This is a genomic window from Klebsiella sp. JN_Kp126, assembly GCF_033843325.1.
Taxonomy (GTDB): domain Bacteria; phylum Pseudomonadota; class Gammaproteobacteria; order Enterobacterales; family Enterobacteriaceae; genus Klebsiella; species Klebsiella michiganensis.
The window spans coordinates 54158-111414 of sequence record NZ_JAWXQV010000088.1; the positions used below are offsets into that span (position 1 = coordinate 54158).

Annotated in this window: 55 protein-coding genes and 2 pseudogenes (2 of these 57 running past the window's edge); 40 read left to right on the top strand and 17 right to left on the bottom strand. The window is 54.7% G+C overall.

Features of this window, described 5'->3' with window-relative positions; genetic code table 11:
- Positions 1-751, bottom strand: partial view of a serine hydrolase domain-containing protein gene (locus tag SIK97_RS23210; protein ID WP_057173820.1) — the 5' portion only. Its footprint begins 557 nt before the window's first position; only the first 751 of its 1308 coding nucleotides appear in the window; it begins with the start codon at positions 749-751; its stop codon lies beyond the left edge, outside the window.
- A 108-nt stretch (positions 752-859) separates the two neighbouring features.
- Between SIK97_RS23210 and SIK97_RS23215 the strand changes: the two genes are divergently transcribed.
- Positions 860-1738, top strand: coding sequence for a LysR family transcriptional regulator (locus tag SIK97_RS23215; protein ID WP_025106299.1), 879 nt, complete (start codon positions 860-862; stop codon positions 1736-1738).
- Between the two features lie 72 nt (positions 1739-1810).
- Here the strand turns inward: SIK97_RS23215 and SIK97_RS23220 are convergent, their stop codons facing one another.
- Entirely contained in the window at positions 1811-2041 is a 231-nt protein-coding gene (locus SIK97_RS23220; protein WP_057173821.1) for a tautomerase family protein, read from the bottom strand.
- Positions 2042-2102: 61 nt separating this feature from the next.
- Between SIK97_RS23220 and SIK97_RS23225 the strand changes: the two genes are divergently transcribed.
- The 3 genes from SIK97_RS23225 to map all read left to right on the top strand — a co-directional run bounded on the left by SIK97_RS23225 (position 2103) and on the right by map (position 3662).
- Positions 2103-2570: a winged helix-turn-helix transcriptional regulator gene (locus SIK97_RS23225; protein ID WP_004120213.1), complete on the top strand. Its 468-nt coding sequence runs from the start codon at positions 2103-2105 to the stop codon at positions 2568-2570.
- Between the two features lie 113 nt (positions 2571-2683).
- Positions 2684-2902: a ParD-like family protein gene (locus SIK97_RS23230; protein ID WP_004102160.1), complete on the top strand. Its 219-nt coding sequence runs from the start codon at positions 2684-2686 to the stop codon at positions 2900-2902.
- Complete coding sequence (gene map / locus SIK97_RS23235) at positions 2883-3662, top strand: type I methionyl aminopeptidase (protein WP_057173822.1); 780 nt, start codon at positions 2883-2885, stop codon at positions 3660-3662. The genes SIK97_RS23230 and map overlap by 20 nt, the downstream gene beginning before the upstream one ends.
- A 56-nt stretch (positions 3663-3718) precedes the next feature.
- Here the strand turns inward: map and SIK97_RS23240 are convergent, their stop codons facing one another.
- Positions 3719-5041, bottom strand: a complete 1323-nt coding sequence (locus SIK97_RS23240) for an NAD(P)/FAD-dependent oxidoreductase (RefSeq protein WP_057173823.1) — start codon at positions 5039-5041, stop codon at positions 3719-3721.
- 894 nt (positions 5042-5935) lie between these two features.
- On the opposite strand from SIK97_RS23240, the gene SIK97_RS23245 reads away from it, so the two are divergent.
- The 14 genes from SIK97_RS23245 to SIK97_RS23310 all read left to right on the top strand — a co-directional run bounded on the left by SIK97_RS23245 (position 5936) and on the right by SIK97_RS23310 (position 18036).
- Positions 5936-6481 carry a fimbrial protein gene (locus SIK97_RS23245; protein ID WP_057173824.1) on the top strand — a complete coding sequence of 182 codons (546 nt, stop codon included), beginning with the start codon at positions 5936-5938 and terminating at the stop codon, positions 6479-6481.
- Between the two features lie 67 nt (positions 6482-6548).
- Entirely contained in the window at positions 6549-7082 is a 534-nt protein-coding gene (locus SIK97_RS23250; RefSeq protein WP_057173825.1) for a fimbrial protein, read from the top strand.
- 104 nt (positions 7083-7186) lie between these two features.
- Complete coding sequence (locus SIK97_RS23255; protein WP_057173826.1) at positions 7187-9688, top strand: fimbria/pilus outer membrane usher protein; 2502 nt, start codon at positions 7187-7189, stop codon at positions 9686-9688.
- A 19-nt stretch (positions 9689-9707) separates the two neighbouring features.
- A complete protein-coding gene (locus SIK97_RS23260; RefSeq protein ID WP_057173827.1) occupies positions 9708-10442 on the top strand; it encodes a molecular chaperone in 735 nt (244 codons plus the stop codon).
- Between the two features lie 32 nt (positions 10443-10474).
- Positions 10475-11068, top strand: coding sequence for a fimbrial protein (locus SIK97_RS23265; protein ID WP_046877956.1), 594 nt, complete (start codon positions 10475-10477; stop codon positions 11066-11068).
- The gene (locus SIK97_RS23270; protein WP_048252253.1) at positions 11068-11595 is read left to right on the top strand and encodes a fimbrial protein; all 528 of its coding nucleotides are present in this window, start codon (positions 11068-11070) and stop codon (positions 11593-11595) included. Before SIK97_RS23265 ends, SIK97_RS23270 begins: the two co-directional genes overlap by 1 nt.
- Before the next feature lie 184 nt (positions 11596-11779).
- Entirely contained in the window at positions 11780-12169 is a 390-nt protein-coding gene (locus tag SIK97_RS23275; protein WP_048252252.1) for a hypothetical protein, read from the top strand.
- 32 nt (positions 12170-12201) lie between these two features.
- Positions 12202-13524 (top strand): FKBP-type peptidyl-prolyl cis-trans isomerase N-terminal domain-containing protein, encoded by a 1323-nt coding sequence (locus tag SIK97_RS23280; protein WP_228304625.1) that lies wholly within the window; start codon positions 12202-12204, stop codon positions 13522-13524.
- Positions 13525-13660: 136 nt separating this feature from the next.
- The gene (locus SIK97_RS23285; RefSeq protein WP_025106310.1) at positions 13661-14635 is read left to right on the top strand and encodes a LuxR C-terminal-related transcriptional regulator; all 975 of its coding nucleotides are present in this window, start codon (positions 13661-13663) and stop codon (positions 14633-14635) included.
- 209 nt (positions 14636-14844) lie between these two features.
- A complete protein-coding gene (locus tag SIK97_RS23290; RefSeq protein WP_046877952.1) occupies positions 14845-15600 on the top strand; it encodes a molecular chaperone in 756 nt (251 codons plus the stop codon).
- 1 nt (position 15601) lies between these two features.
- Positions 15602-16129: a fimbrial protein gene (locus SIK97_RS23295; RefSeq protein ID WP_047723934.1), complete on the top strand. Its 528-nt coding sequence runs from the start codon at positions 15602-15604 to the stop codon at positions 16127-16129.
- Positions 16130-16149: 20 nt separating this feature from the next.
- Positions 16150-16635 carry a fimbrial protein gene (locus SIK97_RS23300; protein ID WP_025106313.1) on the top strand — a complete coding sequence of 162 codons (486 nt, stop codon included), beginning with the start codon at positions 16150-16152 and terminating at the stop codon, positions 16633-16635.
- Between the two features lie 18 nt (positions 16636-16653).
- Entirely contained in the window at positions 16654-17154 is a 501-nt protein-coding gene (locus SIK97_RS23305; RefSeq protein ID WP_047725068.1) for a fimbrial protein, read from the top strand.
- Positions 17155-17181: 27 nt separating this feature from the next.
- Positions 17182-18036: a hypothetical protein gene (locus SIK97_RS23310; protein WP_047723933.1), complete on the top strand. Its 855-nt coding sequence runs from the start codon at positions 17182-17184 to the stop codon at positions 18034-18036.
- A gap of 59 nt (positions 18037-18095) precedes the next feature.
- On the opposite strand, the gene ttrA is transcribed toward SIK97_RS23310, so the two are convergent.
- From ttrA to ttrB, 3 genes are read right to left on the bottom strand one after another with little or no spacing between them, the layout of a single operon-like run.
- Positions 18096-21161, bottom strand: coding sequence for a tetrathionate reductase subunit TtrA (gene ttrA / locus SIK97_RS23315; protein WP_057173829.1), 3066 nt, complete (start codon positions 21159-21161; stop codon positions 18096-18098).
- Positions 21154-22176 (bottom strand): tetrathionate reductase subunit TtrC, encoded by a 1023-nt coding sequence (gene ttrC / locus SIK97_RS23320; protein ID WP_047723931.1) that lies wholly within the window; start codon positions 22174-22176, stop codon positions 21154-21156. Before ttrC ends, ttrA begins: the two co-directional genes overlap by 8 nt.
- Positions 22177-22905, bottom strand: coding sequence for a tetrathionate reductase subunit TtrB (gene ttrB, locus SIK97_RS23325; protein WP_032694970.1), 729 nt, complete (start codon positions 22903-22905; stop codon positions 22177-22179).
- A gap of 177 nt (positions 22906-23082) precedes the next feature.
- Here ttrB and ttrS point away from each other — a divergent pair, with 177 nt between their 5' ends.
- From ttrS to SIK97_RS23345, 4 genes are all read left to right on the top strand, one after another.
- A complete protein-coding gene (gene ttrS / locus SIK97_RS23330) occupies positions 23083-24855 on the top strand; it encodes a tetrathionate respiration histidine kinase TtrS (RefSeq protein WP_100248291.1) in 1773 nt (590 codons plus the stop codon).
- Positions 24830-25417: a tetrathionate respiration response regulator TtrR gene (gene ttrR / locus SIK97_RS23335; RefSeq protein WP_047723929.1), complete on the top strand. Its 588-nt coding sequence runs from the start codon at positions 24830-24832 to the stop codon at positions 25415-25417. The genes ttrS and ttrR overlap by 26 nt, the downstream gene beginning before the upstream one ends.
- Before the next feature lie 170 nt (positions 25418-25587).
- Positions 25588-26646 carry a YncE family protein gene (locus tag SIK97_RS23340; protein WP_046877946.1) on the top strand — a complete coding sequence of 353 codons (1059 nt, stop codon included), beginning with the start codon at positions 25588-25590 and terminating at the stop codon, positions 26644-26646.
- Between the two features lie 15 nt (positions 26647-26661).
- Positions 26662-28653, top strand: a complete 1992-nt coding sequence (locus SIK97_RS23345) for a TonB-dependent receptor domain-containing protein (RefSeq protein WP_047723927.1) — start codon at positions 26662-26664, stop codon at positions 28651-28653.
- Positions 28654-28703: 50 nt separating this feature from the next.
- Here the strand turns inward: SIK97_RS23345 and tolA are convergent, their stop codons facing one another.
- The 7 genes from tolA to SIK97_RS23380 form a co-directional block, all read right to left on the bottom strand.
- The gene (gene tolA / locus SIK97_RS23350; protein ID WP_014838514.1) at positions 28704-29132 is read right to left on the bottom strand and encodes a cell envelope integrity protein TolA; all 429 of its coding nucleotides are present in this window, start codon (positions 29130-29132) and stop codon (positions 28704-28706) included.
- 144 nt (positions 29133-29276) lie between these two features.
- Positions 29277-30389 carry a M20 family metallopeptidase gene (locus SIK97_RS23355; protein ID WP_057173831.1) on the bottom strand — a complete coding sequence of 371 codons (1113 nt, stop codon included), beginning with the start codon at positions 30387-30389 and terminating at the stop codon, positions 29277-29279.
- Positions 30389-31144, bottom strand: a complete 756-nt coding sequence (locus SIK97_RS23360) for a glutamine amidotransferase (RefSeq protein WP_014838512.1) — start codon at positions 31142-31144, stop codon at positions 30389-30391. The genes SIK97_RS23355 and SIK97_RS23360 overlap by 1 nt, the downstream gene beginning before the upstream one ends.
- A 13-nt stretch (positions 31145-31157) precedes the next feature.
- The gene (locus tag SIK97_RS23365) at positions 31158-32237 is read right to left on the bottom strand and encodes a phosphotriesterase (protein WP_049102919.1); all 1080 of its coding nucleotides are present in this window, start codon (positions 32235-32237) and stop codon (positions 31158-31160) included.
- Positions 32238-32240: 3 nt separating this feature from the next.
- Positions 32241-33242, bottom strand: a complete 1002-nt coding sequence (locus SIK97_RS23370; protein WP_181251735.1) for an ABC transporter permease — start codon at positions 33240-33242, stop codon at positions 32241-32243.
- A gap of 18 nt (positions 33243-33260) precedes the next feature.
- Positions 33261-34007 carry an ATP-binding cassette domain-containing protein gene (locus SIK97_RS23375; protein WP_162097199.1) on the bottom strand — a complete coding sequence of 249 codons (747 nt, stop codon included), beginning with the start codon at positions 34005-34007 and terminating at the stop codon, positions 33261-33263.
- Between the two features lie 380 nt (positions 34008-34387).
- Entirely contained in the window at positions 34388-35410 is a 1023-nt protein-coding gene (locus SIK97_RS23380) for a LacI family DNA-binding transcriptional regulator (RefSeq protein ID WP_038424520.1), read from the bottom strand.
- Between the two features lie 344 nt (positions 35411-35754).
- On the opposite strand from SIK97_RS23380, the gene SIK97_RS23385 reads away from it, so the two are divergent.
- Positions 35755-36708 carry a substrate-binding domain-containing protein gene (locus tag SIK97_RS23385; RefSeq protein WP_004850957.1) on the top strand — a complete coding sequence of 318 codons (954 nt, stop codon included), beginning with the start codon at positions 35755-35757 and terminating at the stop codon, positions 36706-36708.
- Between the two features lies 1 nt (position 36709).
- Here the strand turns inward: SIK97_RS23385 and SIK97_RS23390 are convergent, their stop codons facing one another.
- On the bottom strand, positions 36710-37582 hold the full coding sequence (locus tag SIK97_RS23390; protein ID WP_047723923.1) for a ribokinase: 873 nt from the start codon (positions 37580-37582) through the stop codon (positions 36710-36712).
- Positions 37583-37608: 26 nt separating this feature from the next.
- On the opposite strand from SIK97_RS23390, the gene SIK97_RS23395 reads away from it, so the two are divergent.
- Positions 37609-38454 carry a BtpA/SgcQ family protein gene (locus tag SIK97_RS23395; protein ID WP_047723922.1) on the top strand — a complete coding sequence of 282 codons (846 nt, stop codon included), beginning with the start codon at positions 37609-37611 and terminating at the stop codon, positions 38452-38454.
- The gene (locus tag SIK97_RS23400; protein WP_047723921.1) at positions 38454-39098 is read left to right on the top strand and encodes a TenA family protein; all 645 of its coding nucleotides are present in this window, start codon (positions 38454-38456) and stop codon (positions 39096-39098) included. Before SIK97_RS23395 ends, SIK97_RS23400 begins: the two co-directional genes overlap by 1 nt.
- A gap of 23 nt (positions 39099-39121) precedes the next feature.
- On the opposite strand, the pseudogene SIK97_RS23405 reads toward SIK97_RS23400, so the two are convergent.
- A pseudogene (locus SIK97_RS23405) lies at positions 39122-39795 on the bottom strand (Tn3 family transposase); the annotation flags it as partial.
- Here SIK97_RS23405 and SIK97_RS23410 point away from each other — a divergent pair.
- The 6 genes and pseudogenes from SIK97_RS23410 to lysM form a co-directional block, all read left to right on the top strand.
- Positions 39794-40203, top strand: a pseudogene (locus SIK97_RS23410) (resolvase); the annotation flags it as partial. The pseudogenes SIK97_RS23405 and SIK97_RS23410 overlap by 2 nt on opposite strands.
- A gap of 58 nt (positions 40204-40261) precedes the next feature.
- Entirely contained in the window at positions 40262-40783 is a 522-nt protein-coding gene (locus tag SIK97_RS23415) for a PAAR domain-containing protein (protein WP_071846111.1), read from the top strand.
- A 2-nt stretch (positions 40784-40785) separates the two neighbouring features.
- Positions 40786-41964 carry a hypothetical protein gene (locus SIK97_RS23420; protein ID WP_048252240.1) on the top strand — a complete coding sequence of 393 codons (1179 nt, stop codon included), beginning with the start codon at positions 40786-40788 and terminating at the stop codon, positions 41962-41964.
- A gap of 2 nt (positions 41965-41966) precedes the next feature.
- Positions 41967-42362: a hypothetical protein gene (locus SIK97_RS23425; protein ID WP_032694979.1), complete on the top strand. Its 396-nt coding sequence runs from the start codon at positions 41967-41969 to the stop codon at positions 42360-42362.
- Positions 42363-42560: 198 nt separating this feature from the next.
- A complete protein-coding gene (locus tag SIK97_RS23430) occupies positions 42561-43121 on the top strand; it encodes a nucleotidyltransferase family protein (RefSeq protein WP_048252239.1) in 561 nt (186 codons plus the stop codon).
- A gap of 245 nt (positions 43122-43366) precedes the next feature.
- Positions 43367-43816 (top strand): peptidoglycan-binding protein LysM, encoded by a 450-nt coding sequence (gene lysM / locus SIK97_RS23435; protein ID WP_025106332.1) that lies wholly within the window; start codon positions 43367-43369, stop codon positions 43814-43816.
- Positions 43817-43937: 121 nt separating this feature from the next.
- Here the strand turns inward: lysM and pgtP are convergent, their stop codons facing one another.
- Positions 43938-45329, bottom strand: coding sequence for a phosphoglycerate transporter PgtP (pgtP, locus tag SIK97_RS23440; RefSeq protein WP_057173992.1), 1392 nt, complete (start codon positions 45327-45329; stop codon positions 43938-43940).
- A gap of 373 nt (positions 45330-45702) precedes the next feature.
- Between pgtP and pgtC the strand changes: the two genes are divergently transcribed.
- The 5 genes from pgtC (at position 45703) to SIK97_RS23465 (ending at position 53267) form a co-directional block, all read left to right on the top strand.
- The gene (pgtC, locus tag SIK97_RS23445) at positions 45703-46956 is read left to right on the top strand and encodes a phosphoglycerate transport regulator PgtC (RefSeq protein WP_047723916.1); all 1254 of its coding nucleotides are present in this window, start codon (positions 45703-45705) and stop codon (positions 46954-46956) included.
- Complete coding sequence (gene pgtB, locus SIK97_RS23450) at positions 46956-48962, top strand: two-component system sensor histidine kinase PgtB (protein ID WP_100248292.1); 2007 nt, start codon at positions 46956-46958, stop codon at positions 48960-48962. The genes pgtC and pgtB overlap by 1 nt, the downstream gene beginning before the upstream one ends.
- Positions 48952-50202, top strand: a complete 1251-nt coding sequence (pgtA, locus tag SIK97_RS23455; protein ID WP_048252237.1) for a two-component system response regulator PgtA — start codon at positions 48952-48954, stop codon at positions 50200-50202. The genes pgtB and pgtA overlap by 11 nt, the downstream gene beginning before the upstream one ends.
- 350 nt (positions 50203-50552) lie before the next feature.
- Positions 50553-51836, top strand: coding sequence for an HAAAP family serine/threonine permease (locus SIK97_RS23460; RefSeq protein ID WP_014229376.1), 1284 nt, complete (start codon positions 50553-50555; stop codon positions 51834-51836).
- Between the two features lie 63 nt (positions 51837-51899).
- Complete coding sequence (locus SIK97_RS23465) at positions 51900-53267, top strand: L-serine ammonia-lyase (protein WP_057173991.1); 1368 nt, start codon at positions 51900-51902, stop codon at positions 53265-53267.
- A 73-nt stretch (positions 53268-53340) separates the two neighbouring features.
- Here the strand turns inward: SIK97_RS23465 and SIK97_RS23470 are convergent, their stop codons facing one another.
- The gene (locus tag SIK97_RS23470) at positions 53341-53781 is read right to left on the bottom strand and encodes a helix-turn-helix domain-containing protein (protein WP_014229374.1); all 441 of its coding nucleotides are present in this window, start codon (positions 53779-53781) and stop codon (positions 53341-53343) included.
- A 329-nt stretch (positions 53782-54110) separates the two neighbouring features.
- On the opposite strand from SIK97_RS23470, the gene SIK97_RS23475 reads away from it, so the two are divergent.
- The 4 genes from SIK97_RS23475 to glnH all read left to right on the top strand — a co-directional run.
- Positions 54111-54968: a MurR/RpiR family transcriptional regulator gene (locus SIK97_RS23475; protein ID WP_025106346.1), complete on the top strand. Its 858-nt coding sequence runs from the start codon at positions 54111-54113 to the stop codon at positions 54966-54968.
- A 132-nt stretch (positions 54969-55100) separates the two neighbouring features.
- Positions 55101-56444 carry an aspartate aminotransferase family protein gene (locus tag SIK97_RS23480; protein WP_014229371.1) on the top strand — a complete coding sequence of 448 codons (1344 nt, stop codon included), beginning with the start codon at positions 55101-55103 and terminating at the stop codon, positions 56442-56444.
- Complete coding sequence (locus SIK97_RS23485) at positions 56441-56992, top strand: carboxymuconolactone decarboxylase family protein (RefSeq protein ID WP_011152973.1); 552 nt, start codon at positions 56441-56443, stop codon at positions 56990-56992. The genes SIK97_RS23480 and SIK97_RS23485 overlap by 4 nt, the downstream gene beginning before the upstream one ends.
- A gap of 132 nt (positions 56993-57124) precedes the next feature.
- Positions 57125-57257 carry the beginning of a glutamine ABC transporter substrate-binding protein GlnH gene (glnH, locus tag SIK97_RS23490; RefSeq protein WP_001275039.1) on the top strand. It continues 620 nt past the right edge of the window, so the window shows 133 of its 753 coding nt (coding positions 1-133); it begins with the start codon at positions 57125-57127; the stop codon falls past the right edge of the window.

The window sequence follows — 57257 nt, forward strand, 5'->3', positions numbered from 1 at the left end:
CGCCGCCGGAGGAGTAAGACCAGTTCTCGCCGGCAGGATGCGCGCGGCGCAGGCCGGACACCAACTGACGTACGCAGTCATAGGCGCCGGGTCTGGCTTCACACTCGGTAAGCCGGGCGAAGTCCGATTGCGGATTAGTGTAGTCCTCATTCCACGCCACCCCGGAGGTGTGGCTAATCAGCTGCTTCAGGGTCACACCGTCCCAGGCGGTGCCTTTCAGGTCGGGTTCATACTGGGTGATGAGATCGTCGAGCGAGTGAATTTTGCCCTGTTTAATCGCCACGCCCACCAGGGTGGCAACCACGGATTTGCCCACCGAGCGCGATGTCCAGAGAGTGGTGTCGGTATTGCCTTCTGCCAGATATTTCCAGGCCACTTTGCCATTTTTCAGCACCAGCATGCCGCTGATGTTCTGGCGCCGCAGGTAATCCTGCAGATTCCAGGTTTGGCCGTTCACCCGATAGCTTGCGTCGGTTAAGCGTTTCGCCGCGGCCTGCAACGGCACGGCATTACCGTGATGAAACACATCGCCAGCGTAATTGCGGTAGTCGTTACGAAAGCCGATTACCCGGTCGGTCTGGCTCCAGGTGAGCATGTTGTGGGGATCCGGAAGCGGCGCATCAAAGGGGGCGGGACAGATGCTGAGTTCGGTGCCGGTACAGGCGGCCTGCGCGGCGGGCGCCAGCAGGACGCTGCAGAGACTGATAACAACGCCAGACAGCAGGCCAGGGTTAAACACTTTGCTTTTCATATTTTTACTCGTTCAGCTCAGGAAGGTGTTCAGCTTAAAAAAACGCGGCCTATAATAAAAAACGCATCATGGGGGAAAATCCCCCACAACAACTGAATGGAGGGCCGTATGCCGAGCCTGATATATTCTTTTGCCCAGCTGGAGGCCTTCACCGCCGTGGTTGAGTGCAAAAGCCTGGCGAAAGCGGCGCGCCAGCTGGGCAAGGACCGGACGACGCTGCGCGATTTAATTGAGTTCCTCGAAGATGGCCTGGGGTATGCGCTGTTCCTGCGCGAAGGGCGAAGCCTGCGCCTGACGCCGGAAGGTGAGCAGCTGCAGCGGCAGGCGCACCTGCTGATGCGCCAGGTGAAAGCGTTTGAAGCGTTTGCCAGGGCGGTGCCGAACAGCGCCACGCAGGACATGACCCTGGTCTACGATCCCTTTACCCCCAGAACGCTGCTGCAGGGGCTGATTAGCGCTATGGCCCAGCGCAACGTTCGTCTGAGTCTGATAAACGCGTCGCGCGACGAGGCGGAAAAGCTGCTGGCGAGCGGGCAGGCCGACCTGGGGATCTGCCAGGCGCGCCATCGTAGCGTGGGAGACGCTATGGAGTGGCGCGCCTTAGGGGCAATCGAGATGGATTTTTACGCCGCCGAAGCGCTTTTTCCCGGCGCTAAACAACCGCTATCCCTGCTGGAACTTTCGCTGGCGCCGCAGGTGATTATGCACCCGGATACTGACGAGCCCGTGGCCCGCCGTCTGCAAATTTCAGGACATACCATCTTCACCAACGACCTGGAGATGCTGCGCGGCCTGCTTGAACAGGGCTGCGGCTGGGGATTCTTGCCGACGCACATGAATGCGGCGCGCTGGAAAAACGTCACAACCTTGCGCACCGAAGTCGGCAATCAGGGGATCGGCCAAACGATGGTCACTATCTGGAAGCCAGGCAACGACAGGCGGGCGCTGGTAGCTGACACGCTGGACTTGTTGCCGGCATTGTGGTGAAAGCCGGGCCTCGCTGCTGGCATTTCGGCGACAGGGCGAGGCGTAAATCGATAAATACGCTACCTTGCAGAGCTATTGAGCAGACGAAAATTTTGCCGCGATCGCTTCAGCCGTGGGCTGTATGCCGCCCAGACTCCACTGTTCCGGCTCATGCTCATCAATGCGAACCCAGACTGAACGACGGAACTCGGGATCGCCTTTCCCTTCAATTTCGACAATCAGATCGGTCATGCGGCGTAAGAGCTCTTTTTTTTGCTCCGGATTCATCATTCCTTTAATGGTTTGTACATTGACGAAGGGCATTGTATTCTCCTTAGTAATCTAGGTCTAAAATTCATACTCAGATTAGGGGGCGAAAACGAACATGTCAAAAAATAATTCAGTTCCGTACCTGTTACCGGAGCTTTGCGGACTTTCTGCGGCAGCGGAAATCCTGGGAGATCAATGGGTTTTGTTGATTTTAAGAGAGGCTTTATACGGCGTGACCCGCTTTGAAACGATCCGCTCGCATACAAAAATGCCTAAACAGACGCTGGCAAACCGGTTAAAGAAAATGACGGAACTGGGTTTACTGAGCAAAACGCCCTATCAGGAAGAAGGGGCGCGCGAACGTTATGAGTACATCCTTACGCCAAAAAGCCGCAGCCTGGCGCCGATCCTGTTTTCCCTGATGGCGTGGGGGCATAAAAATATCCTGCATGATGAACCTCATATTGCGCTGATAGATAAAGAGAGCGGAGATTTCGTCCACAATGCATTTGTGACGACGAAGGGCACCGTTGTTGAACCTCGGAACATCCAGATAGTGGCTGTGAACGTTAACCAGCCTTAGCGCAGGTGATAAAAACCGCAACCCCGTTTTCTGCTTTCTGACGGCAAACGTTGTCAGCTTGATCGCGGTGGCGTAATATACGAAACATATATAAAACGTTACGGTACGTATAAATGGGCATTGTAAAAATTTCCGACCTGCTGCACGACGATATTCGTGACGCCAGTAAGGCGATGTCGCGTTCGGTCAACGCCCAGGCGGAGTACTGGATCCGTCTGGGTATGATGAGCGAACTCTATCCCGAACTTAACCATCAGCAAATCAAGCTGATGATGCTCAAGTCCGGCTCTGACCGGTTGCTGGAGGTGATCAATGCTATCAATTCCCATTAAGACCGCGGACGAACTGGCCAGACAGCGCCGCGCAGGTGAGCTGTTGGCTTCGGTTTTCGACATGCTGGATACCTTTATTCAGCCCGGGCTCTCCACCATGGCCATCAACAACCGGGTGGAGGATTTTATCGTCAACGATCTGCATTCCCGCCCCGCCAGCAAAGGGCAGTATGATTTCCCCTACGTGCTGAATACGTCGATTAATGAAGTGGTTTGTCACGGTATGCCAAAGGAGAGCGAACATCTGAAATCCGGCATGATTGTGAACGTGGATATTACGCTGGAAAAAGAGGGGCTGATTGCCGATTCCAGCAAAATGTACCTGATTGGCGACGTTTCGCCGCTGGCCCGTCGGCTGGTGCAGAAAACCTACGAAGCGATGTGGAAAGGGATCAAGGTTGTCAGGCCGGGCGCGACGCTGGGCGATATCGGCCATGCGATCCAGACTTATGTCGAAAGTAACGGTTATAGCGTGGTCAGAGAGTATTGCGGCCACGGCGTCGGGAGAGAGATGCATGAAGATCCCCAGGTTCTGCACTATGGCGCGCCGGGGACCGGGGCCGTGCTTAAAGAGGGGATGGTATTTACCATTGAACCGATGGTGAATCAGGGCGACAGCCGAATTAAAACCAAAAAAGATGGCTGGACGGTGGTCACCCGCGATAAAAAGCTGTCCGCGCAGTGGGAGCATACCGTTGCGGTTACAGCCGATGGATTTGAAGTCCTGACCCTGCGTAAAGGGGAAACCATCCCTGACTAACCGACCAACAGGTTTCAGCTATGCTGCTGAAACCTGTGTGTCCCCCTCCCGGGAGACTACATGGCCGTTTCTTTACGGCCCATATAGCGCTCTTTCAATAACGCCCCGGCTACGCCGACATCCAGGAATGGGGATGGCGGCATAAAGTTTGCCTGGCCGAGCGACTGCATGGCGGCGATCAGCGGGTTGTCTTGCCCCATCGCCAGATCGGCAAGAAGCGTCCCGGCGATGGTTTGTTTGGATACCCCGGCTCCGTTACAGCCTCCGGCTGTCCATACCTTCGGCGCAAGCTCTCCCCAGACCGGCGCGCCGTTGCGGGTCACGCTGATAGTCCCGGACCAGGTTCGCTCCAGCGGCACATCCTGCAGCTGCGGATAGGCCGTGTGGAACAGCGCCAGATGCTGGCGCGCGGCGCTGGCGGTCTGTCCGGCAGTAATTACTCCCCGCAATGCCGGATCGACATGCTGGCGGACCAGAAAACGATGATCGTGGGTATAGCGTAGCGTGGCGCCGGCGATCGCATTGACCGGCGTTAATCCCCAGCTTTCCATTGCCGGCAGACGCTGGCGCTGTTCAGGGGTGAGCGGGGCGGTAATGCTGGCGTAGGTCGCCATTGACGCCTGGCGGCTCACGGTGGGCGAGAGTTCGCGGGAGAGCGCGTTGGTCGCCAGCATCGCCTGGTCGGCGCGGATCGTGCCCTGCAGCGTCGTCACCCTGACGCCGCCGTTTTCCTGGCGCATAGCCAGCGCCGGGGTTTGATGGTAAACCGTGACGTTTTCCGGCAGATGACGCGCGAGGCCCGCAATCAGTTTCGCCGGGTTCACCAGAATACAGCCGGGGGTGTAAATTCCTTTGCTGTAGAGGCGGGTTCCCAGCTTCTGGTACAGCGCTTCGCCGTCCAGCAGGCTGTAAGGCTCCTGCATCAGCTGCAGGTTATCCACATACTCCTGCATAATGGCTTCGCTGGACGGATCTATCTGGCAGTGGTATTTCCCGACGTTTTCCCATTCGCAGGCAATCTGGTGCTCGGTCACCGTTTCATCGAGCAGGCGGATCCCCTCCTGGAGCAGGGCGCGGTAATCCTGCGCTTTTTTCAGCTCGGCGGTAGAGCTGCCGATATTGTGCGGCAGGCCGATGATAAAGCCGGAATTTCGCGCCGAGGAGCTGGTCGCGGCGCATTCGGCGTCGATGAGCACGATGTTCAGCTGCGGATTGAGGTTGGCTAGCCTGCGGGCAAAGCTTACGCCGGCATAGCCGGAGCCGATAATCACCCAGTCAGCTTTAATGTCGCCGCTCAGCGAGGGCTGTCGATAAAGATCTTCTTCATTAAGCGGCCATCCCACCTGATTTTGATTGAAAGGCACTGATGCAAATCTCACGGTTAATCTCCCTGTGGAAAAAACACCTGCAGAGCAGGTGTGAATGGGGTTGCCGCTCTCCGCGTTTTTGGTCTGGAGTGTGAGTCGGCAAGCGCCAGGGCAGCGTCTGAAGAATCATCACGCTGAATGATAATCACCTGGACAACAATTCAGCAGAATAACAAGGAACAGGCAAAATAACACCTCTTGATGTAGGGGTATGCGGTTTTCTCTGGCCTGCGATATCACCCTGACGATTCACTACGGCAGCGAGTCGGCTACCTGGTTATTCCTTTCCTCTAACCCTGCAAGATACCGCATAAGATATTGCTGTGGATCATGATCGCATGACCAACATCTCTATAAGGTTATTTCTTCCGTAGAGGGAATTTTGACCAACTGGTAAAATATAGCCTCTCCGCGCTCCTCTCTATAAAGAAATCCTGCCCTTTCATAGGATTTTTCAGCTTTTAAACTTCGCTTCCTACAATATGTATTAGGAATTTTCTTACGGATGAGTCCTAATATTTCACAAGCGCATCGATCTTTTGCAATTTCATGAAATACATGGTTTTATTAATTTCGTAATGTTATCGATGAAATTTTTTTTTAAGTTGTGCATATGTTTTTATAAATTATTGGTAATATTTTTACATACATTGTCGTATTAAACTGCTTTTGCGAGATTTTATCCTGCAAATTATTTTTTAATGAAATTATTAGCTCGTAATGACCAATATGGTAGATGCATATGTTCAATTGCAAGCTTTTTCAAGTTAGTATGATTTCGCTGTCAGGAATACACATAACTCAAGAGGATGTAGCGGTGTTTTGTCAGCATAAATATGCGTTATTATCTTCTGGTGTTATTTTCAGGATGGTTATCCAGTAACTTTTAATATAACGGAATGTATTATGAAAATTAGCAAAATTGCATCTGCTGTTGTTCTCACTATGGGTGTCGCCTCTTTCGCAGCTCAGGCCGATCAGGGAAGCGGCAAGGTGACTTTCTGGGGTTCCATTATTGATGCACCATGCTCAATCAAAAATGGTTACGGCGATCAGCGTATTGAACTGGGTCAGATTTCCAATACTCATTTAGATAACGGCGGTATTTCCACTCCTCGTCCGTTCGACATTGAGCTGGAAAACTGTTCTTTTGAGACGGATTCCAACGGCGACCAGCTGTTTAACACCGTTAAAGTGACCTTTGCTGGCGGTAATGTTCCGGGAGATATGAGCATGCTGGCAATTTCCGGTCAGGCTGCGGGAGCTGGCGTACGTATTGAAGATGGTTCTGGTCAACCCGTGAAATTATTGGTACCGACTAGCGGCCGCGGCCTGGGTATTGGCAACAATACTCTAAGCTTTAGTGCTTACCTTGAAAAAATCTCTACCGTTACCAACGTCACTCCGGGTGATTTTGAAGCGGTGACCAACTTTACCCTGGCTTATGAATAAGGTGAGTCCTGTTCTCATGTAGCTTTATTCGGGCTGCGTTTGCAGCCCGATATTCAGGAGCACAGTAATGGTAAAAATATCGCGTTTTCTGATCTTGAGTGGGTTATTAAGCATATCACCCTTGTCTCTGGCAGCCGATCAGGGGCGGGGTCTGGTTACGATGAATGGTCAAATTCAGGAGTCGGCCTGTTCTATTCATACCAACGATGCCTGGCAGGAAATACCATTCGGCGTGATTTCGTATAACGATCTCAATCAGGAAGGCAAGGCGGTCATCAAACCCTTCTCAGTACGACTGGTGAATTGCTCACTGGAACGGAGCAGCGGTGGCTTATGGCAAAGCGTAAATATCACCTTTAGCGGGGAAACCGAGGTATTTCGCCCGGATATTTTTAAAGTCAATGGCGAGGCCCAGGGGCTTGGGCTGCGTATTCACAATCAGGCTGGCGATGTGGCTCGCGATGGAATACCGATGCCAGCCGTAATGATACAAAATGAAAACAATGAGTTACGTTACTTATTATCGTTAGTACGCGGCGGAAAAACGTTGTCAGAAGGCGACTGGTACGGAATTATTCGTTTCATGGTGACCTATCAGTAACGGAAAATATGAATGATAAAAATAGATGAAAGACTCATCTAAATTATTTCCGGAATTGACATCTCCCACCGGTGAATTCTACCAGGAAAAATGGATTTTAAAAAATGAAAAAAAGCAGACCACCAGCTTTTTACCTGCGACGACTGGGTATTTACATTGCTATTGCCATTTTGGGTTCTACATCACCGGTAGTGGCGGTAGAGTTTAATATTGATATTCTGGACTCAGAAGACCGGGAAAATATCGATTTGTCGCGCTTTTCCCGCGCTGGTTATATCATGCCCGGAAGCTACACGCTCAGCATGCGCTTAAATGAGCACGGTATTTCTGACCAGGAAATCTCTTTTATTGAAAGATCCCGTGGCGATGAAGTGGTTGTTGAAACCTGTCTGACGCCTGCGCAGGTAGAGCTTCTCGGTCTGCGGGAAGACGCGCTTAAAATGGTAAAGTGGCTCGATGAAGGGCGTTGCGCTGATTTTTCCGCTCTTGAAGGCGTCGTCCTGCGCGGCGATCTGTCAGAATCCTCCCTGCAAATCGCGGTCCCCCAGGCCTGGCTGGAATATCAGGATGCTTCGTGGCTGCCTGTTTCCCGCTGGGAAGAAGGTATTCCCGGGATGTTGGTTGACTATAACCTGAATACCAATGTCACCTTGCCGCGTCAGGGTAATCAGAGCCAAAGCGCCAGCATCAGCGGTACGACGGGTGTCAATTTGGGCCCCTGGCGTCTGCGGGGGGATTATCAGGGAAGCTATTACAATACAACCGGCCGCTCGGATAAAAATTCACGTAATTTTGACTGGAGTCGTTTCTACGCCTATCGCGCATTACCTGGAATGATGTCAAAACTCACCGTCGGTGAAGACTACCTCTCTTCCGACCTCTTTGACTCATGGCGCTATACCGGTTTGTCGCTGGCGAGCGATGAAAGCCAGCTGCCGCCTAAGCTTCGGGGCTACGCGCCTGAAGTATCCGGTATTGCCCGTACCAATGCCAAAGTAACGGTCAGCCAACAGGGCAGAGTCATCTACGAAACGACGGTTGCCGCTGGCCCGTTTCGTATTCAGGAACTCAACAGCGCGCTGACCGGACGCCTGGATGTGCGGGTTGAAGAGCAGGATGGATCCGTACAGACATTCGCGGTTGAAACGGCTCAGGTCCCTTATCTGACGCGTCCCGGCCAGCTGCGCTATAAAATGACCACCGGTCGCCCGCGCGATTATAACCACAGCACCCAGGGGCCATACTTTGCTACAGGCGAACTCTCATGGGGTCTTACTAATGCGTGGTCGCTGTACGGCGGCGGCATCATTTCTCAGGATTACAACAGTCTGGCGTTGGGCGCAGGTCGTGATATGAACGCCTTCGGGACACTTTCTGCTGACGTGACTCATGCCAGCGCGCGTTTCCCGGATGATAAAAACAGGCAAGGGCGATCCTGGCGCCTGAGCTACTCCAAACGTTTTGATGAAATCAATAGTGAAGTGACGTTTGCCGGCTACCGTTTTTCTGAGCGCAACTATCTCACCATGGGTGAATATCTGGATATGCGCTATCGGGAAGGCTACGTCGGGAACAGCAAAGAGCTTTATACCCTCCAGGCGACCAAAAATTTCGCAGACCTGCGCCTGTCGACGCACATCAACTGGTCGCATCAGACTTACTGGAACCGCCCGGCAACCGATCGCTACAGCGTGTCGCTGAATAAATATTTTGACCTCGGCGACTGGCGGCATCTGTCGTTGTCCCTCAACGCCGCCCGCAGTGAATTTAACGGGCGTAAGGACGACAGCGCCTATATCGCACTGACGATGCCGTTTGGATCGGGAACCGTTGGCTATAACGGCAGCATGAGCCGCGACCGCTATACACAAAATGCCAGCTGGAGCCAAAGGCTGGATAACAACGACTATTACAGCATCAACGCCGGCAACAGCGTCGGCGGTGGGGAAGGAACTCGCAGCCAGATGAGCGGCTACTACTCGCACCTGGGCAATATGGCGGATGTCACCACCAACTTTAACTGGGCGCAAAGCCAGTACTCCTCGTTTGGTATTTCCGCCAGCGGCGGTATGACCGCGACCGCTGAAGGCGTGGCGCTGCACCCTGGTGGGGTACAGGGTGGGACTCGTCTGATGGTCAGTACTGATGGGGTAAGCGGTGTTCCGGTGGGCTTTCAGGGCCATACCAATGCTTTTGGCATCGCGGTAATCCCTGGGGTGCCAAATTACTATCGAACCCGCGCTGAGATTGACGTTAATCGTCTGCCAGACGATGTCGAGTCTGGCGGAACGCCGGTTGTTGAACTCGCCCTGACTGAAGGGGCCATCGGGTTCCGTCGTTTTGATGTGCTGAAAGGCTCTAAGGTCGTGGCCATCCTCAGCCAGGAAGATGGGCGCCATCCGCCATTCGGCGCCACGGTACATAACGCAAAAGATCGCGAACTGGGGATGGTCAGCGACAGCGGACTGGCCTGGTTGACCGGCGTGAATCCGGATGAACGCTTAACCGTGCACTGGAGTGGTTCCGCTCAGTGTGAAGTCGTACTGCCACGGGTTATCCCTGCACAGCAGCTATTGCTGCCGTGCAAGCCGGTCACTCGCGGCTGAGAAAGTGAATGGTGATGTAATGAAAAGCAAAAAGATAGCGATGACGATAGTGCTGGCAAGCCTGGCGGCAGGTCTGGTTAACGAAGCCGGGGCAGCGATTGCGCTGGACAGAACGCGGGCGATTTTCCCCGGTTCGGAAAAGAGCATTTCCCTGAGTATTACTAACGACAGTACGTCAATGCCGTACCTGGCGCAGGGATGGATTGAGGATGAACACGGGAAAAAAATCAGCGGTCCTCTGGTGGTTGTTCCGCCGCTGCAGCGTCTTGAAGCGAAAGGGAAGAGCATGATGCGTATCAACGCCATGGCGGATGCCGCGATGTTACCTCAGGACAGAGAGAGCATTTTTTATTTCAACGTGCGCGAGGTGCCGCCAAAAAGCGAGCGACCCAACGTGATGCAGCTGGCGTTACACACCAAAATAAAATTGTTCTATCGCCCCAAAGCCATTCTGCCGGAGAAGTATAGCCGCTGGGATAACCAACTGGTGCTGCATAAAGTGAACGGCGGTTATCGGGTAGAAAACCCGACGCCCTATTACATGACGGTGATCGGGATTACCGCTGCGCCGAAAGTGGCGGTGGCCAGCGGATTTCAAACGGTGATGGTACCGCCGAAGTCCACCTCGATGGTCAATAGCGCGCACTATACCGTGCCGCATGTCACCACGATTAACGACTTCGGCGGTAAGCCAACCCTGCGGTTTAGCTGCAGCGGTAACATCTGCCAGGCTGCGGATACCCCGGCAAGCTGATGGACGCCGAAGCTGAACACAGGAGAAGCCTGATGAAACAAGGATTTGGTCATACCACCCTCATGTTGTGGCTTTTGATGGCTGGAGTCGTTTCCGCGGCGAGCGCCGCTAACTGGGATACCGATGGCCTGAATGGCGGTATTCGCGCAAGCGGAACGCTTGTTGCGTCACCGTGCGCGCTGCTGCCTGAGTCGGCAGAACAAGAGATCGATTTGGGCAGCACCGTTGCCTGGGGACTGGAACGGCCGGGTAGCGTTACGCCATCAGTACTGGTGTACATCAAATTAGATCGTTGCCCGGGAGAATACTCGTTTATGCGCGATCGCCAAATGATGCGCGGCGCCACGATGTTAAACGGACAGTCTGCGGTAAGACTGACTATCTATGGGGAAGCCGAACCGATGGATGACCGCTTTTTCCGGGTGCATGGTGGCGTAGAAGGGGTCGCGTTGCGCCTTAGCGACCGACAGGGAGAACTCTTACGACCCGCGATCCAGAGTCGACCGCAGATTCTCTATCCGGGACGCAACGATTTGGTGGTGCAGGCACAGCTATGGCGTCTTCCCGCGCCGCTGATGGCTAATGAATGGCGCAGCGTGGTGAATATCGGCCTGGAGTACGAATAATGAAAAAAAATATCGTGCGCGTACTCAGCCTGGCAAGCTTTCCTCTGATGCTTTCGCTGGCTGGGGTGTCGGTTACTCATGCCGATACTGACGTTCATTTCTCCGGGAATCTGATTGCCGACCCTTGTGAATTACACGTGGATTCGGAAGATCAGATTGTCGATTTTCGTAACGTGCCTTCTAAGACATTTATGAAATATCCCCGCAGCGAACGCGAGCGTTTTTCAATCTGGTTGACGGAGTGCGATCTGTCGCTGGGCGACACGGTGACCGTAACCTTTATGGGAACTGAGGATAGCGCTCAGCCAGGGCTATTCGCCGTCAGCGGAACGGCGAGTGGTATTGCCATTGCGCTGGAAGATGAGAACGGTACGCCGGTAAAACCCAATGTCCCTATGCGGCCGGCAGCATTGAAGGCGGGAGATACTTTTTTAAATTTTCAGGCCTTTATTTCCGCACCAGTACATCATCTGGTCAGAGAAGGAGATTTTGAATGCGTCACCACTTTTCTTCTGGAATATGATTAAAACCCGGGCTGATGAGTTATTACTGCTTTACGCAAAATGTCAGTTGGTTAACTTTTCTGGGCTGCTATTTATTCATGGATCAAATAACCATTTGAATGTTCTTTATAAGAATCTGCTTGCTTCCTGTTGCTTTATTTTCAGGAAAGAAGGCATTAATAAGTCATATACTGGAGTGCATTAAATAATGTTTAAATCAGGATGTATAGCAGCGATCATCGCAGGTACATTGTTAACGGGTTGCGTAGCAAAAAAAATTCCGTCACAGGTTACCCCAGCAATGGAGTCCGTGGAGCCTCCAACGACCTCCGAGGGGGATGTGGATATGGTTCAGTGCGAAAAAGAACTCCGGGCGCTGGAATCAATTAATCATATTCAACATGTCGATCTTAAATCACGTTTTGAGCGAGTGATGAGCGGCGCTTCAGGCTACACCAATGTAAGAAGTTCAGTTAATCCTGAAACGCGTAATGCCATTGATGCTTTGTATAAGTTTCAGGCGGTAAAATTATGCTCGGAGGTCCGCGCCGAAATGCTCAATAGCCTCGCCGTGAAGCCAACGGGTGAGAATATTTAATGGATCGTAGAGCAGGGAACGTTTTGGTCCTGATGATGGGTATCGTTTTGATTTCATCTTCACGGGCGGATGTGTTGAACTATGCTCGTGAATGGACGTCACGCAATGACGAAAATAAAGCCATTACATCCCCGTCTCAGCCACAAGCGGAGGAAGACAAATCTTCTGCGCCGCTTCAAAAATCTGCTGTACAGCGATCGCTGCCCGGTGAGAAATCTAAAGCTCCGCCTCCGGCGGCAACAAGAAAAAAAAGAGTACCACCGGCTGTTGCCGCCGATAAGCGAATGACATCACCTGCGATTACGCCTTCTAAACCGACGGATAAGCAGGCGCCAACGGTAGCGGAAGACCGGGACAAGTTAGTGGCTGGGGCCAGTAAGAATCCCTCTTTACCCGATCCCCAGATTTTAGGGCGCTGGTTTAAGGCATTAAGGCAACATGCGTCACTGAGTCCCGCAGAGATTGATTTACGCGAAAATTTCCAGCTATCGCGCAATGAGGTAGAGAGATTGAAGGCTCAACTCGCTTTGCGACACCGGGAAGTACAGCAGCAGTTCGTTGCCCTCCAGGCGGCTTCTGAACAGCTCGCCGCGGCAATGGAGAACAATGGCAAGCAACAACAGGAGCTCCAGGCGCTCACCGTGCGTGCCAATCAGCTGGAAGAGAAAAATGCGCAGTGGCAAGTAGTAACCAGAAAATTGCAATCGAGCCTTAAGCAAGCACAGCATCCCGCACTGCCGGCAACCGACGATGAACTGGCCGATTTTGCCGCCGGGATGGCGATGGGGTTTGACATTTTGGGCGTACTCGAACAGCGGAATGAACAAGATGTTCATGTTGATAAGGCGGCCTTTCTGGCCGGCATTAGCGAAACGATACGCGGCGAACGCCGGTTATCTCAGGAGGAATTTGAGCGCCATCTTAACCGCGCCAATCAGCGAGTCGAGGTTGCGATGCACAAGATCAAGCAGCAAAAGGAAGCGCGGGATAACGCATGGCTGGAGAAATTTCGCCAGGAGGAGGGCATACAAACTGCGGGTGAGCAGGCCTGGTATAAAGTCATCCATGCGGGTGAGCCGCTGTTCGAGGATGAGCACTCTGAAGCGGCGCTAACCATTTCGGTCAATCGCCGTCTGTCAGATGGTACCGTGATTGCGGACACCGATCTGACGGGTCTGGTATTACAGGAAAAGTTGTCCGATCTTCCTGAATGGCTTCAGATTGTGGTGAAGGATATTCGTCTTCATGGTGAAGCAGAGTTAGCCGTTAAGGTTGATGAGTATGGCGATCCTCGAAAATACGGGAATTATATTGAACATTGGCGCATCCGGGTAATTGAATTGCATGCAATGTAAATAATTTCAGTAAAAATTTACGTTACTTTTAAAATATAGCTCGCATGGCCGAGAGAGTGAGTGGGGCATCAATTGTATAATTATTTTAGTGTTTATTTATGTAGAGATATTAATTGTTCGGGAAAGAGGAGAAAATATGATGGATGACACCAGAGGTACCTATTTGCCGGTTTATGTGGCAACTGAGAATAATTATTTTTCTCAGGGGGTGGTCTTTCTCCTTGAGGAGTTATTTGAGGATGAGTTTAGCGGCAATATTACCGTATCCTTAGTCAAAAAATTGCAGGAAGCCGATCTCATTGTGCAAGTGCAATCTCCTGGGGAAAAAGCCTTTGACTGGGTCGATTGTCAACGATTTCGCGCCCACAATGACTATAAATTTAAGCTCCTCAAGAAAAAGTGGTTAAGCGTTTATCCACGTAGTGAACACTATGATAAAAACTTTCATTGCCCGGTTGTTAGTTCAGTTCTCGCGATGAGGAACTCAGTGGCGACCATCCGGCGCAAACTGTTCATGCTGTTTTTCGCCGATCTCATGTGCGGGCCTCCTGACTTACGTAAACCAAATTGTAATAAATGTCCTGGTCCCTACCAGTTGACATGGCGTGAACAGCTAATGCTAGGCTATTTGAGCCAGGGCTTAGGCCACGATGAAATTTCTCGCAAAATGGGCTGTAGTATTAAGGCGCTCAGTGGCTATCGACGCTCGATTATGCGGAAAGTCAATATCACCAGATACAGTGATTTCGTTTCGTGGCTGGGTACCAAATCGGTTTCTGATAAATATGCTGAGGTTGTTAATAATCACGAACGTGATGCGGATGAAGATCAGCTAATATGGAAAACCACGTTGTCCGGTGATATGGAGAGACAGCTCGATGATAAAGAGCGAGCTTTACAAAGTATAAAACGCTTGACCAAAAAACGGTTACGAAAAAGCGAACTGGATGATGAGGTATGGCTGACAACGCGAGAAATAGCCAATGAGATGGATATCAGTATCTACAGCATGCGTTATTTATTATGCCAGATGGAATCAAACGGTAAAGTGATCAGTATCAAAACCGGAAAAGGGAGAAGTCATACTCTCCGCTGGAAGCTGGCAAGTTAATTCTTGTCCAGGACAACTGTCTCGGCTAATAAGCAGGGGCGAAAATGAATATTAATAATGGGTGGGGTGCAAATTTAGGAATGTTCATCATGCCATTTCTGAAAATGGGTCTCCCCCTTAAAAACGCATATGTACAGATAGACATAAAATGTAAATTATCTGCTAGATGAAATAACTCTGGTCCTGTAAGTGATACGACAGGTGAAAGTATGAAACTTAAATTAACGTCTTTTCTGGGTATTCTACTGTTTACCGGAAGCCAGCATTCAGCTCAGGCTGCATTATCTGTGGAACGCTCCCGGGTTATTTTCAATGAAGGGGAGAAATCTGTCGGATTGAGCGTGAAAAATAATAATACGCAGGATCCCTATCTCGCCCAGGGGTGGATGGAAAACGAGAAAGAAGAAAAAATAAACGGCCCTCTGATGATTTTACCGCCCGTACAGCGTATTGAGCCCGACGGTAGAACGATGATCAGGGTACAGCAGGTTGCGGATGCCTCTTCACTGCCCAACGACAGAGAAAGCGTATTCTGGCTTAACTTACGCGAGATCCCGCCAAAATCCGACAAGCCTAACGTTCTGATGCTGGCTATGCAGACGCGAATGAAAGTGTTCTGGCGACCAAAGGGGATTAAGGTGGATCCCCTGCTTGATGCGGTGCCTGGCGTAGAAACGCTGACCCTCGCTCGTAAGGGGGACCGCTATGAGGTTAATAATCCGACACCGTACCATTTTTCATTTGTTGAAGCGCGTGACAGCCTGAACGGAAAAGCGCTGGACGATTTCGAGCCCGTGATGGTTTCTCCAAAAGATAAAGCGGCGCTGACGCTACCCACCTTGCGGTTGGGAAATAATCCGACGCTGATGTTTATTAATGATTATGGCAGCGCGCGATTATTACCGTTTACCTGCACCGGGACGCTGTGCCGGGCGGGAAAAGTGGCACTACCAAAGGAAGGCTGATATGACGCGCCAACACTCAATAACATCCCGAGCGTATCTGATGATGGCTGGAGCCTTACTGCTTTTTCCCGGCGGACAGGCAAAGGCCGCTGAAGGAGATACCACCACTATCACCGTCAACGGCACCCTGATCGATGGGCCGCAGTGCGTTATTGACAGTAACAACACCGTAGACGTGAAGTTTGGTGATGATCTGATTACTCGTCTGGTAGACGGAGTGAATTATAAGAAAGAGATTCAATATGGCCTTACCTGTACTGGCCTGAACAGTAATGCCCTCAAACTGACGATTCGAGGGTCTCTGGCGAGTTTTGGCAGCGGTCTTTTGTTGACCAGTAAAGGGGGCCTGGGCATACGCCTGTACAGCGGAAGTGCCGGCACCACGCTCATGACTCCCGGCAATTATGTCAACTTCAATGGCACAGCCAATAAACCCAGGCTGTGGGCCGTACCCGTGGCTCAGAATAACGCCACGCTTACCGCAGGTCCGTTTTTCGGCACAGGCACCATGGTCATTGACTACCAGTGACGCGAGAGGAGAGAGACATAGTGACCCCCATAAATCTGCGTGGCCTGGTGCTTCCCCTTACGTTGTGCTTTGGCACCAGCGCGCTGGCCGACGCAACGGTTAACTTTAGCGGCACCTTAATAGAAGCGCCTCCGTGCGTGGTACATAACAATAACGTTATCACCGTCAACTTTGGCAACGAGGTGATGACCACCCGTATCGACGGGACGCAATACCGGAAGCTGATTGATTTCGATTTAGATTGCTCCATGGCGGTATCGTCAAAACAGAAAGTGCGCATAACGGGGACAGCGGCAAGCTTTGACAGCACGGCGCTGGCGGGAGGTCAAAGCGGGCTGGGCATCGCCCTGTACAATGGTGATACCCGCCTTAACGTTGGCACCTGGCTAAATTTCACCGACCCCAATATCCCCAAGCTTTACGCCGCCCCCATCAAACAAAGCGGAGTGACTCTGAGCGGTGGGCCGTTCAGGGTCATGGCTTCGCTTGTCGTGGAGTATCAGTAAATGGCGCAGGGAAACAACATGATGAAATTGAGCGGATATGCCCCCTTGCTGTTGGTCGGCCTGATGATGACGTCATCTCTTCAGGCGGCAGACCCGGAAAACCTCGAGTTTATCGGCACTCTGGTGACGCCACCGGCTTGCTCAATAAGCGAAGGCGGCCCTGTGTATGTGGATTTCGGTGATGTCCGAATAAAAAAAATCGTAGAGGGAAAATACCGTGAAACCGTTCCACTAACCCTGAAATGTGAAGACAGCACCCTTGCATGGCAGCTGCGGCTTAGCGTACGCGGTAACGCGGCCGGGTTTGATGCCGACAATGCCACCGTGGTGACCCCTGAGCAGGCCAATCTTGGCGTGAAAATCTACCAGAACGGCCAGCCGTTTAAGCTGGACGAGGCCATCAACATCAATAGCGTGACGCTGCCGAGTATTGAAGCACTCCTTGTTCAGCGCAACGGGGTGGAGTTGGTGGAAGGATTATTTAGCGCCACCGCAACCCTGCGGGCCGAATACCAGTAACGCTATTTTATGCACAGGAGAGTGCAGGTGAAGAAAAAGCTATTTCAGGCAGCCTTAGCGGCAGCCATGATCGTGCCGGTTTCTGTACCCGTGTACGGTGAAAACTATCGGTGGAAAACGGTCACCGCAGTAAGGTTGGTCCCTTTCGGTACGGGTACTGAGTGGATTATCACCACAGGTGATATTACCGTGAGTTCAGGTAGCGTCAGCCTGGATACACCAGCGAACTTAGGCAGTAATGGCGGGCTTTTGGTTGCAAATGCGCTGACTGCGAATGGCGACTTTTGGGGGACAACCGATGTTGCCACGAGTTATCCTCAGCCCGGCGTCCCGTATAAGGGAACCTGGCGAGAGGTGCTTAACGCGAGCGTCGATAGCGTCAGAAATCAAATTTCCATCCGAAATTACAGTGTCGTAGGAGGCTCTTCCACCGTCTGCTTTGGATACACGCTTCGTGAAGTTAATGGTAACTTTAATTTTTCCGATCTTGTTTATCCGCCGGGTGCCGGCAGCGGTATAAACTGCATGACGGCGCCACCGCTAAACGAGTGGTGCGCCATGTCTGTGCCTCAGGTAACGCTAAGTTTCGGTACGCTAATGCTTGACCAGGCGGCGGGCAAAACGGCTGATAGTACGGTGGGCGTTTCCTGCACGTCTTCCTCGGTGAGCTATGTGTTAAAGCTACAAACAGGCAATACCTATATCCCGCTCAGCAACGGCATGCGTGCCAATCTGGGACTTGGGGCAGCTAACTCAGCGCCGGGTAATACCACCTACTCCGGCTCTCAGTCCTCGCTACGGTTAAGAGGAACGCTGGCTGGGACGCCAACCTCGACCGGCGCCTTCAACGGAACCGGCGTGATGATGGTGGTTTATAACTAATCATGGCCGCCTCGATACCGGTACGCTAAGGAGCACAACCCTGTACGTACCGAAGCGGTCTACACCCTCTCAATCCTTGCCGGCAGCCCCTGACGCACCGCCGCGCCGGAGACCCAGTCCAGCCAGGTATTGCTGACCTCGCGGGTTGGGTCGGCAAATCCCAAATCGTTAAGGTTAATGCCGGCTTTAATCTGCGCCGCGAACGGCATGGGCTCACCGTCGAGGGTGTGCCGCGCCGCGCCCATTTCGCGATGCCCGTAGCCGTGTTCAATCGCGATGACGCCGGGCATCACGCCACTTAACAGGCTAATGACGACTTCAGCCTGGCCGCCGGGGGTGGAAATTCGTACGCGGTCTCCGTGCGCCAGGCCGTAGCGCTGGCCGTCCAGCGGATTCAGCGCCACCAGATTGCTCGGCTTAAGGTGATGCAGGCGCGGGATCACCGTCGAGGCGCTGGCCATGGTATTGGATTTAAACGAGATCAGCTTCAGCGGCCACTGCTGTCGCGGGAAAAGCGCTTCGACAGCGCGTCCGTCGGACAATCTGGCCGGATACCATGCCGGGCAGCCGCTGTAGCGCTCGCCGGTGATGGCGTGGCGGTGGGCGGCAACCTCCGCGTTCCATATTTGCAGCGGTTTTTCCCACAATTGACCGACGCGATTCTCCGCGCGACCGCTTGTGTCCGGCGCGAAGCGCCCGCCGCGGGAGTAGACAAAGGCTACCCGGCTCACTTCGTCCGCTTTCAGGGTCTGGCTAATAACCGGCAGAATACGCTGCACGCCGGTCAGCGTCAGATCCTCGCTAATGGCTTCGGCAACCGGCGCGTTACCCATAAATGCAATGTTCGCGGCCATGCGCAGGTAATAGTCCTCAGCCCGGTGGAGTGGATAGCGGTTACCCTGAGCATCGGTAATGGCGTTTTCGCCAAATCCGGGCAGATTAAGACGCTTCGCCACCGCAATGCAAAATGCCTCCATTGACGCTGGCTCACCGTCAGCGGTTTTTGCGGTGGCGGCAGGGACGACCGGCCAGCGGGCGGTGGTGGCCTTACTGGCGACGCCGGCCCACGGCGCGCTGAATCCCCAGCTTTCGAAATTATGCGTATCCGGAACGATATAGTCGGCCAGGGCGGTAGTTTCATTCATAAAGGCGTCAATGGCGATAAACAGCGGCAGCCGCTGCGGATCCTTTAGCTTTTCTTCCGCAACCGCGCGTAGCCCGGGCACGCCGTACAGCGGGTTGGTCATATTGGAAATCCACGCTTTCAGCGGATAGGGGTAGCCTTCGAGCGCCGAGGTCAGCAGCTCGGTCAGCTGTCCGGCGACGAACGGATACCACGGGGCTCTGGCCGGGTAGGGGGAGACGCCCGCCGCCGCCTTGCTGCGATACTCTTCGGAGGATTCATACGCGGTTTTGCTGCGCGCGATGCTGAGCCCTTTCGGCTTCACTTTACCGGCAAAGCTCTCCAGGTTGTAACGCGGGCCGTCTGTCGCGCCGTTGAATTTGCCGCCGCCGACAAACACGCCGCCTTCCAGGCTGAGATTACCGATTAGCGTATTAAGCATCATGACCGCCCAGGCGCTGTAAAATCCGTTGCCGGCCATCATGCCGCCGTGGGTAATGACCGCGGCTTTACGACCATGACGGGTAAAGGCATCCGCCAGCGCCGCGATCTTATCTTCCGCGACGCCGCACTGCTGGCTGTACTGTGTCAGGGTGAGCTTTTCAGCGGACTCTTTCAGCAGCTGGAAGCCGCTTTTGACCGTCACGCTGCGCCCGTCCGGCAGGGTTAGCTGGCGCGTTACAAAGAGCGCGCCGCGCGGGCAGCCGCTGGCGGCGACAACGTCACCGCTTTCGTTAACCACCACCGGTTCGCTGGCTCCCTCCGCATTCAGGTGAGCAAGGGTTAAATGCTGTCCGGCCAGCTCCGGCTGGTCATCGGTGATGACCAGGTGTGTCGCATTGGTCCAGCTCTTTTCAGCGGCCTGCCGCATCGCCTGCGCGCCCGGTAGCGCCAGGTAATCGGCGTTGTAGCGCCGGTTTTCGATAATCCAGCGAATCATCGCCATTGCCAGCGCCGAATCGCTCCCGGGGATCACCGGCAGCCAGTGCCCGCGATCGTCTGCCATCACCGTGGTGAGCGGCAGCGCCGGCGCGACCACCACATACTGAAAGTCATTGCGCAGGCGGGCGCTGGCGAGCTGCCTGGCCTGGCGTTTAAAGGGGTTGCCTGACTGGGCGGGCGACGTTCCCATAAACAGGGCGAACTCAACGTTATCCCAGTCGGGCTTCACGTGCGGGTTTTTATCCAGATCGCCCATTAAGGCGCCAGAGCCCGCGCGATAGGCCAGCCCGCAGTAGGAGCCATGTGCGCCGAAGTTTTTACTGCCGAAGCTGTTCAGCGCAAAACGGCGTAAAAAGGTATCGCGCCCGTCGTCGCTGGTGTTGGTGACCAGTAGCTGGTTGGTTTTTGGGCCGAATCCCGGATACCGCGGGTCAACGGGGGCGATCGGATCGTGAATCGCGCGCAGACCATCAACGTGCCCCTCGCCAAACAGATCGCCGCCTTCCACCACCTCTTTCACCAGTTGTTCAAAACTGATGCGCTGCCATTTCCCTTCGCCGCGTTTACCCGCGCGCTTCATTGGCTCAAGGAGCCGCAGCGGGCTATAGAGTCCCTCGAGCAGCGTGGCGCCGCGCGCGCAGGCGGTAGAGCGGGCATCGAGCCCGCTTTCACCCGCCAGCTGCGCCATAGCGGTTGAAAAAGGAACGGAAGAGTCGAGGTGATGCTCATGAGAAAGCGGGTGGTAAGGGTTGCCGGCAATGCGCAGTACCTGGCCTTTCTCGCTATCCACCCGCACCCGAACGCCGCACTGCGTCCAGCAGCCAAAACATTGGGTCATCGAGATAACCTGCCGGGGATTTTGTTGCCAGCCGGTATTTGCATTGGCTTCCGGGATCAGCGCATTAGCGAAAATACGATCGCGGGTCACTTTACCGGAGGTACCGCTGAGCAGGCCGTCAAGGGCGCGCTTTGCCACCTCGCGATAGCTCAGGGCGAAAGACGCCAGACCGCCTGCGGCGAGGCCGACTTTGAGCCACTGACGACGGGTTAAATTAGCCATGTTGCCTTCTCCTTGCGAGTCCGTTCACGGTTTCACGGACAATAATGAGCAGCGCAATCCACAGGCCGAAGGTGCCAAGGATAGCGAGCCAGCCGTCGGTACCGACCGGCAGGGTATAGGGATTAAACTGGGCATTAAATTTGGGGATGGTTTGCCCCTGAATCAGCAGCGTCCAGCGCATCAGCCAGCTCAGCGCCATGGCGCTGACGGCCAGCAGGGCGCGAACGGGCAGCGTCAGCGGATAACGCAGGGCAAGCGCGCAAAAGATCAATGAAATAAGCCAGCATGCCAGCCAGCCGATCGCGTAATGACGAGCTGAAGGCGAAATGACCAGCCACTGACGAATAGCCGAGCCGGAAAGGGTATCACCGCTGACCCAGATCGCCACGATGACGGCCAGCAGCATAAGCGCCGAGAGCTGCCATATCGCCAACTGCCTTTGGCATTGAAAATCATTGCGTACCGCGACAATCAGCAGGGCGAAAAAGGTTTGCAGCGCGCTAAAGAACATCGCCAGCACAAAGGCGTAGCTGAACCAGACCGGGCGGGCCTGAACCACGGAGACTTCGCGTCCGGTGTAAAGCAGCAGCCCCGTCGCGGTAAGCGCGCTGGCCAGCGCCAGCCATTTTGTGACACTGTCACTTTTATTGCGCAGCAGACCTAACTGCCGTACCGCAAACCACAGGCCCAGAAAGAGGGTGAATAGCGGCAGAAACAGCGCCCCCCAGGGCATCCACGACCAGGGCGTGGGATAGGCGTAAAAGTTCCAGAAGCGGGCGGTTTGATGCAGGTCCGCCGTCAGCGCCAGCGGCGCGGTAATCGCGCAGGTCAGAGCAATCAGCAGCGTCAGCCGTTCCAGCTTCGCATCGTGTCTTTTGCGCCAGTGAAGCAGGCAGCCAAACAGCGCCGCGCAGGCGGCAATGCCGATGAAAAAGAAATACTGCACCGCCCACGGTAGCCAGCTCACCTCCTGCGGACGGGCCAGCACCTCCTCAATGATCATGGTTTGGCTCATTCAAACCTCCTGCCAGAGCGCGGGTTGTGCATGTCCCATCAGCGGGGTAACAAACGCCTCGTCCAGTCCGAGATAGAAAACGTGGGGGACGGTACCGTTTTCCGGCTTCAGCACCTTGATGGCGTCATGGTGCAGGGCGAGCGTCTGCGAGATACGGCTTTGACGGTCCTGGATATCGCCGACGATCCGCGCGCCGCCGACGCAGGACTCGACGCAGGCGGGGAGCAGCCCGGCTTCCAGGCGATGAACGCAGAAGGTGCACTTATCGGCGGTCTGTGTCTCATGGTTGATAAAACGCGCGTCATAGGGGCAGGCCTGGACGCAGTAGGCGCAGCCGACGCAGCGGGTGTTATCCACCACCACAATGCCATCCTGGCGCTGAAAGGTGGCCTGCACCGGGCAGACCGGCACGCAGGGCGGGTTATCACAATGGTTGCACAGCCGCGGTAGCAGGACGTTGGTGACCCGATCGCCCAACTGCACCTGATACTGATTGACGTGAGTACGAAACGCCCCCTGCGGCGTCTGATTTTCGATTGCGCAACTGACGGTGCAGGCCTGGCAGCCGATGCAGCGTCGCAGGTCAACCAGCATGGCATAGCGGTGGCGGGAGGCGCCTTCGCGGCGGGCCGGCGAAAAGGGAAATTTCGCCTCCGCCAGCGGCACCAGAGACGCGCCGGCGGTGAGAACGCCCAGCTGCGCCAGAAACTGTCGTTTACTGCTGTCCATATTTTTCCCTCGCGCAGCAATAACGAAACATTTGTCACGTCATTGTTTTGCATGTGATGAATAAACAATGTTGATGATTTACAGTGTAAAAATCGCGGCGGGGTCAGCTCTATTGTGGTTAACCACATACCCGGCGGGTTGTTGATCTAAAACAACATAATGAACAGGGATAATCGGGTGAGAGCGAAAAAGGTGCAGCGTCTGGCGCTGCTGGTGACGGCGCTCCTGCTGAACAGCAGCGGGTGGGCGGCGTCGTGGAATATCGGCGTTCTGGCCATGCGCGGCGAGGTCTTAACCCGCAGCCACTGGCAGCCGCTGGAGGTGATGCTCAATCAGCAGCTAACGGATCAGCAGTTTCATATTCAGCCGCTCGATCTGCAGCAGATGCAGGAGGCGGTCAATAACGGCTCGGTGCAGTTTGTGGTGACCAATCCGGCGCAGTTTGTCCAGCTGAATAGTCATTCTTCGCTGCGCTGGCTGGCCTCTTTGCGCTCTTCACTCGGGACAAGCAACGTTATCGGCAGCGTCATTTTGACTCGTCGCGACAGCGGTATTTCGTCGCCGGCCGACCTGATCGGCAAAACGGTAGGGGCCATCGATCCTCAGGCCTTCGGCGGCTATTTATTGGGATACAAGGCGCTGAGCGATGCCGGGCTGCGGCCGGAACGCGATCTGCATCTGCGTTTTAGCGGATTCCCCGCGGATGCGCTGATCTATCTGCTGCGTGAACGGGCAGTGCAGGCGGCGATTGTTCCGGTGTGCCTGCTGGAAAAAATGGCTGATGAGGGACTGGTAAATAAAGCCGATTTTACCGCGGTCATCGAGCGGCCGGCGGCGATACCTTGTCTAACCAGTACCCCGCTGTATCCCGACTGGTCGTTTGCCGCGCTGCCGGCGGTGAGCGACGCGCTGGCGGATCGCGTGACCCGCGTCTTGCTCAATGCCCCGGATAACGCCGTCTTTCACTGGGGCGCGCCCGCTTCGACCCGTCAGGTGGAAGCGTTGCTGAGCGAAGTTCAACAGCACCCTCAGCAGCGACGGCTGTGGCTGGAGATGAAAAGCTGGCTTATCCAGCACCGGTTAATCATGGGCGGCATCGGGCTGGCGCTGCTGTTGCTGACGCTGAATTATATCTGGGTGATGCTGCTGGTGCGGCGGCGCGGCAGGCAGCTTGAACGCAACGCTATCCGGCTGCGCGAGCAGGAGCTGGCGCTGCAAACGGCAAGACAGATGAGCGTATTGGGTGAGATGACCTCAGGCTTTGCCCACGAGTTAAATCAGCCGCTATCGGCCATCCGCCACTATGCGCAGGGTTGTACGATCCGTTTGCAGAAACAGGATCCGCAGCATCCCTTACTGCCCGCGCTGGGCCACATCGATCAACAGGCTCAGCGCGGGGCGGAAACGCTGCGCAATCTGCGCCATTGGGTCAGCCAGGCGCACGGGGAGCCAGGACGAGCGGAGACCTGGGAACATATCAGCGTTCGTCAGGCTATTGACCATGTCTGGCAGTGGCTGCGAATGCCGCAGCAGTTTCCCGGGCTATTGCTCAACAGCGATGTCGATCGCCCGTTAACGCTCGTCTTACCGCCGGTTCTGCTTGAACAGGTGCTGGCGAATCTGATCCTCAATGCGGCGCAGGCCGGGGCGAAGATGCTGTGGATTGATGCCGTTCGCGATGCCGGAGGCGTGAAGATCGTCCTGCAGGATAACGGCGGTGGTATCGCCGGGGCGCAGCTTGCTCAGGCATTCCAGCCGTTTGTGACCAGTCGACAAGAGGGGATGGGGCTTGGGCTGGTTATCTGTCAGCGGCTGGTCCGCTATGTCCGGGGGGAAATAAGCCTGGCAAATCAAACGGCGCCCGATGGACGGCCCGGTGTCACCGTGGAACTGACATTCATGCAACAAGGAGCGCGGAGCGGCAATGGCGATAATTCATCTACTGGATGACGACCTGGCGGTGACCCAGGCATGTGCTTTTTTACTGGAAAGCCTGGGTTACGAGGTAATGTGCTGGGCAGAGGGGAACGTCTTCCTCGCGCAGGCCGATCTCTTCCGGACCGGCGTTGTCCTGCTGGATATGCGGATGCCGGCGCTGGACGGTCAGGCAGTACATGAGGCGCTGCGTCAGCGCGGCAGCACCCTGGCGGTGGTTTTTCTGACCGGACATGGCGACGTACCTATGGCGGTAGAACAGATGAAACGCGGCGCGGTGGATTTTCTGCAAAAGCCGGTGTCGGTGAAGCCGCTACAAACGGCGCTGGAACACGGCCTGGCGGCCTCAGGCGAGCGGTTTGCGCGGCAAAAGAACGTGGACTGCTATCAGCAGCTAACGCCCAAAGAGCGGGAGCTTGCGCTGCTGGTGGTGAAAGGGCTGATGAATCGGGAGATTGCGGAGATAATGAACATTGCCGTACGCACGGTGGAGGTCCATCGGGCGAGGGTGATGGAAAAGATGCAGGCGGGGAGTCTGGCGGAGTTAGTCAGCATCTTACAGCCGGTTATCGCGTGATTTTAATGATTCCGATGAATGAAGCGTGGCGAACTCCCGGCGGGAACAAAAAACGGCGGTTAATATCAGAACACAAAAATTGGTAGGGAAGATGGAGATGAATGCAATTGCAAATGATATTTATTTTCATTAGTGTTTGCATTCCGTAAGCTACTGTAAAGAAAAATTACATGTCTACCGCATCCCTGAAGCAGGCCGCGCGCCTCGCGCTGGTCATTTCGTTTTCCCTGCATGCTCTCTCCGCCTCGGCTAAGGATTTCACCGAGCGGGACTTCCGCGCTCAGGCTCTCGGCCACGGCGTTTACGAGCTGGCCTATGATAACGGCCAGAAGACGCTCTACGCTGCCTCCGCGCCCTCGTTTGATAAAGATAAAACCGCGGGACTGGTCTTTCGACTGGCGGCGGATTCTCTGCGGATTGATGAGAAAATCGTTACCGAACGCCGCGCCTTCGCGCTCTCCCTGGATGAAGAAAATCACATCCTGTATTTGGGTAACGCGCTGGATGGCTCGCTAACGCTTCTGGATACGCTGACCAATAAGGTGATTAACACTATTCAGCTCAGCGATGATTCAGATCCTGCGAAACAGGCCCACGTCCGCGAAGTGGTGCTGGATAAGCTAAACCAGCGTTTGTATGTGTCAGGGATCGGGCGCAAAGGCCAGGGCCTGCTCTGGGTGGTCGATACCCGCAAGCAGCAGCTGATTGACACGCTGAACAACATCGACCCCGTAGGGTTTGCCGTTGATGCATCGGGCGAAAAAGTCTATGCGGTCACCGGCAACGGGGAGTTGGCTACCCTTGACGGCAAAACGTCGACGTTAATTTCCCGCGTGAAGGTCGATCCGGCTGACGCTGAGCACTATTTCCTCAATATCGCCCTGAACAGCGCCGCCGGAGTCGGATATATCGCCGATACCAACACCCGCGATGTGCTGGTGGTGCGGCTGGACTCCGGCAAGCTGGTCGATCGTATCGCTTCGCCAAACTCGGTCGCTGTGCTTTATAACGCCATGCGCGATGAAATCTACGTGACCCATCGCAACGATCGCTCGATTAGCGTCATCGATGCGCGAACCCATCGTCTCAAGCACACCCTCAAAACGGCGGCTATGCCCAACAGCCTGGTCCTTTCTGCGGATGGCGGAACGCTTTACGCCAGCGTCAAACAGGACGAAAAAAGCGATCGGCCTGACTACGTTCTCAAGATCGATCTCACTCAATTCTAAGGACTTTTTGTGGCGATGAAGACACGCATAGACGTGGCGATGGCGCTCGCCTTCGTCAATCTGCCCGCGGCAGCCTACGCCGCTGATGGCGCAGGGATAAATGAAGAACAGATGGTAGTGACCGCCACGGGATTCAGCCAGGAGAGGCGCGAGGCGCCGGCGACGATCTCGGTGCTCGATGAGAAGGCGCTGAATACCCGTTCCAATCAGAACGTCACGGAAGCGTTGCGCGAGATGCCGGGCGTGCTGGTGGGCAACGGCCACGGTAGCCTGGCGACCGGCGATGTACAGATGCGCGGTATGGATTCGACCTATACCTCGTTTATGGTGAACGGTATCAAGCAGTCTACCCGCGAATCGCGACCTTATGGGCATCACATTGGGTCTGAAGCCGCTTTTATGCCGCCGCTGGCCGCCATTGAGCGGGTGGAGGTGATTCGCGGGCCTATGTCATCGCTGTACGGCTCTGACGCTATCGGCGGTGTGGTCAACGTCATCACCAAAAAGGCGTATAACCTCGAAAAATGGACGGGGGTGCTGGAGGATAATTACTTCCTGCAGGAGAAAAGCGAATACGGCAATACTAACCAGACAAACGCCTTCTTTATGGGGCCCGTCGTACCGGGCAAACTCGGCGTCAGCGTGGGGGCTGACTATCTTGACCGTCGCGATGATGACAGCCCGACTCAAGAACGTTTTGTTAAGCATCAGGCGGGGAATCTGGACGCCACAATTTCTCTTTCGCCAACCGATACCCAGCTCTGGGATCTGAACGCCGCCAAAGGCAATCAGGAGAAAACCCATAACGATAAAGCGTGGTACTGGGGCTTTGACCGCGATGCGGTCTCGCTGTCACAGCATGCCTGGTACGGTGATGACCTGGTGGAGGTGAAGAACTTTATCAGCTACGAAAAGGCCCGCACGGAGTACCGCGTGCCCGGCATGGACTCGCAGTTTATCAAGCAGAATAATTTTGAGGCCAATAGCGCGAACACCTTTACGCTGGCCGATCACAAGCTGACGCTAGGCGTAAACTTCACGCGCAATGAGCTGAATGACACCTTTGGTATTGCGGACAAGCAGGCGCCCGGCGTCACCCCGGTGAGTAAAATCACCCGTCACGGCTGGGCGGTTTTTGCTGAAGACGCGTGGATGATTGTACCGGACTTCACGTTGACCACCTCTGCGCGCCTGGATCATGACAGCTATTTTGGCTATCACGTTACGCCTAAGCTCTACGGCAACTGGACCATTGACGAAAGCTGGGCGCTGAAAGGTGGCGTATCCGCCGGCTATAAAAAACCGGACCTGCGCCAGAACAACGCCGGCTTTACCAGCGTCTACGGCGCTTATCCCTATTCTGAGATTGGTATCGGCAACGACGATCTCAAACCGGAGCAGAGCATCAACACCGAGCTGGGCGTGTACTGGCAGCAGGATGCGCTGGCGCTCGACGCCACGCTTTTTCATACCAAATTTAAAGACAAAATCAGCGACCATACCATCTGTACCGCCTCGGCTACCCGGCAATGCCAATACAACGGCTATACCGCGGATAGCGTGTCGCAATACATTAACGTCGGGGATGCGGAGATCTACGGACTGGAGCTGAACGGCGACTGGCAGGTGACCGCAGCGCTGAAAGCGAACGCCAACTATACCTATACCCACAGTGAACAAAAAAGCGGTGAGTATAAGGGTTATGCGCTAAGCGATTTCCCCAGCAGTATGGCCAACGTTTCGCTGACGTGGAACACCGCTTCCGATCTTGAACTGTGGACCAAGGCGAGCTGGCGCAGCAGATCGCCGGATATCGGCAAGTCCAGCTCAACGGATGCCTATGCGCTGGTAGATCTAGGCGTGCGTTATCGCCTGAGTAAGCACGTCACGCTGATGAGCGGTATCTACAATCTGTTTGATGTGAACCCGGTTTACACTACCGCTTACCGGCAGAAGGCGATGCTGGAAGGGCGACGCTATAATTTCGGCGGCCGCGTGGAGTTCTGAAAATCGTGCAGGGGCCGAATAGCCCCTGCGATAAAATGCAAAAAAAGCTCTCAGGGCCTGAAGTCCAGAACCACATGACTGAATGTCTGATAGGTTTTTTCATCTGGCGCGGGCGGAATTTTGGCTTCTTTCAGCGCGGACATTACCGCCGCGCATAACGCCGGATCGCCGCTCTCGACCGCTGGATTATGCACCGTCCCGTCACGCTGTAGCGTTAAGCGCACCGAGCATTTTTGCCCCTGCCAGGACGCCGGCTGGTCTATTTTCGCGAAGATAGCCCTCTGGACCTGCGTCAGATAGCGTGAGACGTTGGCCTGCGGTGATTGATCTGAACCCGTTTGATAATCGCGAAACATCTTATCCACTTCTGCCGATACTTTCGCGTCTTCGGCGCTATCCGGCGCAGAAGCACTACCCGAGCAGGCGGAAAGAAGTAAAGAGAGAGTGCAAATGAGCACCGGGCGTATTTTCACGGACATGGTAATGCCTCCTTGCTGGTGATGATGCGTTTCAGACGCGAGACGGTTATCCTCTGTTATTCCGCGAAATTATTCAAACGCCGATCGCATGGCATGCGCTTTAAAGTGACGCTGTCACTAGTTTTTTGCCTTCGCCGCGGGCGGCTACGCCATCCAGTCGCGGATAATGTCTCCGTATAGCTGCTCAGCCTCCTCCAGCCGGCTGAGCAGGCAGTACTCGTCGGTCTGATGAGCCATAGACGGCTCGCCGGGACCGAGAATAATACAGGGTGGATCGCCCAACGCAGGCAGCAGCAGCGAGGCGTCGGTAAAATAGGGCACCACGCGCGGTTCAATCGGCTTAGCGTGCAGCGGCTGGCAGCGCTGATAAACCTGTTTAATCCACGCATGATCCTCCCGGCTCAGTACGGCGGGCAGGTCGACCAGCGTGGATACCGTGACGCTTTCGCCAAGCAGCGTGGTCAAGCGCTGCCGGATAGTGGCGTGCTGTAAATTGGGCGCGCTGCGGATATCGACATCAAAACGCGTGCGGTCCGGCACGGAATTAATATTGAGTCCGCCTTCGATACGTCCGACGTTGAGGGTAGGCTGCTTCATCAGCGGGTGCGCCGCGCCAGGGGAAAAATGCTGAATCTTACCCAGCGCATCCGCCGCAAGATAGATAGCATTTATCCCCAGCTCCGGCATCGCACCGTGGGCGGTTTTTCCCCGCGTTTCGCAGCGTAGCCAGAGCGCGCCCTTATGGCCGATCGCCGGATAGTTGGCGGTGGGCTCACCGACGATCAGCGCGCCCACGTCCGGCAACGTCGCGGAGGCGATCAGCGCCCGTGCGCCGTCGCAGCCGGTCTCTTCTCCGCCGGTAATCAGCAATACCGCGCCGCGTCCGGCGAGGATCGTTTCCCGCTGATGAACGCAGGCGACGGCAAACGCCGCTATCGCCGCTTTCATATCGCTGGACCCGCGGCCATAAAGACGCCCGTCTTCTATCTGCAAGCCGAAAGGATCGTACTGCCACCGGGCATTTCCCAGCGGCACGGTATCCAGATGACCGGTAAAGGCCAGCGGTTTACCGGTCTTCGCCCCGGGCAGCCTGGCGATAAGATTGCAGCGTCCCTCGCCGAACGACGACAGCGAAACCGCAAAACCGCGATCGTTAAGCCAGTCGGCGAAGAACCGCATGCAGTCTGCTTCGCTGCCCGGCGGGTTGATGGTGTTAAAGCCCAGCAGCTGCCGGGCGAGCTCAAGGGTGGCGGCCATCAGCGACGTTCCGTCAGCCAGTCAAGGCAGTTAATCCACAGCTGGCGATAGCCGGGCCATTGAGCAAATTCTTCCGGCAGCCAGTGTGCCGACATATCGCTGGTCCACACCAGCGAGCGACCCTGTTGATACTCGCGAATGGCTAGCAGCGGATGACCGGTACCGGCGACCGTCGCCAGCAGTTTGCCTTCCGGATGCATTTCTACTTCGTTATAGCCCAGCAGCCACGGCCATTCGCCCGGAATATCATTGAACAGGGCGTGGGATTCCGTCACTTCGGCATAGCAACCCTCCGGGGTTTCAATGCGATCGTCCCACGCCAGACAGCGGACCGGCAGAACTTTCTCCACCGCGGTATGGCGATAGCGCGCGCCGCCGTTAATCCCCTGGAAGCTGTAATAGCCACCAATCATCATCAGCGAGCCGCCGCCAGCCACGTAGTCATGCAGCAGCGTCAGACGGTTGGCGGTTCGGCGGCTTTTCAGCCAGGTGTCCGGATGCAGCAGCAGCGTATTGGCGCCAATATCCGAAAGAATAATCGCATCCCACTGCTGCAGCGCTTCCAGCGTCAGCGGAAAGTCTGTCGCCGCCGCGTGGGCGGGCATATAGGTAATGGCGTAGGCACTGTCCGCGAGCGCGGCCAGAAAATCCGTTGCGCCGGTGTGCCAGGTGGCGGTGGCAAACTGGTCGAAGCCTTTAACGTGCGTTGAGGTGCTGGTCCAGGATTCACCGACCAGTAAGATTTTTTTCTGCATTATGACTTTCCTTTTATCCGCCAAAGACCCGTTGGGGATTTCCAATCATCAAGGTTTCAAGCTGTTCGCCGCTGACGCCGTGGCGCCGCAGGCGAGGAACAAAATGCTTGAGTATGTAGCCGTAACCGTGGCCGCCGTAGCGGGTGAGCATGGTTTTCAGGAAGACGTCCTGCGACAGCAGTATTTGCTGGATATAGCCGTCGTCAATCAGCTCGCGAATCGCGCGGGCGTTCTCCTCGTCGGAGGGCGACTGCGCCGACTCGTCGGCGTAGTAATAGCTCATGCCGATCATGTCGTATTCGAGAAACGCCCCGCGCTGCGCCAGCTCCCGCTGGTAGCGCTTATCGGCAAAGCTGGGATTCATATGGCACAGGACGGTATGGCGTAAATCGGCGCCTTCCTGTTCGAGAATATCCAGCACCCGATGGCCCAGCCGTTCCCAGCCGGGCAGATGGACCTCGATCGGCACGCCGGTCGCGGCGCTGGCCCGGCCCGCAGCGCGCAGAGATTTCTCCTCATCCGGCGTAAAGCGGCTCGAGATCCCGATTTCGCCGATGAGCCCGGCGAGCACGTCCGGTTTCTCCTCCGCGCCGCCCAGATCGTAAATCAGCCGTTCGGTCAGCTGTTCGACGCTGCTGGTTCTTACCCACTCGGGGTGCGAAGGTTCCAGATAGAGGCCGGTGCCCATAATAATGTTCAGACCGGTCAGACGGGCGATACGCGCCAGCGCTTTGGGATCGCGGCCGATACCGATATTGGTCGGGTCGACTACCGTTTCTCCGCCAAGGGCGCGATATTTCGTCAGCTCTTCAATCGCGACGTCGACGTCAAACAGCTGGCAGTTATCGCGACTCATTAGCGGGTTCAGCGACAGTTCGCCGAGGTTTTCCATTTTCACCGGCATTTCGGCAAGATGGCGATCGCTACAGCAGCAGGGCGGTACCCATTTGCCGGAGGCATCCAGCAGAATATGCTCATGCATCAGGGTAACCCCCATTTCGCTAATCGGCAGCGGGCCAAGCACCGTCATCACGTAACCGCTGCTGACGCCAAGCGGCAGCGGAGTGGGGTGGCGAAAAATTGATCCTTTCATCAGCTATCCTTTTGCCGCGGAGCGCGTGGGGTTGAGAATGCGGGTGTTCAGCCAGATCGCCAGCAGGATAATGGTGCCGGTGGCTATCTGGGTGTAAAACGGCGAAATATGCGACAGGATCAGCCCGTTCTGAATGACCGCAATCGACAGCGCGCCCAGCAGCGTACCGATAATGGTACCGAAGCCGCCAAACAGGCTGGTACTGCCAAGCACAACGGCAGCAATAACCTGCAGTTCAAAGCCTTCGCCCTGGTTGGATGAGCCGCTGCCGAGGCGCGCGGTAATGATCATCCCCGCCAGCGCGGCGGCCATCCCGCTGATGATATAGACCTTCATGGTGACCGCTTTGGTATTAATGCCGCTGCGTCGCGCGCCTTCGGCGTTAGCGCCGATAGCGGTCACGTAGCGGCCAAAGCGCATATGATTGAGAACAATATGCCCGATAACCAGAATCATAATGCCGATCAGCGCGGGCATGGGGATACCGACTACCCACGCGCGTCCTATAAAGGTAAACAGGCTGTCAGCCGGAACCGGAATCGAGTAGCCCTGGGTGACCAGCAGCGCGATGCCGCGAACCACGGCCAGGGTGGCGAGCGTGACGATAAACGCCGGAATGCCTTCATAGGCGATAAAGAAGCCGTTGATGGCGCCCACCAATCCGCCGAGCAGCAGGCCGCCGAGCAGTACCACCGGCCACGGCAGCCCCCAGTTATTCAGGGCGATAGCGGAAAGCGCGCCGACCAGCGCGAGGGTGGAGCCCACCGACAGATCGATACCGCCGGTGGTAATGACCAGGGTCATCGCCGTCGCGACAATCAGCAGCGGGGCGCTCTGACGGATGATGTTGAGCCAGTTGGTACCGGTGTGAAAGTTGCTGGTGATCAGCGAAAACACCACGCAGCAGAAGACGAAAAAGAGCGCGATGCTGACCACGCCGGAGTGGTTATGCAGCAGGCGGCGCGGCAGCGAATGCTGGATCATGCGGGAGCTGCTTAAGTTCATGATACTCATCCTGTTACCTCAATGTGCCGCCGCAGAGCGGGCGGTGAATTTTTCGCCCACAATCAGGTTAACGATATCGCTCAGGCTGGTGTCGGCCACCCGTCTGTCGGCGACGTTGGTACCTTCATACATCACCATGATCCGGTCACAGACCAGGAACAGATCCTGCAGGCGGTGGGTAATCAGAATCACGCTCACCCCGCGAGCGGAAACGCGGCGAATAAGCTCCAGCACCGCTTCGACTTCCGCGACGGCCAGCGCGGCGGTGGGTTCATCCATAATCAGCACCTTCGGGTCAAAGGCCGCCGCGCGGGCGATGGCAATGGCCTGACGCTGGCCGCCGGAGAGATTTCGCACCAGCAGCCGGGTATCGGGAATGGAGATCCCGAGCCCTTTTAGCATCTCCCTGGCATCGGCGTGCATTCTTGCCTCATCGAGGAAGGGGATACCGAGGCGTGATTTCATCGGCTCGCGGCCCATAAACAGATTGCCCGCGACGTCGACCGTGTCGCAGAGCGACAGATCCTGATACACCATCTCGATATGGCAGCGGCGCGAATCGGCCGGATTAGTAAACTGCTGCTGTTCACCGTCGATACGAATCGTGCCGCTGGAGGGGATCACCGCGCCAGAGAGCACTTTGGTCAGGGTCGATTTCCCCGCGCCGTTATCGCCCACTAAGCCCAGCACCTCGCCCGGAGCCAGCTCAAGGTTGACTCCGCGCAATGAACGTATCGACCCGTAGGTCTTGGTGATATTGATCATCTCCACCCTTGGCGGGGTAGTTTGTGGCTGCTGCATCTGATAACTCCCATCGCTGTTGCCGGGAAAATGTTCGCCATCCTGCGGGAGAGATGCTATCCGACACGGTTTACATGCTAGTAAACCGGTTTACCTGCGGAATAGAGCACTCGCCAGCACAGTCAGGACAAACGCTATGTAAGATATTTGTTCGCCAGTAAGAACATTGCAGCATCCGTGCCAGGGCAGGAACAACACAGCAGCCCTGTGATTTAACCTTATGTAATAAATAGAGTTTATTCATTACGCTCCGGTAAACCGGTTTACTGATTATAGTGAATAAAATGTTAATTGATCGTTTTTTGCGCCAAAAGTGGGCACATTTGCGCCATTTTGGGATGTGCTTAACAGATCTTGATCGAGTCGCGGCCAATCCACTCTACCGGCAGGCGGGTTTCCGCCGGGATATCCCGATCGTCGTTCAGCAGACGCATCATGATGTTCACCGCGGTGCGGCCCAGTTCCCGGGCGGGCTGGCGGATAGTGGAAATCCGCGGCTGGGTAAAATCGGCATAGTTGGCGTCATCGAAGCCGACTAACGATAGCGCCTCCGGCGCCTGGAGCCCGCTGGCGCGCAGACCGTCGAGCAGGCCGAGCACCAGATAGTCGCTGGCGGCGAAGACGGCGGTCGGGCGAACCGGCTGGCTGAACAGGGTCCGCAGCGCTTGCTGGCCAAACTCGCGCTGGTAGTCACCGTACATCACCCATTCGGGCGGCCAGCTCAGGCCGGCCTGCTCCATCGCGGTGCAGAAGCCCTGATAGCGCTCGCGTACGCTCATCAGCTTGTCCGGGCCGCCGACGAAAGCGATATGGCGATGCCCGGCGGCGATCAGCTTTTCGGTGGCGATCCGCCCGCCCTGGACGTTATCGGCAAACACTTTCGGCACCTTACTGCCGGGAATATCTTCATCCAGCAGGACAATGCGTTCGTGACGCTGGACTTCTTTGCGCAGCAGGCCGTTATCGGGGCGGTTGGTGGTGAACAGCAGGCCGTCGACCTGGCAGGTATCCAGCCAGCGGATAAACTGGCACTCTTTTTCCGGGTTGTTGCGGGTGATACACAGTACCAGGCTGTAACCGCTGGCAGAAGCGGCCTCTTCGGCGGCATCGGCCAGTTCGGCAAAGAAGGGGTTGGTAATATCGGGGAGCACCAGGCCGAGCGTTTCGCTGCCGCCTTTGCTAAGACGGCGTGCCAGGCTATTGCCGCGATAGTCCAGTTCGCGAATGGCGGTTTCGATGCGATCGATGGTGTCCTGCGGTAGCACAATACTGTTGTTCATATAGCGCGACAGGGTTGCCTTCGACAGCCCCGCCAGCTTTGCCACATCGGATAACAATACGCGTTTTATACTCATTTCCTGCGCCATTTCTGCCAGAATCGGCTATCTGTAACATAGTTAAGCGCGGTGGATACAGCAATTTCTCTGCTAACAATAACCGGAAATAAATGCTTGACAAAATTTGATCTGCGGAGAATTGTATAGGCAGTTTACCGCATCATCCGGGAATTCATTCCCAAACCCGTTTAACTCATTCCAGTCGCGCACCGACACGGACCGGTTGCCGGAATGAAATTAAGCAGGTATCCGCCGAACGGTCGATGATTGTTCTGGCCATATAGACGATATTTGCCCGCCAAAAAATAATCCTTCTGCGTTCGCATGCGGCGCGGAACTCTGCTGGCTATCAACTATTCCCGACGAGGATACTGATGATGTTATTTCACACCGGAAAACTGCGTTTACTTGCTGTTGCCACCACGATGCTGGCATCAATGAGTTTTATTTCTGCCGCCGGCGCCGCCGGTCCGACTTATGCGCTGGTACAAATCAATCAGCAGGCCCTGTTCTTTAATCTGATGAATAAAGGCGCGCAGGATGCGGCCAAAGCCAGCGGCAAGGATCTAGTTATTTTTAACTCTAACGATAATCCCGTGGCGCAAAACGACGCGATAGAAAACTATATTCAGCAAGGTGTTAAAGGCATTCTGGTTGCCGCTATCGACGTTAACGGAATTATGCCCGCGGTAAAAGAAGCGGCCGCCGCTAACATTCCAGTGATTGCGATTGATGCCGTATTACCGGCCGGGCCGCAGGCGGCTCAAGTTGGCGTTGATAATATCGAAGGTGGCAGAATTATTGGTCAATACTTCGTGGACTACGTGCAGAAAGAGATGGGCGGCCAGGCGCGGCTGGGTATTGTCGGCGCGCTGAACTCGGCCATTCAGAACCAGCGGCAGAAAGGGTTTGAAGAGACGCTGAAAAGCAATCCGAAAATTACCATCGCTAACGTCGTCGACGGCCAGAACGTACAGGATAAAGCAATGACCGCAGCGGAGAACCTGATTACCGGCAACCCCGATCTGACGGCGATCTATGCCACTGGCGAACCCGCTCTGCTGGGCGCTATCGCCGCCGTGGAAAACCAGGGGCGCCAGAAAGATATTAAAGTCTTTGGCTGGGATCTGACGGCGAAGGCGATTTCCGGTATTGACGGCGGCTACGTCACCGCCGTTCTGCAGCAGGACCCGGAAAAGATGGGGGCCGAAGCCCTGAATGCGCTGAACACTATCACCTCAGGTAAAACCGTGCCGAAAACCATTCTGGTTCCGGCCACGGTGGTAACCAAAGCGAACGTCGATACCTATCGTTCGCTGTTCAAGTAGGTCAGCGCGCGCCGTTCACGGCTAACAGAGCGGTGAGTTCGTGGCCGTCGGGAAACGCGCTGAGCGTCCCCCGACGGCTAACGGTAATGGCGGCAGCGCGGCTGGCGTGCGCCAGCGACAGCCTATCCGGCGCGACGCCGCGCAGGATCGAGGACGCCAGCATCACCGCGAGGAACGTGTCGCCAGCGCCGGTGGTGTCTAGCGCCTCGGCGGGGACGGCGGGGCAAAACTGGCGCTGACCCGCCTGAACCAGCCAGGCGCCTGCCGCGCCCTGGGTTACCACTAAGGTTTTCACGCCGTAAGGCTTAAGCTGCTCGGCCTCGGATTCATTGACCACCGCGATGTCGATGAGCGGCCACAGATGGCAAAAGTCAGGATTGACAGGCGAGGGGTTGAATACCGTTGTCATACCGCGGGCTTTGGCGAACTGGAACAGCGCCCGGGTTTTATCCAGGGAGAAATTGCCCTGCTGTAGCAGAATATCGCCCGCGGCGGCCTCCGCCATATGCGGAATAATATCATCAAGGCTGAACGTATCGGCTGCGGCCGTCGTGGTAATGATGGCATTGTCGCCATCAGCGCTATTTAAAATAATCGAGGTGTCGCTATGTTGATTGAAATGGCCGTCGGGTAGTAGCGTCAGTGGTTCATTTTTTATCTGCTGACGGATCCACTCGCCGTTGCTGTCATTTCCCGTGGCGGCAATTAATCGCGTGTCGATTCCGCAGCGGGATAATATAATCGCCTGATTCGCGCCTTTACCGCCGATATCCTGCGAAACTTTAATGCCGTGAATGGACATGCCTTTTTTCGGTATATCCGGAATGGACCAGGTTTCATCTACGGTAATATTACCAGTAACGTAAACACGCATAGTGTTCCCTTAACAGGATGGATAAGATGGTTTCTATCTCAGCAGAAAAAACGAATGCAATACAAGCTATTTTTTCACGTAATAAAGTTGTTATTGGTGTTATTCATTGCGATCCTTTTCCCGGCACGCCGAAATATCGAGGGAAATCAGTCTCCGGTATTGTTGAGCGTGCGCTTCGCGATGCCGAAAATTATATTTCGGGCGGCGTTCACGGCCTGATTATTGAAAACCATGGTGATATTCCTTTTTCCAAACCTGAGGATATCGGTCATGAAACCTCTGCGCTGATGGCGGTGATTACCGAGAAAGTTCGCGAGCGTTTTGGTGTGCCGCTGGGCATTAATGTCCTGGCGAACGCGGCGATCCCGGCGATGGCGATCGCCCTGGCGGGCGGGGCCGATTTCGTCCGCGTAAACCAGTGGGCCAACGCCTATATCGCCAACGAAGGATTTATTGAAGGGGCGGCCGCTAAGGCGCTGCGCTATCGCAGCATGCTGCGCGCTGAACATATTCGCGTCTTTGCCGATAGCCACGTCAAGCACGGTAGCCACGCCATCGTTGCCGATCGTTCGATTCAGGAGCTCACGCGCGACGTGGATTTCTTCGAGGCCGACGCGGTAATTGCGACCGGCCAGCGCACGGGCGATAGCGCAACGATGGAGGAAATTGACGAGATCCGCGCGGCGACGGAGCTACCGCTGCTGGTGGGCTCCGGGGTGACGCCCGCCAACGTGAGTCAGATCCTCGGGCGGACCCAGGGGGTCATTGTGGCCAGTACGATGAAGGTCGATGGCGTCTGGTGGAACGATGTTGAGCTGGCCCGGGTGAAGCATTTTATGTCGGTCGCTCAGGCCGCGCTGGAGGATGCGTAATGGAAGCGTTTAGCGAACGCCTGCTGCGTGAACATCAACCGGCGTGGCAGGCGATGCAGCAGCACCGTTTTGTGACTGATATCGAACAGGATCGTCTGCCGACAGCCGTCTTTAACCGCTATCTGGTGTTTGAGGGCAACTTTGTCGCGACGGCAATCGCGATTTTTGCTCTCGGGGTTAGCAAGGCGCCGGGTATTCATCAGCAGCGCTGGCTTATTGGCGTCCTGAATGCCCTGGTTGACACGCAGATTGCATGGTTTGAACAGGTGTTATCAGAACGGCGGATAACTCCCGCTGATTATCCGGACGATCTGCCCGGCGTGCAGCGCTTTCGCGACGGCATGCTGCGGACGGCCCGGCAGGGAAGCTATGAGCAGATCGTTACCCTGATGTTCGGTGCGGAGTGGATGTATTATTTCTGGTGCCGACGGGCGAGCGAACATCGCCAGAGCGATGCTGACGTGCGTCGCTGGGTGGAAATGCACGCGGAGGACGAATTTTATCAGCAGGCGCTCTGGCTGAAGAACGAACTCGACCGCTGCGCCATGGCGCTGAGTGAAAGCGAAAAGCAGGCGCTGTCGGCGCTTTACGGCGATGTGCTGCAATGGGAAATTGATTTCCATCACGCCGCGTACGAGGCGTAGCCGCGAGGTGAATAAGGAGTCATTTCGTGGTACAGCAAGCCATCTAGCACATGGGTTGAATCCCTGACCCGACTGATTATACAGGTGTAAAACGGGCTGTATTGATCCGATATATGGGTATAAAACTGACGTCCAGGCTCCTGCCCATATTTCGGGTTAACCTGCCCTGCGTAGCTGCCTGAGCTGCTTGTTCTGAAATTCTGTCCATCTGATGATGACGTTGTCCCGTCTCCCCGGAATGCCGCCAGTGGTCTTTACCCCTGCGCGTTTACCAGCTCTGCAAGAGCGGCTGAATAGGTTTCGTCGCGGATGTACCATGGCTGGATATCTTCCAGTGATGATTTGGTGCTTCCGGGGCTTTTGGTCAGACCAATATTGACGCCATTCGCAAGGATAGTGGTGAGGAGCAGGCGGGTATCGGGATGGGTAATGTCATTTTTTATATGCGAAAAATGTCGGGTAAACGTCGTCCAGCTGTTTACCTCATCGAGAATTTCCGTGATTTTAGGGTGCGGTAGCATACTGTAAACCAGCTCTGGCAGCTGTGAAACCTGCACCGGGACGCAGTTATCCAGCGGGGAGACTTTTACCCCCCCTTGTCAGATATTTCCATATCGGGCAGCTCACCAAGGGCAGCCATGGCATTGACCTCTTCAAGTCTGGACTGAAGCAGGGGCATACGGCTGGTAATGTACTGGATGAGGCTGAAAAAGCAGATCGAGCAACACGTGCTGCGGATTGTCAGCCTGGATGTGCCCACCTCATAGCAGGCTCTGTCAGATAAGGAGCCTTCGCAGGCTGACCCAATAACCCGCGCCGTGATAACCGACATCAATGACATACTTATCGACCTGATGGCCGCGATGTCGCATAAGGACTGGCTGGGCCGCCGCCAGCGACAAAAGCAGGGTATTGAACGGGCGCATACACTGGGTAAATACCGGTGAAAACAGGCCGATCAGGACGGCATCAGAAAGTCCTGTACTACCGGCAGGTCAAGAAACTGAGCATCCGTGAAACGGCAGATGCGACAGGGTACTGCCCCTCCCAGATATGCCGCATTCAGGCACTGTACCGGCAACCAGAAGCCGAAGATTTTGGTTAAGTTGTGATTGTTGTATGATGCCGGTGAGTATAACCGCTTATATATTGAGGGATTAATAATGGCAAGAGCACTGGCCTGTTTGGGTGATAAAACGAGTTACGGAGAAATCATTTCAGCGACTGCGTCCTGGTTTGAAGGAAGTAAAGCAATAGCCCGGACCGGCGACAAGGCATCATGCAGCAAATGTAACGGGTATTTTGAAATTCTGGCCTCCGCGCAGGACTGGGCAGAAGAAGGCAAAGCGTATGCGGCCACAGGTGACAGAGTGCTGTGCCATTGCCCAGATCACTACGTGTACGGTTCAGCCACGCAGTATACCAGCACAGACACCGGCTCTCTGACCTCCCGCAATACCAGTCAGTCCCCTGTCCCGGCGCAACAGGCACAGGATTCCGGTGCCCGAAACTGTATTCGCTTTCAGTGCGCCGGTGACGATGGCCAGCTAATGGCTGGTTGCCGCTACACTCTGATGTTCCCGGACGGACGTTCTGAAGCTGGTGTTACCGATGAACACGGGGTTACCGGATGGCATTATGCTGAATCTGCTGAAAATATTAACCTGCATATATTAATGGATTAATTATGGCTGTTTACTATCTCAGTACTCGTATTAACTCTAATGTCCCAGCTGATGCTTTGTTATATGACCTGTGCATTTATCGCATGGACTCCAGCAGGAATAAATCGCCCCTTGTGGATGTGAAGCAACAGCCGTTTCTGGGAAATTATGAAACACAGAGTCACATGACCGGAAATATAAATGAGTCACTCTCGACGATTTATATTATGGAAATGAATCTTTATCGAAAAACCATGTTGCATACGCACTGTGTAACGCCTGTTCCGTTCACTAAGATGTACACGCTGGAAGAATTTGCGTCAGGCAAAGCCTGGTCTCAGGTGAAGCGGGAGAACCCCTGTTATTTTGAGTCAAAAGGTACAATGAAACCTGAGAGTCAGGGGGGCGAAACAAAGCAGATTAAAATCACCATCCCGGAACGTCCATTTATTGCAAAGGAATACCCCATTGGCAATCCCAGAGACCCTTTTGATAAAAATTTAATAGAACGTCAAATAGATGAAAGATTTAACGGATTTGATTTCCCTAATCAAATAGCAGCAAGTGTATGTGGGCCTGCTGCATTTTTTTACTGTTTGCAAAAGGATCGCCCCGATGTGTATGCGCAAGCTGCCCGTGAACTTTGGCGGTACGGGAAAACTAAAATAGGTGACTTAATCATCTCACCTGGTGAAGGCTGTCGTCACCCTACAGGTGCATTTTACTATGATGATGGCAGGCCAAAGATAGCCGGTACTGACTGGATGACACTAGCTGGGCTCAGGGATTCAGAGAATACCATGCTGAGCTTTGATGCTCTTGATTCGCCAGTGGCTGGCATCACAATGTGGCAAACACTGACGGAATGGTTTGAAAAGGCCGGTTATGAAATAGTCTTTAGTAATGTAGGGATCACTCAGGCGGGTGTCCAGGGAATCAGAGATTTAAATCAATATATTGAGCGAGGCTATAAAGTCGTTACGTTAATAAACGATGGAGTTCTTGTAAATAGTACAAATAAAACAATTTTACCTACACACTGGGTTGTCTGGAATGGTTCAGTCACACAAGATCCCAACGGATATATTAGTTTGGAATTGTTTTCTTGGGGAAAACAAAGAAATTGGATAAAACCTAAAAAAGATTTGCAATTTTTTATCAAGAGATTTTTTGGAGGGATGGTTTTTAAACCATTAAAATAAACATGGGGAAGATATTTTTTGTTTTATCTTTACTTTTACTTTCCGCCTGTTCGTTACAGGCAGAATTTACCCCAGAAGGGGAGATTCTTAATGATGCAATTGTTGGCACTCCCTACTATAACCAAATAAATATATTTGGCGGAATAGTTCTTTCTTATGATATTTATGGTAAGCAGGTCATTGCAGGAGATATTCATCCAGATAATTTAGGTCTCCACCTACAGTATTGTGATGATGATGAATTCAATAATTGCATCCAGATTAGAGGGATACCAACAAAAGCAGGTATAGTTAAAGTACGAGTACATGGCGGCTTAGGTGGCGGAATGCTTTCAAAATCAGGCGATTTCGACAAAACCTACACTATCACGATCAAAGATTCAGAAGGATCTTCTTAAGATCGTTTGAGAGGAGCTATCAGCATCGCTCATCGGGATACGAAAATCCGCTCAGAGAGCGGTTTTCTCACATCTAAGTGGTTAAAACGTAAAATAATTTTCGATATCCAAACTGACCCCAATAACAGGGGGCGCCTGAAGCGGCGCCTCCTGAACGCTGATACACTTAGCGGACCGATCGCCGTTTACAGGGAAACCATGAAATATCAGGACCTCTTACAAAGCGTGTTGTTAAACGACCCGATAAGAATGAACGCGCTGTACGCCGTTCAGGCGCTGGAACTCAGCGATGGCTGGATTGGCGCCGGCTTTGTCAGAGATGCGGTCTGGGATCATCTGCACGGCTACGGGCAAAGGCCAGTTTCGGGTGATGTGGATGTTGTCTGGTTCGACGCGAAAAGCGGCAGCGCCGCCGACGATAGGGCGCTGGAAGAGAGGCTGAGCCAGCAATCATCCGCCTTTAACTGGTCGGTGAAGAATCAGGCCAGAATGCATCAACGTAACGGTAATAAACCTTATCACTCCACGGAGAATGCGTTGCTGTACTGGCCTGAAACGGCGACGGCTATCGCGGTCAGAATGGGACGTTCAGGGCTTATTGAGGTTATTGCGCCCTACGGGCTGGACGATCTGTTTGCACTCCGTCTGCGGCCCACGCCGGTATTTGCGCAGCATAAGCTGGCTATTTTCAGCCAGCGCGTCGCGGAAAAACGCTGGCTGCAGCGCTATCCAGGCCTGCAGCTGATTGTCCCGACCTGAGCCGTTTTCGCCATCACTGCGGGTTAACGCCTGATTTTATGTCATGCCCACTGGGCAGAGTACCGATTTTCCTGCCGTATCCGGGCAAATATCCTGCACGTTGACGCTTATTGATTATACTTTGATGGCAGGTTGTGCTGCTTCAGGCGGTTGCCGCTCTGGGGTAGCAGAACCGACATCCTGGAAATGGGCTTAACCGGTCTGATGAATATTTGATCGTGAAACAGTAATGGAGGTATGGAACGATGGGATTATTAAATTTTGTCAAAGAAGCGGGCGAGAAAATATGGGACGCCGTCTCCGGCGGCAGCAAGGAAGATAAGGCCGACAAGCTGAAAAAACATATTGATGGTCTTAATCTGCCCGGTGCCGAAAAGGTCAATATTGATGTTGCGGACGACGGCACCGCGACGGTTACCGGCGATGTCGGTTCGCAAGAAGATAAGGAAAAAATTCTGGTGGCGGTAGGTAACGTCACCGGCGTTGGTCAGGTTAATGACAGCGTGAAGGTGACGCAAAGCGGGGCGGAAAGTCGTTATTATACGGTGAAATCCGGCGACACCCTGAGCGCAATCTCTAAAGCGATGTATGGCTCTGCTAATGACTACCAACGTATTTTTGAAGCCAACAAACCGATGCTGACGCATCCCGATAAAATCTATCCGGGCCAGGTGCTGATTATTCCGGCGAAGTAAGCGCTGAATTCCTTCGGCAGCAGCAGGCCATTGGCATTTAACGCGGCCAAAACGGCATGTCGGTGGAATTAACCTCAGGAGTGCCAGCAGGCTGGCACTCTCTTTTGCCGGGTTCAGGCGCTTATTGTGCGTCGGCCAGCGCCAGCTCGGCTTCTTGCTGCTGCGTGTTCTTACGCTGTTGCTCAAGCTCCAGCGCGCCGCGATGAGAGAGGTAGCAGAACAGAATGCAGCAGACGATCCCGCCCATCAGCAGATAGAACCCGCCGTGCCAGCCCATTTTATCCACCATCACGCCAAACAGGCTGGTGCCTAACGATGCGCCAAAGATGTAGCTCATAAATCCGCGCAGTCCCACGGCGGAGCCGACGGCAAAGCTGGGAACAATTTCCATGGTCTGCACGGAGGCCAGAAACTGCGGCACGTAAATCAGGCAGCCCACGATCGCCGCGAACACCGTCACCATCAGCAGGGATTCGCTTTTCCAGTAGCCGATCAGGCAGACAAAAATCAGCGCCATACAGATCATGGCAAGCGGCATGCGCCGTCCTTTGAACAGCTTGTCGGAGAGCCAGCCCGCCAGCAGGGTCGACGGAATCGCCGCCCATTCAAAGAACAGGAACGCGACGCTCATCTGCTCTTTGGAAAAATGTTTCACCGTCAGCAGATAGATAGGCAGCCAGCTGATCATGCCGAAACGCACCATATAGACAAACACGTCCACAAGGGAGACGTACCAGGCGTTTTTGTTGCGCAGAACGTAGGTGCAGAAGATCTGGAATGCGCTCATATTCTCCGGCGCTTTTACCGCGTGTTTAGCGTTAAGAACGACCTTTTCTTCCGGCATCATCTCTTCCAGCGCAGGCAGGCCTTCCTCGCGCGGCGAACCTTTACCCAGCGCCAGTACGCTGATGGCGAACACCACCGCCACGCAGGCCGGGACAATGTAGCTGGCGCTCTGCCAGTGCTCGGTACCGAGAATCGCAAACGCGGCGCCGACGATCGGGGCGACAATCCCGCCGCCGACGTTATGGGATATGTTCCAGAAAGCCCCCACGCGACCGCGCTCCCGGCGAGGGAACCAGTTAGCGATGGTGATAAAAGAGGGGCCGACGCCCATCCCCTGAAACAGACCGTTCAGAACGACCAGCGCAGCGAAGATCCAGAATGCGGTGCTGAACCCCAACCCGACGTTGACGATCGCGCACATCACCAGGCCGCAGGCCATAAAGACTTTCGGGCTGGCTTTATCCGCCAGGCTGCTCATAACGCCTTTGCTGATCCCGTACGCAATGAGCATACAGCTGCTGAGCAAACCGATCTGGGTGGCGCTCAGATCTAACTGCTCTTTCAGATAAGGCGTGGATAAGGTGAAATTGTTGCGCACAATATAGTACGCCAGATAACCCAAAAATACGCTTAGCAGCGCCTGCATGCGGTAGCGGCCATAAGTTGCCTGAATTTTCTCAACCGGCACTTTATTTGCCGACGGCCCTTTTTTTAATATTGATAACATGTCGTCACCTGTATTTTATATTGATATGAACATCAGGAGTATTCGGCATGAAGAGTGAAATAAGTGGTCAGAAAACTCAAATCGTCAAAATGGGTCAAAATTGACTCAAATTGATGAATTCAGGGGTTATTTTTAACGCATTGAACATCAATGAAATAGCGAATAATTAATTTTCCGCTGATTTTATGTCAGGCATGTGCGGATATTAAAAAATTCCACATTCATTATCTGGTAATGTTTACTGATATTCCCGGAGGCCAGCGCGGCTATTTCGAGGCTAGCGGTGATTAATCCGCCAGGCGTCATAAACGGGTAAGTTTTGTCTCAACGCTCTTTTTTCGGTATTTCAATATTTATGAACGGGATCACAAACATGTTTCTGCGGCGGAGTCGGGCGCCCGGCAAAACGCTCGCGTTGCTGCTGCTGGCCGCCGGATTCAGCTCCTGTGCGGCGCAGGGGAACGAACTGGTGATGGCGACAACATTTTCCCCCAGCGCCACCGCGTGGATTATCGCACGCTGGCAAACGGAGCCGGGGTCGGTGATGATTCGCACCCTCAACCGCACCAGCGCCTCGCTGGAACAGCTGCTTGATACGGCAAATGCGGAGAACGTTGATCTGGTCCTGACCTCATCACCGATGCTGCTGCAGCATCTTCAGGAGCATCAAAAGCTGGCGCCGTTCAGCGGCGCGCCGGCGGCCAGTCAACGCCTGGTGCCGGAATCCATCCGCGCCACCTCCGTTGCCGTGGCGATGTCGGGGTTTGGCTTGCTGATTAACCGCTCGGCGCTGACGACGCGGCATCTGCCTGCGCCTGCGGACTGGGACGATCTCACCGATCCCCGATATCAGGGGGCGCTGCTGATGAGCAGCCCGTCGCGCTCGGACACTAATCATCTGATGGTGGAGTCGCTGCTGCAACAAAAGGGCTGGCTTAAGGGATGGCAAACGCTGCTGGCAAGCGCGGGAAATCTGGTGACGATTTCATCTCGCAGCTTTGGCGTGGCGGACAAGATCAAAAGCGGGCTGGGCGTAGCCGGTCCTGTGATTGATAACTATGCCAATCTGTTGCTGAACGATCCGCACCTTGCCTTTATCTATTTTCCGCAGTCGGCGGTGTCGCCTACCTACGTCGCGGTGCTCAAAAATAGCCAGCACGCCAGCGAGGCGCGGCGGTTTATTCGCTATCTGCTGAGCCCGGAAGGCCAGCGGATCCTCGCCGACGCGAATACCGGGAAATACCCGGTGACGCCGCTGACGGCTGGCAATCCACGGGCGGCGCAGCAGGCGGTGCTGATGAATCAACCGCCGCTGAACTATCGCCTGATCCTTAAGCGTCAGCGTCTGGTTCAGCGGATGTTTGATACGGCGATCAGCTTTCGTCTCGCCCAGCTGAAAGATGCCTGGCGAGCGCTGCACAGCGCGGAGGCTCGCCTTAAGCGTCCGCTGCCCGAAATACGCGCGCTGCTAACCGGCGTCCCGGTCGATCCGGCAAGCAGCGAGGATGAAGCCTGGCTGGCTAAGTTCGATAATAAGAGCTTTGCGGAGCAGCAAATGATGGAGTGGCAGCTCTGGTTTCTCAACAACCAGCGGCAGGCGATCAATAAACTGGAAGAGCTGAAATGATGGCCCGTTCCATACTGCAACGTCTGCGGCAAATCAGTATCAGCAGCAGCCTGCGCGGGGCCTTTCTGATGGGCGCGCTGCTGACGCTGATTGTCAGCAGCGTCAGCCTCTATTCATGGCATGAGCAAAGCTCGCAGATACGCTATTCGCTGGACGAGTATTTTCCCCGCATCCACTCTGCTTTTCTGATTGAAGGCAATCTCAATCTGGTGGTCGATCAGCTGAATGAATTTCTGCTGGCGCCGAATACCACGGTGCGCCTGCAGCTGCGTAACCAGATTATTCAGCATCTGGATAAAATCGAGCGGCTGAGCCAGGGCTTGTCGCCCGCGGAACGCCAGCAGCTGGCGGTGATTTTACAGGACAGCCGCGCGCTGCTGTCGGAACTGGATCGCGTGCTCTACAACATGTTTCTGGTACGCGAAAAGGTGGGGGAACTCTCGGCGCGTATCGACTGGCTGCACGATGATTTTACCACTGAGCTGAATTCACTGGTGCAGGACTTTACCTGGCAGCAGGGAACGCTGCTCGATCAGATAGAAGCCCGCCAGGGCGACGCGGCGCAGTACCTGAAGCGTTCCAGAGAAGTCCAGAATGAACAGCAGCAGGTCTATACGCTGGCCCGCATTGAGAATCAAATCGTTGACGACCTGCGCGACAGGCTTAATGAACTGAAATCCGGAAATGATGACGGCATGCTGGTGGAGACGCATATCCGCTATCTCGAAAACCTGAAGAAAACGTCGGATGAAAATATTCGCGCGTTGGACGACTGGCCGAGCACGATCACGCTGCGACAAACGATTGATGAGCTGCTGGAAATCGGCATGGTGAAAAATAAGATGCCGGATACCATGCGCGACTACGTGACGGCGCAAAAAGCGTTAGTGGACGCCAGTCGCGCCAGAGAAGCCACGCTGGGGCGTTTCAGGACGCTGCTTGAAGCCCAGCTTGGCAGCAGTCATCAGCAAATGCAGATGTTTAATCAGCGTATGGGACAGATTGTCCGCGTGAGCGGCGGGTTGATTCTGGTGGCGACGCTGCTGGCGCTGCTGCTGGCGTGGGTGCTGAATCATTATTTCATCCGATCGCGGCTGGTGAAACGCTTTACCGCGCTGAACCAGGCGGTGGTGCAGATTGGTTTAGGCCGGACGGATGCCACCATTCCGGTTTATGGCCGGGATGAGCTGGGGCGTATTGCCGGTTTGCTTCGCCATACGCTGGGTCAGCTTAACGCGCAAAAACAGCAGCTTGAACAGGAGATTGGCGAGCGAAAAACGATTGAGGCCGATCTTCGCGCCACCCAGGACGAGCTGATCCAGACCGCTAAACTGGCGGTGGTGGGGCAGACGATGACCACCCTGGCGCATGAGATCAACCAGCCGCTGAACGCGCTGTTGATGTATCTGTTTACGGCAGGACGGGCGATTGAGCAGGGACAGACGGCGCAGGCGCGGGCGACGTTAAGTAAAGCGGAAGGGTTGATTAACCGCATTGACGCGATTATCCGCTCGCTGCGTCAGTTTACCCGCCGCGCTGAACTGGAAACGCCGCTGCATCCTGTTGATTTGCGTCAGACGTTTACGGTGGCGTGGGAACTGCTGGCGATGCGCCATAAGCCGCAGCAGGGGACGCTGGAGATACCGGATGAAACCGTCTGGATCCGCGGCGATGAAGTGCGGGTTCATCAGGTGCTGGTCAACGTACTGTCGAATGCGCTCGACGCCTGTCCGAACGCGGCGAAAATAACGGTGAGCTGGCAAATCCACGGCGACACCCTGTGCGTGTTGATTGCCGATAACGGTCCCGGCTGGCCTGCGGCCTTGCTACCGTCACTGCTGAAGCCGTTCACCACCAGCAAAGATGTGGGGCTGGGGATTGGGCTGTCGATTTCTGTTTCGCTGATGACGCAAATGGAAGGGACGCTGCGCCTGGCGTCGACGTTAACGCGCAATGCCTGCGTGGTGCTGCAATTCAATTTAACGGATGTAAATGATGTTGAGTAATGAGTGTTCGATTCTGCTGATTGATGATGATCGCGACGTGCTGGATGCCTATACGCAGCTGCTTGAGCAAGCGGGTTATCACGTCCACGCCTGCGATAACCCCTTTGATGCGCGGGCGTGGGTGCAGAAGGACTGGCCCGGCATTGTGCTGAGCGATGTCTGCATGCCCGGCTGCTCCGGCATCGATTTGATGACGCTGTTTCATCAGGATGACGAGCAGCTGCCGATTCTGCTTATCACCGGTCATGGCGACGTACCGATGGCGGTGGATGCGGTGAAAAAGGGGGCCTGGGATTTTCTGCAAAAGCCGGTTGATCCGGGAAAGCTGCTCTCGCTGGTGGACGCCGCGTTGCGCCAGCGGCAAGCGGTGATCGCGCGTCGCCAGTACGGCCAGCAAAAATTACGGGTTGAGCTGATCGGGCGCAGCCAATGGACGGAACAGTATCGCCAGCGTTTACAGCAGCTGGCAGAGACGGATATTGCGGTCTGGCTTTACGGCGAAGCGGGAACCGGGCGTATGACCGGCGCACGTTACCTGCACCAGCTGGGGCGTAACGCCGAAGGCCCTTTTGTCTACTGCGAACTGACTGCGGCCAACGCCCATAAGCTGAATGACGCGATCGCGCAGGCGCAGGGCGGAACGCTGGTATTAAGCCACCCGGAGCACCTGACTCATGAGCAACAACATCTGCTGGTACAGGCGCAGAGCCATGAGAAACGGCCTTTTCGCCTGATTGGTATCGGCAGCGCGTCGCTAGTGGCGCTGGCGGGCAGTAGCCAGATCGTGGCGGAACTCTATTACTGCTTCGCGATGACGCAAATTGCCTGCCTGCCGCTGTCAAGGCGGCCTGATGATATCGAGCCGCTGTTCCACCACTATTTGCAAAAAACCTGTCAGCGGCTGAATCATCCCGTCCCGGAGGTGGATAGCCATCTGTTAAAAGGGATGATACGTCGGGCGTGGCCGAACAACGTCCGCGAACTGGCGAACGCTGCCGAACTGTATGCGGTGGGGGTATTACCGCTCGCGGATACGGTGAATCCGCTGATGCACGTCGGCGAGCCGACGCCGCTCGATCGACGGGTTGAGGACGTAGAGCGGCAGATCATCACCGAAGCGCTGAATCTCCATCAGGGGCGCATTAATGAAGTAGCGGAGTATCTGCTTATTCCGCGTAAAAAACTCTATCTCAGAATGAAGAAATATGGCCTGAGTAAAGAGCACTACAAGGGCTTTTAGCGAAAATTGAGGGGGAGGGTGTCTATTTCCTTGCCCCTGATTTTTTGCGTTTTATTAATCGTATGACAAATAGTGGTTGTTATCTCTGCACGTGAATTATATAAATATCCAGCACGTTAAGTACACCCATACAAATAATAACGTATTAAAAATGATACTTTAAAAAATAATAAGATTTCAGTACTAATTTTGATGCGTTAAAAGGTGCCACTATAAATCAGGTTATGTGATCGCTGTTAGTGAATCAGCATAGTTGCATTTTATAAAATAGCCAAACAAACACAGCGTTTTTATTACCTGAATCAGAGTCAAATTAATTTGACCCTACTCTATATTACTGAGGCCATATTATGGAAACCGTTCAAAATACCCTCGTTGCTCGCGAGAGCAGCGGCTGGAGAAAAAGTGATACCGTGTGGATGCTGGGCCTGTACGGTACCGCAATTGGTGCAGGGGTGCTTTTCCTGCCAATTAACGCCGGGGTCGGCGGTTTAATTCCGTTAATCATCATGGCCATTCTTGCCTTCCCGATGACCTTTTTTGCCCACCGCGGTTTAACCCGTTTTGTCCTGTCGGGCAAAAATCCGGGAGAAGATATTACCGAAGTGGTGGAAGAACATTTCGGCACCGGTGCAGGTAAGCTTATCACGCTGCTTTATTTCTTCGCTATTTATCCGATTCTGCTGGTTTATAGCGTTGCTATTACCAACACCGTCGATAGCTTTATTACTCACCAGCTTGGTCTGGTGTCTCCGCCGCGCGCTATTTTGTCGCTGATTTTAATTGTCGGCATGATGGGGATTGTCCGTTTTGGCGAAAAAATGATTGTTAAGGCCATGAGCGTGCTGGTGTTTCCGTTCGTGTTCGCGTTGATGATATTGGCGCTGTATTTGATCCCGCAATGGAACGGCGCGGTACTGGATACGTTGTCGCTGAGCAGCGCTTCGGCAACGGGAAATGGTCTGTGGATGACCCTGTGGCTGGCCATCCCGGTCATGGTCTTCTCCTTCAACCATTCGCCGATTATCTCCTCATTTGCGGTGGCTAAACGTGAAGAATATGGCCAGGACGCCGAGCGCAAATGCTCCCGTATTCTGGGCTTCGCCCACATCATGATGGTGCTGACGGTGATGTTCTTTGTGTTCAGCTGCGTACTGAGCCTCTCCCCGGAAAACCTGGCGGAGGCGAAAGCGCAGAACATCTCCATCCTCTCATATCTGGCGAACCACTTTAACGCGCCGGTGATTGCCTGGATGGCGCCGATCATCGCGATGATTGCGATTACTAAATCCTTCCTCGGCCACTACCTCGGCGCGCGTGAAGGCTTCAACGGCATGGTGATTAAGTCGCTGCGCGGAAAAGGGAAATCGATCGAAATCAACAAACTGAACAAGATCACCGCGCTGTTCATGCTGGTGACCACCTGGATTGTTGCCACCCTGAACCCCAGCATCCTGGGGATGATTGAAACGCTGGGCGGCCCGGTCATCGCGATGATCCTGTTCCTGATGCCAATGTATGCCATTAACAAAGTACCGGCCATGCGCAAGTACAGCGGCCACATCAGCAACGCGTTTGTGGTGGTGATGGGACTGATTGCCATCTCCGCTATTTTCTTCTCTCTGTTCAGCTAAGTTTTCAGCGCCGCCTGTCACCGGCGGCGCATCCGTTTTGCTATGTAACCGTGTGGGTGCCATATGATTAGCGTTTTCGATATTTTCAAAATCAGCATCGGGCCGTCCAGCTCACATACCGTTGGGCCGATGAAAGCGGGAAAACAGTTTGTTGATACCCTGCAGGAAAAAGGCCTGCTGCATAAAGTGACTCGGCTGGTGGTGGATGTGTATGGTTCCCTCTCATTGACGGGTAAAGGTCACCATACCGATATCGCCATTATTCTTGGTCTGTCAGGGTATCTACCGGATACCGTTGATATCGACGCCATTCCGGGCATTATTCGCGATGTCAACACCATGCATCGTCTGTTTATTGAAGAAGGTCAGCGCGAGATACAGTTCCCGGTGGCGGAATGCATGCGCTTTCACAATGAGTTTCTGCCGCTGCACGAAAACGGGATGAGCATTACGGCGTTTTGCGATGGCAAAATCGTCCACTTCCAGACTTACTATTCCATCGGCGGCGGTTTTATCGTCACGGAGGAAAACTTTGGTAAGAACCTGGAGGCGGAGGTTGATATTCCGTTCCCGTTCTATTCTGCCCGCAACCTGCTGGCGCACTGCCAGAACAACTGCCTGTCGATTTCCGCCGTGATGATGAAAAACGAGATCGCCCGCCACGGCCGGGAGAACGTTGAGCAAAATATGGCGAAAATCTGGGAAACCATGAGAAACGCCATTAACCGGGGGATGAATACGGAAGGTATTTTACCGGGGCCGCTGAAAGTGCCGCGCCGGGCTTCTGCGCTGCACCGCGTGCTGGCGCCGCAGAGCCAGTCGATTACGCCACTGAGCGCGATGGATTGGGTCAATATGTTCGCCATGGCGGTGGGGGAAGAGAACGCGTCGGGCGGGCGAGTGGTAACCGCGCCGACCAACGGCGCCTGCGGCATTGTCCCGGCGGTACTGGCCTATTACGATCGTTATATCAAAGAGGTGACGCCGGAAATCTATATGCGCTATTTCCTGACGGCGGGCGCAATAGGCATTCTGTACAAGATGAACGCCTCCATTTCCGGGGCAGAGGTCGGTTGCCAGGGCGAAGTGGGCGTGGCCTGCTCGATGGCGTCTGCCGGACTGGCCGAGCTGCTGGGTGGCAGTCCGGAGAAGGTGTGCATCGCCGCGGAGATCGGCATGGAGCATAACCTCGGCCTGACCTGCGATCCGGTGGCCGGCCAGGTGCAGGTGCCGTGCATCGAGCGTAACGCGATTGCGGCAGTGAAGGCGATAAACTCGGCCAGTATGGCGATGTACCGTACCAGCGATCCGAAAGTCTCCCTGGATAAAGTTATCGAAACGATGTTTGAGACGGGCAAAGATATGAACGCCAAGTACCGTGAAACCGCCCGGGGCGGTCTGGCGATTAAAGTCGCGGTGTGTGAATCCTGAGTCCCCTAAAAACCGCCTGCCTGAGCCGCAGGCGGTTTTCTCTTCCCTGATCTTTAAAATCATCTGAAGCCTGTTAGCTTTTTTTCTCTCCGTCGGACGGCGTAAAAGACCACACCACGCTGTTAGAAGCCGATGAGGTGTACCATTCGTTAATCGTGGCATCAGCCTCGTTGGTCTGGGCAGCGGCGGGCAATTTCTCTTTTGGCTGATGCGTTTTTTTCCGAATACGGATACGGGAAGGGGTTCCGGCATTGAGCTGTGCCTTAAATGTACGCATGTGCGAGTCAAATAAAATCGACTCCAGCTGATGCAGCCGATCGAGACCGCGCAAAATACCAATCAGCGTACTGAGGGTAACGGATTCGCCTAATTCAACGCGTTTAATGGTTGCCGCGCCGACCTGAGCGCGTTCGGCCAGCTCAATCTGTGACAGGCCCAGCTGTATACGCGTTTCTTTAATTCTTCGGCACAGTTCAGAAATAATTTCACTGTCGGGCATGGTACTGAAACGCATCTTAATTCCTCTACTGCGTAATAAAACCTGACTAATTATTTAGCAAGCCAATTTATAAATAAAGCGAATAATTTCTCTTTTGCGATAGCGGCGACAATGTTTTTTGCCAATGCCATCAAAGAGTTGGGTATAGGGTCGTTCCTGCGAATCCTGCGGTTTCAGGCGCCAAATAAAGAGACTTCGAATCAATAGCCTGGGGCGATACTCCGTGGCGCAGGGATGAGCCTCCGTCTCTGCCATAATGCAATTACGGCGAATTATGGTTATATATATCCCTTTCTGCGGCCCGGTTTCGCCGCAGCCACTCTTACGGATGATAACGATACGCCATGAATCTTCGTGAAAATATTGTGAGCCAATTCAGCCTGCTGTCGCCAGAACTCCAGCGCGCGGCGGAATTTTCCCTGCAAAATGCCAACCAACTGGTGGTGCAATCAATGCGCGCTTTCGCCGCGGAAGCCGGCGTTAAGCCTGCCACGCTGCTACGCCTGGCGCAGCGTCTGGGCTATAACGGTTGGCGGGAGCTGAAAAGCGCATTTATCGACGATCTCGGCTTAGGAAATGATACATATGTATCTAAGGCTGAAAAATTGATCGCGAAAGGAACGCAGCCCGCGCTGTACGAAGAGGTGTTCCTCGCGCATCAGGCCAATCTGGCATTCACTCAGGCAGAGAATCAACACGCTATGCAGCAAGCGGTGACGTTGCTGGATGAAGCGAAGCAGGTTTATATTTGCGGCTTCCGCGCCAGCTTTCCTATCGCCTGGTCGTTGTTTTATGTCTATCGATTGTTCAATCGCCAGGTATCGCTGATTGACGGGCTGGCCAGTAATATCGAAGTCTTCACCCGTGAGATCAACGCGGAAGACTGCCTGCTATTGACCAGCTTTTCTCCCTATTCCCGCGAATCTCTCGACGTTCTCAATGCTGCCAGGCAGGCCGGGGCACGGATTATCGCCATCACCGACTCTCCGGTTTCGCCGCTGGCGCAAGCGGCGGACTGCACGTTGCTTTTCTCCCTCAGCAGCCCCTCTTTTTTCCCTTCGATAGTGTCCGGTATGGGCGTCGCCGAGTGTTTGCTGGCGATGCTGGTTGCCCGCCACGGTAGGGAGGCGGTGAATAAAATTGAGAGCGCAGAACGTTATCTGCAACGCTCCGGGGCGTATGTGATGCCCGATAAGTCCTGATAAATGATTCATTTGCTTTTATCATAAGAAAATTAAATACATTTGAATCATTATTGAATTGACGAGATTCAAATGGATCCTGCAAGATGCTTTCAACTTACGCGAAAGCGATTTCTTAAGCAGGATAAAAGCATGAGTCAAATCATTCACCGCAGCCTCCGTACCACCCCGGCAGTGGCAGTCAGTGCCCAGGGCGCTTACATCACCGATGCCAGTGGTCAACGCTATCTGGACGCCTGCGGCGGGGCGGCGGTTTCTTGTCTGGGTCACGCCCATCCGGATGTGCTGGCGGCGATGCACCGGCAGATCGATCGGTTGGCCTATGCCCACACCAGTTTTTTCACCAGCGATACGGTGGAACAACTGGCAGAGCAGCTTGTCCGCACCGCGCCCGGTTCGCTGAACTATGCCTATTTCGTCTCCGGCGGATCGGAAGCGGTTGAAACGGCGCTGAAGCTGGCGCGCCAGTATTTTGTGGAGATAGGGCAGCCGGATCGCACGCTATTTATTGCCCGTAAACAAAGCTACCACGGCAATACGCTGGGTGCGCTGGCCGTTGGCGGTAACGAGTGGCGCCGCCGCCAGTTCGCGCCGCTGCTGATGGATGTGGTGCGCGTGTCGGCCTGTAATGAGTACCGTGACCGTGAGGCGGGTGAAAGCCAGCAGCAATATACCGAGCGCTTACTTGGCGAACTCGAAGCGGCAATTCTGGACGCCGGGCCGGAAAAAATTATCGGTTTTATCGCCGAAACGGTGGTTGGCGCAACCACTGGCGCAATGCCGCCTACGCCGGGTTATCTGCAAGGCGTTCGTCGGCTGTGTGATAAATACGGCATTCTGTATATCGCCGATGAGGTGATGTGCGGCATGGGCCGTACCGGCACGTTGCACGCCTTTGAACAGGATGGCGTTGTCCCTGACATCGTGACCATCGCAAAAGGTTTAGGCGGGGGTTATCAGCCCATTGGCGCAGTGCTGGCCAGTGAGCAAATCGTCGCCGCGCTGCAAGCCGGTAGCGGAATGTTCCAGCATGGTCACACCTACATCTGCCACCCGACAGCCGCAGCGGCTGCGCTGGCCGTGCAGCAGGTTATCGAGCGAGATCGTTTGCTCGAGCAGGTGCAGCAGCAGGGCGCGTATTTGCAGCAGGCGCTGCATGATGTGCTCGGCGGATTACCGTATGTCGGTGATACGCGCGGTCGCGGTTTGTTCGCCGGCGTGGAGCTGGTATGCGATAAAGAGCGCAAAACGGCATTCGATCCGCTGCTGAAGCTGCATGCGGCTATCAAAGCGCAGTGCATGGCGCACGGGCTGCTGGTCTATCCGATGGGCGGAACCATTGATGGCCAGCGGGGCGATCATATTCTGATTGCGCCGCCGTTTATTGTCAGCCGGTCAGAACTCGATTTCGTGGTGGATACACTGCACAAGGTCATCAGCGAAGAGACGCATAAACTGATGAGACGTCAGCCATGAACCGTTTACCTGCACTGTCAGAACAGCAGTGGAGCGATGAACAACGCCAGCTTGCGGAGGAGATTATCAACGGGCCGCGCGGCGCGCTGCTGCCGCCGTTTGAACCGTTGTTGCGCAGCCCGGAACTGATGGCCCATGCGCAGCGAATGGGGGAGTATCTGCGCTACCGTAGCGCGCTGGGGCAGCGGTTGTCGGAACTGGCCATCCTGCTGACCGCGCGTCACTGGTCGCAGCCGGTTGAATGGGCCATTCATGCGCCAATAGCCAGGGAAAAAGGGATCCCGGCGCAGGCGGTGCAGGCAATCAATGAACGGCGTCAACCAGAGGCGCTGGCGGCTGATGAATGGGTGGTTTACCATTTTTGCCAGCAGCTGCATCAGCATAAAAAAGTCAGCGATGATACCTGGCAGCAGGCAATCGATCTCTGGGGGGAAAAGGGCGTTGTCGATCTGATTGGCGTCAACGGTTATTACAGCTTTCTTTCAATGATCATGAACGGCGCGCAGACGCCAGTACCCGACACCAGGGATTTTATTCTTCCCGCATAAATAATTCGCACGCCTTCATTTTTATATCGCGTGCGAATGTAGGGATACTGTTTTTATTCTCAACGCCAATATCAGTTTTAGGGTATTGCGCGAAAACTCCTGTCTGCTGTCTTAATTACGCTGAGGATTATTATGTCTGCATTATTGAAAAAATTAAAGATTACCCTGACACTGGTTGCCTGTTCGGCGAGTTTTGCCGTCATGGCACAAGATAAATTATTAGTCGGTGTGGATACCGCCTTCGTTCCCTTTGAATTTAAGCAAG

Coding starts and splice junctions, on each gene's coding strand:
- pgtC (WP_047723916.1), top strand. CDS start 45,703: ATGTTTCTGCGGCGGAGTCGGGCGCCCGGCAAAACGCTCGCGTTGCTG.
- SIK97_RS23420 (WP_048252240.1), top strand. CDS start 40,786: ATGGCTGTTTACTATCTCAGTACTCGTATTAACTCTAATGTCCCAGCT.
- SIK97_RS23460 (WP_014229376.1), top strand. CDS start 50,553: ATGGAAACCGTTCAAAATACCCTCGTTGCTCGCGAGAGCAGCGGCTGG.
- SIK97_RS23340 (WP_046877946.1), top strand. CDS start 25,588: ATGTCTACCGCATCCCTGAAGCAGGCCGCGCGCCTCGCGCTGGTCATT.
- SIK97_RS23400 (WP_047723921.1), top strand. CDS start 38,454: ATGGAAGCGTTTAGCGAACGCCTGCTGCGTGAACATCAACCGGCGTGG.
- SIK97_RS23430 (WP_048252239.1), top strand. CDS start 42,561: ATGAAATATCAGGACCTCTTACAAAGCGTGTTGTTAAACGACCCGATA.
- ttrC (WP_047723931.1), bottom strand. CDS start 22,176: ATGAGCCAAACCATGATCATTGAGGAGGTGCTGGCCCGTCCGCAGGAG.
- SIK97_RS23265 (WP_046877956.1), top strand. CDS start 10,475: ATGAAACAAGGATTTGGTCATACCACCCTCATGTTGTGGCTTTTGATG.
- SIK97_RS23220 (WP_057173821.1), bottom strand. CDS start 2,041: ATGCCCTTCGTCAATGTACAAACCATTAAAGGAATGATGAATCCGGAG.
- SIK97_RS23230 (WP_004102160.1), top strand. CDS start 2,684: ATGGGCATTGTAAAAATTTCCGACCTGCTGCACGACGATATTCGTGAC.
- lysM (WP_025106332.1), top strand. CDS start 43,367: ATGGGATTATTAAATTTTGTCAAAGAAGCGGGCGAGAAAATATGGGAC.
- SIK97_RS23480 (WP_014229371.1), top strand. CDS start 55,101: ATGAGTCAAATCATTCACCGCAGCCTCCGTACCACCCCGGCAGTGGCA.
- SIK97_RS23280 (WP_228304625.1), top strand. CDS start 12,202: ATGATGGGTATCGTTTTGATTTCATCTTCACGGGCGGATGTGTTGAAC.
- SIK97_RS23370 (WP_181251735.1), bottom strand. CDS start 33,242: ATGAACTTAAGCAGCTCCCGCATGATCCAGCATTCGCTGCCGCGCCGC.
- SIK97_RS23275 (WP_048252252.1), top strand. CDS start 11,780: ATGTTTAAATCAGGATGTATAGCAGCGATCATCGCAGGTACATTGTTA.
- SIK97_RS23395 (WP_047723922.1), top strand. CDS start 37,609: ATGGTTTCTATCTCAGCAGAAAAAACGAATGCAATACAAGCTATTTTT.
- SIK97_RS23415 (WP_071846111.1), top strand. CDS start 40,262: ATGGCAAGAGCACTGGCCTGTTTGGGTGATAAAACGAGTTACGGAGAA.
- SIK97_RS23260 (WP_057173827.1), top strand. CDS start 9,708: ATGAAAAGCAAAAAGATAGCGATGACGATAGTGCTGGCAAGCCTGGCG.
- pgtP (WP_057173992.1), bottom strand. CDS start 45,329: ATGTTATCAATATTAAAAAAAGGGCCGTCGGCAAATAAAGTGCCGGTT.
- SIK97_RS23390 (WP_047723923.1), bottom strand. CDS start 37,582: ATGCGTGTTTACGTTACTGGTAATATTACCGTAGATGAAACCTGGTCC.
- ttrR (WP_047723929.1), top strand. CDS start 24,830: ATGGCGATAATTCATCTACTGGATGACGACCTGGCGGTGACCCAGGCA.
- SIK97_RS23225 (WP_004120213.1), top strand. CDS start 2,103: ATGTCAAAAAATAATTCAGTTCCGTACCTGTTACCGGAGCTTTGCGGA.
- SIK97_RS23355 (WP_057173831.1), bottom strand. CDS start 30,389: ATGGCCGCCACCCTTGAGCTCGCCCGGCAGCTGCTGGGCTTTAACACC.
- SIK97_RS23215 (WP_025106299.1), top strand. CDS start 860: ATGCCGAGCCTGATATATTCTTTTGCCCAGCTGGAGGCCTTCACCGCC.
- pgtA (WP_048252237.1), top strand. CDS start 48,952: ATGTTGAGTAATGAGTGTTCGATTCTGCTGATTGATGATGATCGCGAC.
- SIK97_RS23245 (WP_057173824.1), top strand. CDS start 5,936: ATGAAAATTAGCAAAATTGCATCTGCTGTTGTTCTCACTATGGGTGTC.
- SIK97_RS23375 (WP_162097199.1), bottom strand. CDS start 34,007: ATGATCAATATCACCAAGACCTACGGGTCGATACGTTCATTGCGCGGA.
- SIK97_RS23365 (WP_049102919.1), bottom strand. CDS start 32,237: ATGAAAGGATCAATTTTTCGCCACCCCACTCCGCTGCCGCTTGGCGTC.
- SIK97_RS23425 (WP_032694979.1), top strand. CDS start 41,967: ATGGGGAAGATATTTTTTGTTTTATCTTTACTTTTACTTTCCGCCTGT.
- SIK97_RS23290 (WP_046877952.1), top strand. CDS start 14,845: ATGAAACTTAAATTAACGTCTTTTCTGGGTATTCTACTGTTTACCGGA.
- SIK97_RS23270 (WP_048252253.1), top strand. CDS start 11,068: ATGAAAAAAAATATCGTGCGCGTACTCAGCCTGGCAAGCTTTCCTCTG.
- SIK97_RS23385 (WP_004850957.1), top strand. CDS start 35,755: ATGATGTTATTTCACACCGGAAAACTGCGTTTACTTGCTGTTGCCACC.
- ttrB (WP_032694970.1), bottom strand. CDS start 22,905: ATGGACAGCAGTAAACGACAGTTTCTGGCGCAGCTGGGCGTTCTCACC.
- SIK97_RS23465 (WP_057173991.1), top strand. CDS start 51,900: ATGATTAGCGTTTTCGATATTTTCAAAATCAGCATCGGGCCGTCCAGC.
- SIK97_RS23485 (WP_011152973.1), top strand. CDS start 56,441: ATGAACCGTTTACCTGCACTGTCAGAACAGCAGTGGAGCGATGAACAA.
- SIK97_RS23360 (WP_014838512.1), bottom strand. CDS start 31,144: ATGCAGAAAAAAATCTTACTGGTCGGTGAATCCTGGACCAGCACCTCA.
- SIK97_RS23250 (WP_057173825.1), top strand. CDS start 6,549: ATGGTAAAAATATCGCGTTTTCTGATCTTGAGTGGGTTATTAAGCATA.
- SIK97_RS23285 (WP_025106310.1), top strand. CDS start 13,661: ATGATGGATGACACCAGAGGTACCTATTTGCCGGTTTATGTGGCAACT.
- SIK97_RS23305 (WP_047725068.1), top strand. CDS start 16,654: ATGATGAAATTGAGCGGATATGCCCCCTTGCTGTTGGTCGGCCTGATG.
- ttrA (WP_057173829.1), bottom strand. CDS start 21,161: ATGGCTAATTTAACCCGTCGTCAGTGGCTCAAAGTCGGCCTCGCCGCA.
- pgtB (WP_100248292.1), top strand. CDS start 46,956: ATGGCCCGTTCCATACTGCAACGTCTGCGGCAAATCAGTATCAGCAGC.
- SIK97_RS23255 (WP_057173826.1), top strand. CDS start 7,187: ATGAAAAAAAGCAGACCACCAGCTTTTTACCTGCGACGACTGGGTATT.
- SIK97_RS23295 (WP_047723934.1), top strand. CDS start 15,602: ATGACGCGCCAACACTCAATAACATCCCGAGCGTATCTGATGATGGCT.
- SIK97_RS23470 (WP_014229374.1), bottom strand. CDS start 53,781: ATGCGTTTCAGTACCATGCCCGACAGTGAAATTATTTCTGAACTGTGC.
- map (WP_057173822.1), top strand. CDS start 2,883: ATGCTATCAATTCCCATTAAGACCGCGGACGAACTGGCCAGACAGCGC.
- SIK97_RS23345 (WP_047723927.1), top strand. CDS start 26,662: ATGAAGACACGCATAGACGTGGCGATGGCGCTCGCCTTCGTCAATCTG.
- SIK97_RS23475 (WP_025106346.1), top strand. CDS start 54,111: ATGAATCTTCGTGAAAATATTGTGAGCCAATTCAGCCTGCTGTCGCCA.
- SIK97_RS23380 (WP_038424520.1), bottom strand. CDS start 35,410: ATGGCGCAGGAAATGAGTATAAAACGCGTATTGTTATCCGATGTGGCA.
- tolA (WP_014838514.1), bottom strand. CDS start 29,132: ATGTCCGTGAAAATACGCCCGGTGCTCATTTGCACTCTCTCTTTACTT.